Annotated in this window: 49 protein-coding genes, 1 pseudogene and 1 riboswitch (1 of these 51 running past the window's edge); of the genes and pseudogenes, 32 read left to right on the top strand and 18 right to left on the bottom strand. The window is 71.3% G+C overall.

Features of this window, described 5'->3' with window-relative positions; translation table 11 throughout:
* The 3 genes from murC to ABD793_RS29525 form a co-directional block, all read left to right on the top strand.
* A protein-coding gene (gene murC / locus ABD793_RS29535; protein WP_344866172.1) for a UDP-N-acetylmuramate--L-alanine ligase crosses the window boundary here: on the top strand, positions 1–972 show its 3' portion. It extends 459 nt beyond the left edge of the window; only the last 972 of its 1,431 coding nucleotides appear in the window; its start codon lies beyond the left edge, outside the window; the stop codon is at positions 970–972.
* Positions 969–1,835 (top strand): cell division protein FtsQ/DivIB, encoded by an 867-nt coding sequence (locus ABD793_RS29530; protein ID WP_344865863.1) that lies wholly within the window; start codon positions 969–971, stop codon positions 1,833–1,835. Before murC ends, ABD793_RS29530 begins: the two co-directional genes overlap by 4 nt.
* Positions 1,836–1,928: 93 nt before the next feature.
* Entirely contained in the window at positions 1,929–2,762 is an 834-nt protein-coding gene (locus ABD793_RS29525; protein ID WP_344865861.1) for an NAD(P)H-binding protein, read from the top strand.
* 419 nt (positions 2,763–3,181) lie between these two features.
* Here ABD793_RS29525 and ABD793_RS29520 read toward each other — a convergent pair whose 3' ends face one another.
* The 3 genes from ABD793_RS29520 to ABD793_RS29510 form a co-directional block, all read right to left on the bottom strand.
* Positions 3,182–3,616: an OsmC family peroxiredoxin gene (locus tag ABD793_RS29520; protein WP_344865859.1), complete on the bottom strand. Its 435-nt coding sequence runs from the start codon at positions 3,614–3,616 to the stop codon at positions 3,182–3,184.
* A 104-nt stretch (positions 3,617–3,720) separates the two neighbouring features.
* Positions 3,721–4,506 carry a DUF1295 domain-containing protein gene (locus ABD793_RS29515; protein WP_344866170.1) on the bottom strand — a complete coding sequence of 262 codons (786 nt, stop codon included), beginning with the start codon at positions 4,504–4,506 and terminating at the stop codon, positions 3,721–3,723.
* Positions 4,506–5,771 (bottom strand): class I SAM-dependent methyltransferase, encoded by a 1,266-nt coding sequence (locus ABD793_RS29510; protein WP_344865857.1) that lies wholly within the window; start codon positions 5,769–5,771, stop codon positions 4,506–4,508. Before ABD793_RS29510 ends, ABD793_RS29515 begins: the two co-directional genes overlap by 1 nt.
* Positions 5,772–5,871: 100 nt before the next feature.
* Between ABD793_RS29510 and ABD793_RS29505 the strand changes: the two genes are divergently transcribed.
* The 11 genes from ABD793_RS29505 to ABD793_RS29455 all read left to right on the top strand — a co-directional run bounded on the left by ABD793_RS29505 (position 5,872) and on the right by ABD793_RS29455 (position 15,088).
* A complete protein-coding gene (locus tag ABD793_RS29505; protein ID WP_344865855.1) occupies positions 5,872–7,137 on the top strand; it encodes an NAD(P)/FAD-dependent oxidoreductase in 1,266 nt (421 codons plus the stop codon).
* Positions 7,131–7,865: a DUF1365 domain-containing protein gene (locus tag ABD793_RS29500; RefSeq protein ID WP_344866168.1), complete on the top strand. Its 735-nt coding sequence runs from the start codon at positions 7,131–7,133 to the stop codon at positions 7,863–7,865. The genes ABD793_RS29505 and ABD793_RS29500 overlap by 7 nt, the downstream gene beginning before the upstream one ends.
* Positions 7,858–8,463: an ECF RNA polymerase sigma factor SigK gene (gene sigK, locus ABD793_RS29495; RefSeq protein ID WP_344865853.1), complete on the top strand. Its 606-nt coding sequence runs from the start codon at positions 7,858–7,860 to the stop codon at positions 8,461–8,463. The genes ABD793_RS29500 and sigK overlap by 8 nt, the downstream gene beginning before the upstream one ends.
* Positions 8,460–9,224: an anti-sigma factor gene (locus ABD793_RS29490; RefSeq protein ID WP_344865851.1), complete on the top strand. Its 765-nt coding sequence runs from the start codon at positions 8,460–8,462 to the stop codon at positions 9,222–9,224. The genes sigK and ABD793_RS29490 overlap by 4 nt, the downstream gene beginning before the upstream one ends.
* Before the next feature lie 240 nt (positions 9,225–9,464).
* Entirely contained in the window at positions 9,465–10,781 is a 1,317-nt protein-coding gene (ftsZ, locus tag ABD793_RS29485; protein ID WP_344865849.1) for a cell division protein FtsZ, read from the top strand.
* 25 nt (positions 10,782–10,806) lie between these two features.
* Positions 10,807–11,517: a peptidoglycan editing factor PgeF gene (pgeF, locus tag ABD793_RS29480; RefSeq protein ID WP_344865847.1), complete on the top strand. Its 711-nt coding sequence runs from the start codon at positions 10,807–10,809 to the stop codon at positions 11,515–11,517.
* Between the two features lie 133 nt (positions 11,518–11,650).
* Positions 11,651–12,382, top strand: coding sequence for a YggS family pyridoxal phosphate-dependent enzyme (locus ABD793_RS29475; protein WP_344865845.1), 732 nt, complete (start codon positions 11,651–11,653; stop codon positions 12,380–12,382).
* A gap of 74 nt (positions 12,383–12,456) precedes the next feature.
* Entirely contained in the window at positions 12,457–13,041 is a 585-nt protein-coding gene (locus tag ABD793_RS29470) for a cell division protein SepF (RefSeq protein ID WP_344865844.1), read from the top strand.
* Between the two features lie 115 nt (positions 13,042–13,156).
* Positions 13,157–13,432, top strand: coding sequence for a YggT family protein (locus ABD793_RS29465; RefSeq protein ID WP_344866166.1), 276 nt, complete (start codon positions 13,157–13,159; stop codon positions 13,430–13,432).
* Positions 13,433–13,484: 52 nt separating this feature from the next.
* Entirely contained in the window at positions 13,485–14,336 is an 852-nt protein-coding gene (gene wag31 / locus ABD793_RS29460) for a DivIVA-like cell division protein Wag31 (protein WP_344865842.1), read from the top strand.
* A gap of 152 nt (positions 14,337–14,488) precedes the next feature.
* A complete protein-coding gene (locus ABD793_RS29455) occupies positions 14,489–15,088 on the top strand; it encodes a cytochrome c-type biogenesis protein (protein ID WP_344865840.1) in 600 nt (199 codons plus the stop codon).
* 51 nt (positions 15,089–15,139) lie between these two features.
* On the opposite strand, the gene ABD793_RS29450 is transcribed toward ABD793_RS29455, so the two are convergent.
* The gene (locus ABD793_RS29450; RefSeq protein ID WP_344866164.1) at positions 15,140–15,883 is read right to left on the bottom strand and encodes an ArsR/SmtB family transcription factor; all 744 of its coding nucleotides are present in this window, start codon (positions 15,881–15,883) and stop codon (positions 15,140–15,142) included.
* Between the two features lie 519 nt (positions 15,884–16,402).
* Between ABD793_RS29450 and ileS the strand changes: the two genes are divergently transcribed.
* From ileS to ABD793_RS29425, 5 genes are all read left to right on the top strand, one after another.
* Positions 16,403–19,573, top strand: a complete 3,171-nt coding sequence (gene ileS / locus ABD793_RS29445) for an isoleucine--tRNA ligase (RefSeq protein WP_344865838.1) — start codon at positions 16,403–16,405, stop codon at positions 19,571–19,573.
* A 274-nt stretch (positions 19,574–19,847) separates the two neighbouring features.
* Complete coding sequence (locus ABD793_RS29440; RefSeq protein WP_344865836.1) at positions 19,848–21,326, top strand: potassium/proton antiporter; 1,479 nt, start codon at positions 19,848–19,850, stop codon at positions 21,324–21,326.
* Between the two features lie 96 nt (positions 21,327–21,422).
* Positions 21,423–21,537, top strand: a riboswitch (SAM riboswitch).
* Between the two features lie 38 nt (positions 21,538–21,575).
* A complete protein-coding gene (locus ABD793_RS29435) occupies positions 21,576–22,907 on the top strand; it encodes an aminotransferase class V-fold PLP-dependent enzyme (protein ID WP_344865834.1) in 1,332 nt (443 codons plus the stop codon).
* Between the two features lie 367 nt (positions 22,908–23,274).
* Positions 23,275–23,793, top strand: a complete 519-nt coding sequence (gene lspA, locus ABD793_RS29430; RefSeq protein WP_344866162.1) for a signal peptidase II — start codon at positions 23,275–23,277, stop codon at positions 23,791–23,793.
* A complete protein-coding gene (locus tag ABD793_RS29425) occupies positions 23,790–24,719 on the top strand; it encodes an RluA family pseudouridine synthase (RefSeq protein ID WP_344865832.1) in 930 nt (309 codons plus the stop codon). The genes lspA and ABD793_RS29425 overlap by 4 nt, the downstream gene beginning before the upstream one ends.
* Here the strand turns inward: ABD793_RS29425 and ABD793_RS29420 are convergent.
* Positions 24,716–25,492: pseudogene (locus tag ABD793_RS29420) on the bottom strand (AsnC family protein); the annotation flags it as partial. The gene ABD793_RS29425 and the pseudogene ABD793_RS29420 overlap by 4 nt on opposite strands.
* 761 nt (positions 25,493–26,253) lie before the next feature.
* Here ABD793_RS29420 and ABD793_RS29415 point away from each other — a divergent pair.
* The 4 genes from ABD793_RS29415 to ABD793_RS29400 all read left to right on the top strand — a co-directional run bounded on the left by ABD793_RS29415 (position 26,254) and on the right by ABD793_RS29400 (position 32,124).
* The gene (locus tag ABD793_RS29415; RefSeq protein ID WP_344865830.1) at positions 26,254–29,577 is read left to right on the top strand and encodes a DUF885 domain-containing protein; all 3,324 of its coding nucleotides are present in this window, start codon (positions 26,254–26,256) and stop codon (positions 29,575–29,577) included.
* Positions 29,578–29,732: 155 nt separating this feature from the next.
* Entirely contained in the window at positions 29,733–30,773 is a 1,041-nt protein-coding gene (locus tag ABD793_RS29410) for an LLM class F420-dependent oxidoreductase (RefSeq protein WP_344865828.1), read from the top strand.
* Positions 30,774–30,898: 125 nt separating this feature from the next.
* The gene (locus ABD793_RS29405) at positions 30,899–31,864 is read left to right on the top strand and encodes a Ppx/GppA phosphatase family protein (RefSeq protein WP_344865826.1); all 966 of its coding nucleotides are present in this window, start codon (positions 30,899–30,901) and stop codon (positions 31,862–31,864) included.
* 41 nt (positions 31,865–31,905) lie between these two features.
* Complete coding sequence (locus ABD793_RS29400; RefSeq protein ID WP_344865824.1) at positions 31,906–32,124, top strand: hypothetical protein; 219 nt, start codon at positions 31,906–31,908, stop codon at positions 32,122–32,124.
* 744 nt (positions 32,125–32,868) lie between these two features.
* On the opposite strand, the gene ABD793_RS29395 is transcribed toward ABD793_RS29400, so the two are convergent.
* The 6 genes from ABD793_RS29395 to ABD793_RS29370 all read right to left on the bottom strand — a co-directional run bounded on the left by ABD793_RS29395 (position 32,869) and on the right by ABD793_RS29370 (position 39,761).
* Positions 32,869–35,247, bottom strand: a complete 2,379-nt coding sequence (locus ABD793_RS29395) for a glycoside hydrolase family 65 protein (protein ID WP_344865822.1) — start codon at positions 35,245–35,247, stop codon at positions 32,869–32,871.
* A complete protein-coding gene (locus ABD793_RS29390; RefSeq protein WP_344865820.1) occupies positions 35,244–35,978 on the bottom strand; it encodes an HAD family hydrolase in 735 nt (244 codons plus the stop codon). Before ABD793_RS29390 ends, ABD793_RS29395 begins: the two co-directional genes overlap by 4 nt.
* Positions 35,979–35,987: 9 nt before the next feature.
* Positions 35,988–36,356: an ArsR/SmtB family transcription factor gene (locus tag ABD793_RS29385; RefSeq protein ID WP_344866159.1), complete on the bottom strand. Its 369-nt coding sequence runs from the start codon at positions 36,354–36,356 to the stop codon at positions 35,988–35,990.
* A gap of 174 nt (positions 36,357–36,530) precedes the next feature.
* A complete protein-coding gene (locus ABD793_RS29380) occupies positions 36,531–37,688 on the bottom strand; it encodes an ROK family transcriptional regulator (protein ID WP_344866157.1) in 1,158 nt (385 codons plus the stop codon).
* 201 nt (positions 37,689–37,889) lie between these two features.
* The gene (locus tag ABD793_RS29375; RefSeq protein ID WP_344865818.1) at positions 37,890–39,197 is read right to left on the bottom strand and encodes a carotenoid oxygenase family protein; all 1,308 of its coding nucleotides are present in this window, start codon (positions 39,195–39,197) and stop codon (positions 37,890–37,892) included.
* Between the two features lie 3 nt (positions 39,198–39,200).
* Entirely contained in the window at positions 39,201–39,761 is a 561-nt protein-coding gene (locus tag ABD793_RS29370; RefSeq protein ID WP_344865817.1) for a hypothetical protein, read from the bottom strand.
* An 88-nt stretch (positions 39,762–39,849) separates the two neighbouring features.
* Between ABD793_RS29370 and ABD793_RS29365 the strand changes: the two genes are divergently transcribed.
* The gene (locus ABD793_RS29365; RefSeq protein WP_344865815.1) at positions 39,850–40,374 is read left to right on the top strand and encodes a PadR family transcriptional regulator; all 525 of its coding nucleotides are present in this window, start codon (positions 39,850–39,852) and stop codon (positions 40,372–40,374) included.
* Positions 40,375–40,713: 339 nt separating this feature from the next.
* Here ABD793_RS29365 and mgrA read toward each other — a convergent pair whose 3' ends face one another.
* On the bottom strand, positions 40,714–41,742 hold the full coding sequence (gene mgrA, locus ABD793_RS29360) for an L-glyceraldehyde 3-phosphate reductase (protein WP_344865813.1): 1,029 nt from the start codon (positions 41,740–41,742) through the stop codon (positions 40,714–40,716).
* A gap of 69 nt (positions 41,743–41,811) precedes the next feature.
* Here mgrA and ABD793_RS29355 point away from each other — a divergent pair, with 69 nt between their 5' ends.
* Both ABD793_RS29355 and ABD793_RS29350 read left to right on the top strand, forming a co-directional pair.
* The gene (locus ABD793_RS29355) at positions 41,812–42,693 is read left to right on the top strand and encodes an AAA family ATPase (RefSeq protein WP_344865811.1); all 882 of its coding nucleotides are present in this window, start codon (positions 41,812–41,814) and stop codon (positions 42,691–42,693) included.
* Positions 42,690–44,054, top strand: coding sequence for a vWA domain-containing protein (locus ABD793_RS29350; protein WP_344865809.1), 1,365 nt, complete (start codon positions 42,690–42,692; stop codon positions 44,052–44,054). The genes ABD793_RS29355 and ABD793_RS29350 overlap by 4 nt, the downstream gene beginning before the upstream one ends.
* Here ABD793_RS29350 and add read toward each other — a convergent pair.
* On the bottom strand, positions 44,032–45,015 hold the full coding sequence (gene add, locus ABD793_RS29345) for an adenosine deaminase (RefSeq protein ID WP_344865807.1): 984 nt from the start codon (positions 45,013–45,015) through the stop codon (positions 44,032–44,034). The two genes, ABD793_RS29350 and add, sit on opposite strands and share 23 nt — an antisense overlap.
* A gap of 131 nt (positions 45,016–45,146) precedes the next feature.
* Between add and ABD793_RS29340 the strand changes: the two genes are divergently transcribed.
* Positions 45,147–45,353 (top strand): antitoxin, encoded by a 207-nt coding sequence (locus tag ABD793_RS29340; RefSeq protein ID WP_344865806.1) that lies wholly within the window; start codon positions 45,147–45,149, stop codon positions 45,351–45,353.
* A 152-nt stretch (positions 45,354–45,505) separates the two neighbouring features.
* Here the strand turns inward: ABD793_RS29340 and ABD793_RS29335 are convergent, their stop codons facing one another.
* The gene (locus ABD793_RS29335) at positions 45,506–46,189 is read right to left on the bottom strand and encodes a TetR/AcrR family transcriptional regulator (protein WP_344865803.1); all 684 of its coding nucleotides are present in this window, start codon (positions 46,187–46,189) and stop codon (positions 45,506–45,508) included.
* A gap of 148 nt (positions 46,190–46,337) precedes the next feature.
* Between ABD793_RS29335 and ABD793_RS29330 the strand changes: the two genes are divergently transcribed.
* The 5 genes from ABD793_RS29330 (at position 46,338) to ABD793_RS29310 (ending at position 50,336) form a co-directional block, all read left to right on the top strand.
* Positions 46,338–47,579, top strand: coding sequence for a cytochrome P450 (locus ABD793_RS29330; RefSeq protein ID WP_344865801.1), 1,242 nt, complete (start codon positions 46,338–46,340; stop codon positions 47,577–47,579).
* Positions 47,576–47,797: a ferredoxin gene (locus ABD793_RS29325; RefSeq protein WP_344865799.1), complete on the top strand. Its 222-nt coding sequence runs from the start codon at positions 47,576–47,578 to the stop codon at positions 47,795–47,797. The genes ABD793_RS29330 and ABD793_RS29325 overlap by 4 nt, the downstream gene beginning before the upstream one ends.
* 65 nt (positions 47,798–47,862) lie before the next feature.
* Complete coding sequence (locus ABD793_RS29320; RefSeq protein ID WP_344865797.1) at positions 47,863–49,368, top strand: FAD-dependent monooxygenase; 1,506 nt, start codon at positions 47,863–47,865, stop codon at positions 49,366–49,368.
* A complete protein-coding gene (locus ABD793_RS29315) occupies positions 49,365–49,871 on the top strand; it encodes a MarR family winged helix-turn-helix transcriptional regulator (protein ID WP_344865795.1) in 507 nt (168 codons plus the stop codon). Before ABD793_RS29320 ends, ABD793_RS29315 begins: the two co-directional genes overlap by 4 nt.
* Positions 49,872–49,988: 117 nt before the next feature.
* Positions 49,989–50,336, top strand: a complete 348-nt coding sequence (locus ABD793_RS29310) for a TraR/DksA family transcriptional regulator (protein ID WP_344865794.1) — start codon at positions 49,989–49,991, stop codon at positions 50,334–50,336.
* Positions 50,337–50,348: 12 nt separating this feature from the next.
* Here the strand turns inward: ABD793_RS29310 and ABD793_RS29305 are convergent, their stop codons facing one another.
* From ABD793_RS29305 to recQ, 4 genes are all read right to left on the bottom strand, one after another.
* Entirely contained in the window at positions 50,349–52,034 is a 1,686-nt protein-coding gene (locus ABD793_RS29305; protein WP_344865792.1) for a DUF885 domain-containing protein, read from the bottom strand.
* Positions 52,031–54,259, bottom strand: a complete 2,229-nt coding sequence (locus ABD793_RS29300; protein ID WP_344865790.1) for a S9 family peptidase — start codon at positions 54,257–54,259, stop codon at positions 52,031–52,033. Before ABD793_RS29300 ends, ABD793_RS29305 begins: the two co-directional genes overlap by 4 nt.
* Positions 54,260–54,433: 174 nt before the next feature.
* Positions 54,434–54,856, bottom strand: a complete 423-nt coding sequence (locus ABD793_RS29295) for a hypothetical protein (RefSeq protein ID WP_344865788.1) — start codon at positions 54,854–54,856, stop codon at positions 54,434–54,436.
* Positions 54,857–54,986: 130 nt separating this feature from the next.
* On the bottom strand, positions 54,987–56,828 hold the full coding sequence (recQ, locus tag ABD793_RS29290) for a DNA helicase RecQ (RefSeq protein WP_344865786.1): 1,842 nt from the start codon (positions 56,826–56,828) through the stop codon (positions 54,987–54,989).
* Between the last annotated feature and the right edge of the window lie 843 nt (positions 56,829–57,671).

Genomic DNA, 57,671 nt, shown 5'->3' with positions numbered 1-57,671 from the left:
TCCGGCGCCAACGCGCACCACGGCGGGGGCGGGATCTTCGTGGCGGAGGCCGACGAGAGCGACGGTTCGTTCCTCAGCTACACACCGTCGGTGGCCGTGGTGACCAATGTGGAGCCCGATCACCTCGACCACCACGGCACGGCCGAGGCGTATGTGAAGGTGTTCAGCGATTTCGCCGGCAGGCTCGAACCGGGCGGGCTGCTGATCGTCTGCGCGGACGACCCCGGCGCGAACCTGCTCGGCGACGAGGCCGCCGCCGCGGGCGTGCGGGTGCGCCGCTACGGCAGGCAGGCCACCGGTGAAGGCGACGTCCGGGTGCTGGGGTACACGCCCTCGCCGGACGGCGGCGTGGTGCGGATTGCGCTGGACAGCACGGAATCGGCGAGCACGGAACACGACGTGCGGGTTGCGGTGCCGGGGGAGCACATGGCGCTCAACGCGATCGCCGCGCTGCTCGCCGGGGTCGAACTGGGTGCGCCGGCGGACCGGCTGGCCGAGGGGCTGGCCGCGTTCGGCGGGGTGCGCCGCCGGTTCGAGTTCAAGGGCCGGGCGGGCGACGTGCGGGTCTACGACGACTACGCCCACCACCCGACCGAGGTGGCCGCGCAGCTGCGTGCCGTGCGCACCGCGGCCGGCACCGGACGGGTCCTCGTGGTGTTCCAGCCGCACCTGTACTCGCGCACGAAGACCTTCGCGGCCGAGTTCGCCGAGGCGCTGTCACTGGCCGACGAGGTTGTGGTGCTCGACGTCTTCGGTGCGCGCGAGGAGCCGGTGCCCGGGGTCACCGGTGCGCTGATCGCCGACCGCGTGCCGGTGCCGGTGCACTACCAGCCGGCTTTCGATCTGGCCACCGGGCTGGTCGCGGACCTGGTGCGGCCGGGTGATCTGGTGGTGACCATGGGCGCGGGCGACGTGACGCAGCTGGGCCCGGAGATCCTGGCCGAACTGGACCGGCGGACCGTGGGCGCATGACCGGAACCAGGCAGCGCCGTCGCCCCTCCTCGTCCGAACGGGACGAGGAGGAACGCGCTGCTCTGGTGCGGGAACGGCGGGGCCGGCGTTCCGAGGAGGACCGCCGCCGGACCCGGGCCCGCTCGCCGCGGCAAGGGCGGTCCGCCGCGAAGCGGTCCGGCTCCGCCCGGACCCGGCCCACTCGCGGCAAGGAGATCCGCCGCCGCTGGGTGGCGCTGCTGATCGTGGTGACCGTGCTGGCACTGGCGTACCTGCTGTTCTTCAGTTCGGTGCTCGCGGTGAAGACGGTGACCGTGCAGGGTGCGAAGGCGGTGCCGGCGGAGCAGATCCGGGTGGCCGCCGGGGTTCCCACCGGGGAGCCGATGCTGCGGGTGGACGCGGACGCGATCCGTGACCGGGTGGCGGAGATGTCCGGGATCGCCACGGTCGAGGTGTCCCGGTCGTGGCCGACCACGCTGGAGATCGCGGTGACCGAACGGGCCGCGATCGCGTTTTTCGACAGCGGCCCGGGTGGCGACGGGGTGCACCTCGTCGACGGCGGGGGCGTGGTGTTCAAGACGGTGAAGTCCCGTCCGGCGGGCCTGCCGGAGCTGAAGCTGCCGAAGGTGTCCGCCGACGATCCGGTGACCCGCGCGGTCACCGCGGTGCTCCGGGTACTGCCGGAGGCGATGCTCAAACAGGTCGCCACGGCGACCGCGAAGACACCCGCGAGCGTCGAGTTCACGCTGTCCACCGGCAAGACCGTGCGCTGGGGCAACGCGGAGAACACCGACCGCAAGGCGAAGGTGCTCGCTGCGCTGCTCACCCAGCCGGGCAAGGTCTACGACGTCTCCGCGCCCGAACTGCCCACCATCACCTCCTGACCCATCACCTCCTGACCCGGTTGGTCCGGTGGCGATCCGTCTCCGGCTGCCGTACGCTCAATTTATCCGTACGGCATACGAGAAGGTGGGGGTATGGCGGTTCTGGTGACCGGGGCGACCGGCAATGTGGGGCGGCTCGTCGTGGACGAGCTGGTGGCGCGGGGTGTGCCGGTGCGCGCACTGACGGTGGATCCGGAGCGGGCGGCGTTGCCGTCCGGGGTGGAAGTGGTGGTCGGCTCGATCGCCCGGCCTTCGACGGTGCCGGCTGCGCTCGACGGCGTCGAGTCGGTGTATCTCGCGCCGTACGCACGGACTGCGTCGCGGTTCTGTGAGCTCGCGCGCGAAGCGGGGGTACAGCGCGTCGTCGCGTTGTCCGGCAGCAGTGTCGGAGAGGAACATCCGGGCTCGAGCGGGCACGACTTCGCTGCCGTCGAGCGTGCGGTGGACGCAGCCGGATTGGCCCGTACCTTCTTGCGTCCCGGTGCGTTCATGATCAACTCGCTCGGCTGGGCGGGATCGGTGCGGGAGCACGGTGCGGTGCATTCGGCGTACGGCGAAGCGGCGCAGACCCCGATCGACCTTGGCGACATCGCGGCGGTCGCGGCGCACGTGTTGACCACCGAGGGGCATCAGGGCCGCACGTATGTCCTCAGTGGACCGGAGGCGATCTCGATGCGGCAGATGGCCGCGGCGATCGGTGCCGCACTGGGCAAGGACCTGCCGTTCGTGGAACTGACGCCGGAGCAGCAGCAGGCGGAGTGGGTGGCGCAGGGCATGCCGGAGCAGGTCGCCGGCTGGCTGGTCGAGACCTATGCACAGGCCGTGCCCCGCCCGCAGGTGCCGACCGGAGTGGTCGAGGACCTGCTGGGCCGTCCGGGGACCAGCTACCGCGAATGGGCGAAGACACACGCCGCGGCGTTCCGCTGAGCGGCCCCGCAACCCGGCAGGGCGAGCCGAACGGCCGCGGGATCCCTTGCCGGGACTGGCGGGCGGCATGGGTCGAATGGCCGCGGGTGCGCGGGTTGCTTGCCGGGGCCGGCGGCTCGGGTTGAACGGCCCGGAGTGCGGGGCCACTTCCGCGCTCTGCAGAGCGAGCCGAATGGCGGCCGGGTCCGGCAGCAGGACTTGAACGGTCCCGAGCGCGCGGGCCGCCTTCCGGGTCTGGCGGCATGGGTCGAATGGTCCCGAGTGCGCGGTTGTTTTCCGGGTCTGGCGGCTCGGGTTTGAACGGTCCCGAGTGCGCGGTTGTTTTCCGGGTCTGGCGGCCGGATCCGGACCGCGTCGAGGTGCTGGGGTCGCCCGGCGACCGCGGAGGGCTCGGTGCGGAGTCCTCCGCGGTGGCGGGGTCAGGCGAGTGCGGCGTCGAGGGTGATCGTGGTGCCGGACAGGGCCTTGGACACCGGGCAGGTCTTCTCGGCGGTTTCGGCGAGTTCGGCGAACTGCTCGGCGCTCACGCCGTCGAGCTTGGCGCGCAGGGTGATCGCGATGCCGCTGATCTGGAAACCGCCGCCGTCGGCCGGGCCGAGGGTGACCTCGGCGGACACGTCGATGTACTCCGCCTCGAGCTGCTGTGCCTCCAGTGTTCCGGACAGGTTCATCGCGAGGCACGACGAATGTGCGGCGGCGATCAGCTCCTCCGGGCTGGTCTGCCCGTCCGGGGCACCGGCCCGGGTCGGGAACGAGACCTCAAACGTGCCGGAGTTCGACGAGTCGAGCGTGACCGCGCCCTTGCCCTTCTGCAGTCCGCCGGTCCAGTGGGTGGTCGCGTCGCGGCTCGGCATGGCATGCCTCCTGTGCTCGGGTGTTGGTGTACTAAACATAGCGCACAATTACATTGTGCACAAGTTACCTGTCGCAACGGTGGCACGCCGCGGTGGCGGGCGGTTTACCGGGCAGCGGTCCGCTTCGGCGGCAGTGGTACGAAACCGCTGGTACGAGCCACGTAGTCGGCGTAGCGGGGCCGGGAGCGGCGGAGGCTCGCCTCCATCATCGGCTTGCCGGTGCCGCGCACGAGCAGGAACGTCATCGCGAGCGGGGACAGCACGGTTGCCGCACCCGGCCACCAGGCACAGGCCAGCAGGAACAGCCCCCACCAGACGCAGGCGTCGCCGAAGTAGTTCGGATGCCGGGTGTAGCGCCACAGCCCGGTGTCCAGCAGCCCGCCCCGGTTGGCCGGATCGGCGCGGAACCGGCGGAGCTGCTCGTCACCCACCGTCTCGAAGACGAACCCGATCAGCCAGAGCGCGATGCCGAGCCACGCGGTGACGCCGAAACCGTTGCCGTACATGGCGAACTGCACCGGCAGCGAAACGAACCACAGGATCACCGCCTGCACGAGGTACACCCGCACGAACAGCCGGGCTGCCGGACGCGGGCCCGCCCGTTCGACCATCTTCCGGTACCGCGGGTCCTCGGGTTTGCCGTGGTTGCGCAGGTGCAAGTGGACACTCAGCCGGACACCCCAGAGCACGGTGAGCACGGCGACGACCAGCCGCATCGGCACCGGTGCGGTGCCGAACGGCAATGCCACCACGGCGATCAGGGCGAAACCGAGACCCCAGAACGAATCGATGGTGTCGTAACGCCCGCGCAGGCGGGCGATGCCGAACGTCGCGACGACCGCGGCCAGCGTCACCCCGGCGGTCAGCCCGGTCAGCGGGCCGAGCCCGATCACATCCACTCCCTGGTCGCCGGCATGCCGCTGCCGCCGTCCACGGAGGGACGCACGGCGAGGATCTGGTCCACGCCCATCCGGTTCTCCTCGAACGCCAGCGCGCCACCCACCAGGTACAGCCGCCACACCCGTGCGCCGGTCTCGCCGATCAGTGCCACCGCTTCGTCCCAGTGCCGCTCCAGTGTGTCCGCCCATGCCCGCACGGTGGGCACGTAGTGCTCGCGCAGCGCGTGCACGTCACGAATCTCGAAACCGGCTGTTTCCACATGTGCCAGGGTGCGGCTCAGCGGGCGCATCGTCATGTCGGGGGCGATGTAGCGCTCGATGAACGCACCACCGCCCGGCGCGACCGCGCCGCGGGACATCTGCTGCAGCAGCAGCCGTCCGGTCGGCTTGAGCATGCCGAACAGGGTGCCCGCGTAGGTCGGGTAGTTCTCCTCGCCGACGTGCTCACCCATCTCGATCGAGGCGACCGCGTCGAACCGTTCGCCCGTCAGCTCCCGGTAGTCCTGCCTGCGCACTGTCACGCGGTCGCCCAGGTCGTGCTGCGCCAGCCGGGTCCTGATGTGCTGGACCTGTTCGGCGGAGATGGTCACGCCGACCGCCTGCACGCCGTGGTGCTTGGCCGCGTGCACCAGCAGCGAGCCCCAGCCACAGCCGACATCGAGCAGCCGCATCCCCGGCCGCAGGCCGAGCTTGGTGCAGATCATCTCCAGCTTGTCGTGCTGGGCCTGGGGGAGTCCGGCGGAATCCGCGGTCCAGTAGCCCGACGAGTACGCCATCGTTTCGTCCAGCAGCAGCTGGTAGAAGGAATTCGACAGGTCGTAGTGGTGCGAGATGGCCGACTTGTCCCGGCGCAGGCTGTGCAGGGCACCGCCCAGCCGGGCTTCCTCGACCGGCGGTTTCGGCGGCGGCCCGAGCACGCCCATCCGGACCGCGAGGCCGGCCGCCTCGGCCCGGTCGCGCGCGGACAGCCGGACGCCGCGCAGTTCGCCGGAGCGGGTCAGCGCCCAGATCCGCCGGAATCCTTCGGTCAGATCGCCTTCCACGTCGAGGTCTCCGGACACGTACGCGCGGGCCAGTCCGAGCTCGCCGGGCGAGTAGAGCAGCCACCGCAGCGCGCGGCGGTTCTTCAGGACCACCGCGGGCCCGGCGGGACCGGCCCGGTCGCCGTCCCAGGTGCGGACGGCGACCGGGAGCGGGGTGCCGAGCAGGCGTTCGACGAAGGCAGCGAGGCGGGTGGCGGTGGTGGTGTTCGGCATACCCGGTGATTCGGCGTGCACCGGCCCGCGGATGGGTATCCGGGCCCGATTGACTTCATCCGGGACCAATCCACCCCGGCCGAGGCGCCGAATCCCTGTCGTGCACCACACCACGGGACTACGTATCGCTGTCATCGGCAGCGGGGTCGCCGGCCTCACTGCCGCGTACCTGCTGCAGCGCCGCCACGAGGTACTGCTGTTCGAGGCCGACGACCGGCTCGGCGGGCACGCCCACACGCACGACGTGCCGAGTGCGCACGGCGGGACGGTCGGGGTCGACTCCGGCTTCATCGTCCACAACGAACGCACTTACCCCACGTTGACCCGCCTGTTCGGTGAACTCGGCGTACAGACCCGCGACACCGAGATGTCGATGAGCATCCGCTGTGACGGCTGCGGTCTGCAGTACGCCGGGGCGCGAGGCCTGCGTGGCCTGTTCGCGCAACCGCGAAACGTCACCTCACCGCGCTACCTGCGCATGCTGGCCGAGGTCAAGCGTTTCCACCGGCATGCGGCGCGGTTGCTGGCACACCCCGAAGCCGGCGACGTCCCACTCGGCGCCTTCCTCGCCATCGGCGGCTTCTCGCGCTACTTCACCGACCACTTCGTACTGCCGCTGGTGTCCACAGTGTGGTCTGCCGACCGCACTGACACGATGAAATACCCCGCGCGGTACCTCTTCGAGTTCCTGCACAACCACGGCATGCTGAGTGTCACGGGTTCGCCGACGTGGCGCACCGTGGCAGGCGGCTCGCGCGAATACGTGGAGCGGGCGGCGAAGCAGCTCACCGCGGTGCATCTGTCCACTCCGGTCCGCTCGGTACTGCGGACTGCGCGTGGCGTCGAAGTGCGGGACGACGCGGACACCCCGCACCGCGTCGACGGTGTCGTGGTCGCGACGCATGCCGATCAGGCACTGCGCCTGCTGGCCGAACCGACTCGCGCGGAACAGGACCTTCTCGGCGCCTTCCGTTACTCCCGCAACGAAGCCTTGCTGCACACCGACGCCACCGTGCTGCCAACGGTGCCTGCTGCCCGGTCCGGCTGGAACTACCGGACCGCCACCTGCGGCGCGGACGCCGGCGCCGTGCAGGTGAGCTACGACCTGAACCACTTGATGAGCCTCGACGAAGCCACCCGCTACGTCGTCACGCTCAACCCGCGTTCCGCGCCGACCGAGGTGCTCGCGCGGATGTCTTACGAGCATCCGATCTACACCCCGGAATCCGTTGCGGCACAACGCCGTCTCCCGGACCTCAACGATGGCGTCGTCGCGTACGCCGGTGCGTACCAAGGATGGGGATTTCACGAGGACGGCTGCACCTCCGGGGTACGTGCGGCGGCCGGTTTCGGGGTGGACTGGTGACCGCAGTGCTCTACGACGCCACCGTGGCGCACGTGCGCCGGGTCGATCCGCCGTACTCGTTCGCGCATCGGATGTACGTGTGGCTGACCGATCTGGACGACCCGCCGCGGCTGCCGTGGTGGGTCCGGCCGTTCGCAGGCTTCGACGGACGGGACCACTTCGCACCCGACGAGCTGGGGGACATCCGCAGCAAACTGGACCGCTGGCTGGCCGCCCGCGGGGTGAACCTGCACGGCGGACGGGTCGTCATGCTCGCGTCCGCGCGCTCACTCGGGTATGTCTTCAACCCGATCACCGTCTACTGGTGCCACACCCCGGACGGCGCGCTCGCCTGCGTCGTCGTCGAGGTGCACAACACCTACCGTGGCAGGCACGCCTACCTCGTGCGGCCGGACGGGCAGGCCCAAGCCCGGGTGGACAAGGAGTTCTACGTGTCGCCGTTCCAGGACATGGCAGGTCAGTACCGGATGTACCTGCCGCGCCCGGATTCGCTGCTGGCGCTCACCGTCGAGCTCCACCGCGACGAGGACACGCCGCTGGTGGCTACGCTGCGGGGGATCCGCCGACCGGCCAGGCCCCGCGTGCTCGCGCGGTACCTGCTCGGCAGTCCGCTGCAGCCGCAGCGGGTGGCCGCGCTGATCCGCCGCCACGGGATCGCACTGTGGCGGCGCAAGGCCCCGATCGCCGCCCGGACCGCGCACGCAACGGCAGGAGCCCTTCATGGATGAGAGCGCCCGGCCCCGCCCGATGGCAGCGGTGCCGTCCGGCGAACAGTCCCCGCCCACCGCCGAGGAGCTGATGGCACTCGTCGTGAAGGGCGACGAACGTGCTTTCGAGCAGCTGTACGACCGGCTCGCCGGCCCGGTGTACGGGCTGGTCCGCCGGATCGTGCGGGACACCGCGCAGTCCGAAGAGGTCACCCAGGAGGTGCTCGTGGAGCTGTGGAAGACGGCCCCTCGCTACTCCGCGGCCAAGGGCAGCGCGCTGAACTGGGCGATGACACTGGCGCACCGGCGTGCGGTCGACCGCGTCCGTTCCGCACGGGCGAGCACCGAACGGGAGCACAAGGCGACCTTCGAAGCCGCTCGCGGGCGGCCGTTCGACGAGGTGGCGGAGTCCGTCGCGACCCGGCTGGAACGCTCGCAGGTGCGGCGCTGCCTGCGCGCGCTCACCGAACTGCAACGGGAGTCGGTTCTGCTGGCCTACTACCAGGGCTACACGTATCGACAGGTGGCCGACGTGCTGTCGACACCGCAGGGGACCATCAAGACGAGGTTGCGCGACGGGCTCATCCGGCTGCGTGACTGCCTGGGGGTGATCGGGTGAGCACGCCGGACATGCACACGTTGACCGGTGCGTACGCACTCGACGCACTGTCCGACGTCGAGCGCGCCCAGTTCCGCCGGCACCTGGACCAGTGCGAGGCCTGCGCGCTGGAGGTGCGGGAGCTGCGCGAGACCGCGGTCCGGCTCGGTGCCGCGATGGACGAGGAACCGCCTGCCGAGCTGAAACAGCGGGTGCTCGCCGAGATGCGCACCACCCGTCAGCTGCCGCCGCGGACCCGGCCCGAGCCGGGGGAGCGGGTGCGCGGCCCGCGCCGCCGTCCGATACTCGCCGCGGCCGCGGCGGCCGTGGTGGGTCTCGCCGGCGCCGGGGTGTTCGGCGGGATCGCGCTGCACACCCAGAACCGGCTGGACACCGCGCAATCGCAGCTGGACCAGGCTCGTGACCGCTACCGTCCGGTGTCGGAGCTGCTGGCCGCACCGGATGTGCGGACCGAGCACGTGACCTCGCCCGGCGGGGGCGGCGGCACGGTGCTCGCGTCGCGGCTGCTCGACCGGATGATGTTCCAGGAGGCGGAGCTGCCCGCCGCGCCGTCCGGCCGGGTCTACCAGGCCTGGCTGATGGGCCCGCACCTCGAGCCGCGTCCGGCCGGCCTGCTGCCCGGCGGCCCGTCCGGGAACCTCGTGGTGGCCGACGGGCTCTCCGGTGCCGAGCAGTTCGCGATCAGCGTCGAACCGACGGGCGGATCGCCCACCGGCGCACCGACCGGAAACGTCGTGCTGGCAACAAATCTGCCCGCGTGATCGGCCCCGGCACCCCGCAGCCGGCAGGGGGCGCCGGGACCGCGCCGTCTTGCGCCGGGGTTCGCGTTGTGGCAAAACACCTTTGCCGCGCACGGCGTGCCTACTGGATTAGCGCTTGCCCGGTGCCTACCGTCCTGCCTTGACGCCGGTGGTTGACATAACTCTCACTCTCGAGTCGAGGGTGAGGGTTTCGGCCCCGGTGGGCGGCACGTGCACATCACGATCAGGAAGGCGGACCCGATGACGCCCCCGCACAACTACCTTGCGGTGATCAAGGTCGTCGGCATCGGCGGCGGCGGCGTGAACGCCGTGAACCGGATGATCGAGGTCGGCCTCAAGGGTGTCGAGTTCATCGCGGTGAACACCGATGCCCAGGCACTGCTCATGTCCGATGCCGACGTCAAGCTCGACATCGGCCGGGAACTGACCCGCGGCCTCGGTGCCGGCGCCGCCCCCGAAGTGGGGCAGCGCGCCGCCGAGGACCACCGCGAAGAGATCGAAGAGGTCATCAAGGGCGCCGACATGGTGTTCGTGACCGCGGGCGAGGGCGGTGGCACCGGCACCGGTGGCGCGCCCGTGGTCGCGCAGATCGCCCGCAAACTGGGCGCGCTGACCATCGGCGTGGTGACCCGCCCGTTCACCTTCGAGGGCAAGCGCCGCGGCAAGCAGGCCGAGGACGGCATCCAGCAGCTGCGCAACGAATGCGACACGCTGATCGTGATCCCGAACGACCGGCTGCTGCAGCTCGGCGACATCGGCGTGTCCCTGATGGACGCGTTCCGCTCGGCCGACGAGGTGTTGCTCTCCGGTGTGCAGGGCATCACCGATCTGATCACCACGCCCGGTCTGATCAACCTCGACTTCGCCGACGTGAAGAGCGTGATGTCCGGTGCAGGCTCGGCACTGATGGGCATCGGTTCCGCCCGCGGTGAGGGCAGGGCGATCCAGGCCGCGGAGAAGGCGATCAACTCGCCGCTGCTGGAGGCGTCGATGGACGGGGCGCACGGCGCGCTGCTGTCCATCGCGGGCGGTTCCGATCTCGGGCTGTTCGAGATCAACGAGGCCGCGTCGCTGGTGCAGGAGTCCGCGCACCCGGAGGCGAACATCATCTTCGGCACGATCATCGACGATTCGCTCGGCGACGAGGTCCGGGTCACCGTGATCGCGGCCGGGTTCGACTCCGGCGCACCCACGCACAAGAAGCTCGACCCGCCGGCGTTCGGCTCACGGCAGAACGGCGGCGGCACCGCCTCGGCCGCGGCAGGCCAGGTCGGCAACGGTCCGGCACCGGCCCAGCCCGCCGCCCCGCCCGCCGGGGCCACACCGGTGCCGCCCTCGGGTGGTTCCGGCTATCCGGTGCCGCCGCGGCCGCCGTTGCCGCAGCCGGGTGCGGGCAACACCCCGCCCGGCGGTCTGCCGCAGCCCGGTGGCGGTTCGCGCGGCTACTCGCCGCTCGGCTCCGGTCCGTCCTCCGGCGGGCTGCCCAGCCGTCCGGCGACCGTGCACGACGACCCGAACGACGACGAGGTCGACGTTCCGCCGTTCATGCGCCGCTGATTCCCGCCACTGGCAGGATGGCGGAGTGCGAGTACGACGAGTCGTCACGACCAGGGCGGGCGGGGCTTCCCGGCCGCCGTACGACACCTTCAACCTCGGCGACCACGTCGGCGACGACGCGGGGAACGTGTACGCCAACCGCAAGCGGCTCGCCGCGGAACTCGGGCTGACCGAGGACCGGCTGGCCTGGATGGAACAGGTGCACGGCCGGACCGCGACGGTCGTGGACGGGACCGAGCCGGCTGCCGCCGAGGCGACCGACGCGCTCGTCACCGACCGGCCGGGCCTCGCACTCGTGGTGCTGGTCGCGGACTGCGTGCCGGTGCTGCTGGCCGATCCGGAGGCAGGCGTCGCGGCCGCGGTGCACGCCGGCCGGGTGGGCGCACGGGTCGGCGTGGTCCCCGCCGCGCTCACCGCGATGCGCGACCTGGGTGCCGAACCGGCCAGGGTCGAGGCTCTGCTCGGCCCGGCCATCTGCGGCGAATGCTACGAGGTGCCCGAGGCGATGGCCGCCGACGTCGAACGGCATCTGCCCGGCAGCGCCGCGCGCACCCGCACCGGCACGACCGGTCTCGACCTGCGGGCCGGGCTGTGGCGGCAGCTCGCGGACCTCGGGGTCGGCCGCATCGGCGCGGATCCCCGCTGCACGGCCGAGGACAAGACCCTGTTCAGCTACCGCCGCGACGGCACCACCGGCCGGATCGCCGGGATCACCTGGCTCGAGGAGACGGCGTGAGCGCGCCGCCCCGGCAGCCCGGCCACGACCGGGCGTCCCGCGCGAGGCACGGCGGCGGGTACGCACTGCCGGCACGGGTGCGGATTTCCCGTTCGCCGCGGGCCTGCGGGCGCCGCGTGTGCGGGGGTGCCCGGTGAACGACGTCCGCCGGGCGGAGCTGGCCGCGTCGCTGGCCGCTGTGCGGGACCGGATCGACGCGGCCTGCGCGGCGGCGGGACGGGCCCGTGCCGAGGTGCGGCTGATCGGCGTGACCAAGACGTTCCCCGCCGCCGATGCGGCGCTGCTCACCGACCTCGGGCTGCTCGATCTCGCCGAGAACCGCGACCAGGAGGCGGGCCCGAAGTCCGCCGAGGTGGCCGCGCTGCGGCCGGTGGCCGCACCGCGCTGGCACATGGTCGGCCGGTTGCAGCGCAACAAGGCGCGTTCGGTGCTCCGCTGGGCCACCGAGGTGCAGTCGGTCGATTCGCCGCGGCTGGCCGACGCGCTCGCCCGCGCGGTCAGCGCCGCCAGGGACGAGGGGGAACGCACCGGACCGCTCGACGTGCTGATCCAGGTGAGCCTCGACGACGATCCGGCCCGCGGCGGCACGCCGATCGCCGAGGTCCCCGCACTGGGCGCGCACATCACCCACACGGGGGAGCTGCGACTCCGGGGCGTGATGGCCGTCGCGCCGCTGGGCGAGGAGCCCGCCCGCGCCTTCGAGCGGCTGGCCCGAGCTGCGGAGAGGGTCCGCGCGGACCATCCGGACGCAGTGGAAGTCTCCGCGGGCATGAGCCATGATCTGGAACCGGCGATCACCTACGGCTCCACCTGTGTGCGTGTCGGAACCGCGTTGCTCGGCGGGCGCGGTTTAGCCTCGCCGTAAGGGAGTCCGCCAGCTGGTCACGGAACGCGACCGGCCGGGTTTGGTGCGGGAGCGGCGAGGGCAAAGGGAGAGGCATGAGCGCGCTGCAGAAGCTGAAGGCCTACTTCGGGATGGTGCCCGCGGACGAGGACGACTACGACCTCGAAGAAGACGAGTACCGCCGCGACTACGCCGAGGACTACGACGACTACGAAGAGCCACCGGCGCGCGCCAGGGGACGATACCGCGACGCAGGCGACACGTATGACGAGCCGGCTCCCCGGCTTCGGTCACGGTCGGTGACCGCAGCGGAGCCGTCGACGCACGGCGCGCTCGCCGTGGACCGCCAGCCCGATCCGGTGGCCCGGCTGCGGCCGGTCGCCGAGCCCGTGCGCGATCCGCTCAGCCGGATCACCACGCTGCACCCGACGAGCTACGTCGAGGCGCGGGCGATCGGCGAGCACTACCGCGAGGGCATCCCGGTGATCATCAACCTCACCGAGATGGAGAACTCGGACGCCAAGCGGCTCGTCGACTTCTCCGCCGGGCTCGCGTTCGCACTGCGCGGGTCGATGGACAAGGTCACCAACAAGGTGTTCCTTCTCTCACCGCCGGACGTGGACGTGACCGCGGAGGACCGCCGGCGGATCGCCGAGGGCGGATTGTTTTTGCGCGGGTGAAGCACACCGGACCGCTGGGCGCAGCCAGACGTGATTTTGTCGACTCATCGCCGCGCCACGGTGCTGGTTGCGCACTTCGCCGCCGTCCCCCGCTAGAGTGGGCGCCGTGAATGCTGTGTGGCTGGTGGTCTGGTACGTGCTGTTTGCGTTCTGGCTGTTGCTGACCGCGCGTATCGTGATCGAACTCGTGCGCACCTTCGCGCGGGAGTGGCATCCCGCCGGAGGGGTTGCGGTCACGCTCGAGACCATCTACACAGTGACCGATCCGCCGGTGCGCTTGTTCCGGCGGATCATTCCCGTCGTCCGCATTGGCGGGATGGGACTGGACTTGTCGATTATGGTGCTGCTGTTGGTTGTGTTCTTCGGGATGCAACTGGCGACACCCAGGTGAACGGGGACACCAGGGTGGATCCTGCAGGCCATGGAGTGCGTGAGGTGATCTGATGTCGTTGACCCCCGCTGACGTGCATAACGTCGCGTTCAGCAAGCCGCCCATCGGCAAGAGGGGCTACAACGAGGACGAGGTGGACGCGTTCCTCGACCTGGTGGAGACCGAGCTTGCCCGGTTGATCGAGGACAACAACGAGCTGCGCCAGCAGATGGAGCAGCTCGACACGGAACTCGAATCGACCCGATCCGAGCTGGAGAGCGCCAAGGTGGCCGGCCCGCCCCCGGTGCGCGAGGAGCCCTCGCGCCGGCTGGCCCCGGTTCCGCCGCCTGTTTCGGCGGTGGAGCAGACCCAGGCGCACGCCGCGGCAGGTGCGGACAGCAGCGAGCCGAACGTCCAGGCCGCGAAGGTCCTCGGACTGGCGCAGGAGATGGCCGACCGGCTCACCGCCGAGGCCAAGACCGAGTCCGACGGCATGCTGGCGGAGGCCCGGACCAAGTCCGAGCAGCTGCTCTCCGACGCACGGGCGAAGTCCGACTCGATGGTCAACGAGGCCCGTACACGTGCCGAGACCATGCTGAACGACGCGCGCACCCGTGCGGAGACGCTGGAGCGCCAGGCGCGCGACAAGGCGACCACTGTGGAACGCGAGTCGCAGCGCAAGTACACCGAGACGATGAACAGCCTGAACGCCGAGAAGGGCGCTCTGGGCAAGAAGATCGAAGAGCTGCGCACGATCGAGCGCGAGTACCGCACCCGGCTGCGCGGGTTCCTGGAATCGCAGCTGCGGGAGCTCGACGACCGCGGCTCCGCGGCACCGGCCACGGCGTCGTCCGGCTCGAACCAGTCCTCGTCCACGAACAGTGGCCAGGGCTACTCGTTCGGCCCGCGGGCCGAAGCCGGCTGAGTCACCTGTGTCGGTCCGCCCCGCCGGGTCCTTCGTGGACCGGCGGGGCTCCGGCATGCGCGGGGCCGTCTCGGCCACGCTCGGGAGCCATTGCGGTACCGCGCGTGGGCGGGTCGTGCACCGGAACCGGGGCCGTCGTGCTGTAATTCAGCGTGCTCTACATCGTCCTCGTTCTGGTGGTGGCGGCGCTCGCGCTGCTCGTCACGGCCCTCATCACGGCTCACTCGCTGTGGGCCTGGATCTCGATCGGCCTGTCCGTGCTCGCCGGCGTGCTGCTCCTCGTCGACTGGCTGCGGCGCCGCAAGCGCCGGGCTTCCCCCGCGGAGGAAGCGGACCCGGAAGACGACGAGAAACCGGACGGCACCGACCACGGTGAGTCCGCCGATGCCGCCCACGACGAATCCGCCGGGCAGACCGAACTGCTGCCCGCCACCGGTGAGCTGGGCACCGTGGACGATCCGGCCGCGCAGCCGGAACCCGCGCCGGCCGAGGGCGCGGAGGCCGACGCGAAAGCCGTCCGCGACACGCCTCCCGGCGTGGAGGAGACGAGCGAGGAAGACCTCGAAGTGGTCAAGGGACTCGACGACGAGGTCGTGGTCGTCGACGAATATCCGCGTTACCACCTCGTCGACTGCGGCTGGCTCTCCGGCCGCGACACCATCACGATCGCCGTGGGCGAGGCCCGCCAGCTCGGCTTCAGCCCGTGTGCCCGCTGTGGCCCGGACGCGGTACTGGCCGCGGCCCACCACTGACCCCTGCTGCCGCCGCGCCCGCCGGGCACCAGCGCCGGTCCGGAACTGCGGTCAGCCGCCGATGCCGAGGACGCTCTGCAGTCCCGAACGGCCTTCGTCGGTCAGGTGGACCGCCCGGTGTCCCGTGGTGCGGCGGCGGAGCCAGCCTGCGCTCAGGAAGCGGTCGGTGAGGGCTGCCCCGAGAGCACCGGCCAGGTGGTGCCGCTGTTCACTCCAGTCGAGGCAGAAGCGCAGCAGCGGGCGGCGGCTCGCCCTCGCCGCGGCCAGATCCACGCCCAGCGCGGTGAACACCTCGGGCGCGCGTGGTCCCAGGTCGTAGGGATGGTCTTTCAACGGCGCGGAAATCCGGTCCCCAGCACGACGCCGGGTGGTCGGCTCGCCATCCACGGTGACCAACGCGCGATGCTCCAGCAGCGCCGCGGTGACCGCCACTCCCAGCCGTCCGGCCAGGTGGTCGTAACAGGTGCGGGCACTGCGCAACGCCTCCGCGCGGGTGCCTTCCTTCAACGAACTCACCGGCCGGGCCGGTGCGTGCCGCGCGAGGGTTTCCAGCAGTTCCGGCGCCCCGCCCGCCAGCCGGTAGAAGCGGTGCCGCCCGGACTTCTCGGCGGTCACCAGTCCGGCGTCGCGCAGCTTCGCCAGATGTGCACTCACCCCCTGCGCGGACAGCCCGGCCTCCCCGGCGAGCACCGAAGCGGCGAGCGACCGGCCGTCGTCCAGCGCGAGCAGCACCCGCACCCGCGCCGGGTCGGCGAACAGCGCCGCGATCCGCGCGATGTCGGCGTCTCCTTCCAGCACACCCCCAGCATGCCCGGTGGACACTTCCACCGCGACGGAAATGTCCACCGGGCCGGTCCGATGCTGCCGCTCGGCTTGCTGCGTTCGCCTCGGACGGCCATCGCGAACGGGGTGTCCGCGGCGACGGACTTCGTCGGCCTCGGCTCGGTCCTGGTGCTGATGCCGTACCTGCAAGGCGTTCCCGGTGCGACACCGATCGCCGCTCGGCATCCTCCCGCTGGCCTTGCTCGGCGCGACGCCGGGGCTAGCGCACACCCGTTCCGGGCGGCGGGCTAACCTGATGGCAGCACGGCGTCGATCCGGCCATCACCGGGGAGCCTCCGGAAGAACAGGGCGAGCTGCCCCCAGTAGACCCGGACGGGTGCGGCCCGTCATCGCCGCCGAACGAGAGGCCCTGGCGTTCCGCCGGGGCAAGCGGGGTGGTACCGCGTGACGTGCGAGCGTCTCGTCCCCGTGGGGGTGACCGGCGCAGCGCCGGTCGCCCGTACGCGAGCGACGAACGCAAGGAGCACCCGGATGTACCCCCAGGTTTCGTGGGACGGGCAGACTTCGGTCCCGGCCCAGCCGTCGTTTCCCGCGCTGGAGAGCCGCGTCCTCGAGTACTGGGAGACCGACCGGACGTTCCAGGCCTCGATCGACGCGCGTCCCGCGGGCGAGCACGGCGACAACGAGTACGTCTTCTACGACGGCCCGCCGTTCGCCAACGGCCTGCCGCACTACGGGCACCTGCTCACCGGCTACGTCAAGGACGTCGTCCCGCGTTACCAGACGATGCGCGGCCGCCGCGTCGAACGCCGGTTCGGCTGGGACACCCACGGCCTTCCCGCCGAACTGGAGGCGATGCGCCAGCTCGGCATCACGGAGAAGGCCGAGATCGAGGCGATGGGCGTCGCCAGGTTCAACGAGGCGTCCCGGGAATCGGTGCTGCGCTACACCGACGAATGGCAGGACTACGTCACCCGCCAGGCGCGCTGGGTGGACTTCGAAAACGACTACAAGACGCTCGACGTGTCCTATATGGAATCGGTCATCTGGGCGTTCAAACAGTTGTGGGACAAGGGCCTGGTCTACGAGGGCTACCGCGTGCTGCCCTACTGCTGGCGGGACGAGACCCCGCTGTCCAACCACGAGCTGCGGATGGACGACGACGTCTACCGCACCCGCCAGGACCCGGCCGTGACGGTCGGATACCGCCTGGCGGGCAACGGGAACGACCTCGACGGCACGTATCTGCTGATCTGGACCACCACGCCGTGGACGCTCCCGTCGAACCTCGCCACCGCGGTGCACCCCGAGGTGCGCTACGTCGTGGTGGAGAGCGAGAACTTCCCCGGCAAGCGGTTCCTGCTCGCCGAGGCCCGGGTGGCCGCGTACGCACGCGAGCTGGGGGAGGAGCCTGCCGTCGTAGCCCGCTACCTCGGCGAGGAGCTGCTCGGAAACCGTTACGCCCCACCGTTTCCGTATTTCGTCGGCACGGAGAACGCGCACCGGATCCTGTCCGCGGACTACGTCACCACCGAGGACGGCACCGGCGTGGTGCACATCGCGCCTGCCTACGGTGAAGAGGACAAGGTGGTCACCGACGCGGCCGGCATCACCGCCGTCACCCCGGTGAACGCGCAGGGCCGGTTCGACGGGACCGTACCGGACTACGAGGGCCAGCTGGTCTTCGACGCGAATCCGAACATCATCCGCGACCTCAAGAACGGCACCGGATCCGCGGCCGGACAGGGCGCGCTGCTGCTGCGGCACGAGACCTACGAACACCCGTACCCGCACTGCTGGCGCTGCCGCAATCCGCTGATCTACCGCGCGGTGTCGTCGTGGTTCGTCGCGGTCACCCAGTTCAAGGACCGGATGGTCGAGCTGAACCAGCAGATCACCTGGTACCCGGAGAACGTCAAGGACGGTCAGTTCGGCAGGTGGCTGGAGAACGCGCGGGACTGGTCGATCTCCCGCAACCGGTACTGGGGCTCGCCGATCCCGGTCTGGCGCTCCGACGATCCGGCCTACCCGCGGATCGACGTGTACGGCTCGCTCGACGAGCTGGAGCGGGACTTCGGCGTCCGGCTGGACAACCTGCACCGGCCCTACATCGACGAGCTGACCCGGCCGAACCCGGACGACCCGACCGGCCGCTCGGTGATGCGCCGTGTCGAGGACGTGCTCGACGTGTGGTTCGACTCCGGCTCGATGCCGTATGCCCAGGTGCACTACCCGTTCGAGAACGCCGAGTGGTTCGAGCACCACTACCCGAGCGATTTCATCGTCGAGTACATCGGCCAGACCCGCGGCTGGTTCTACCTGCTGCACGTGCTGGCCACCGCGCTGTTCGACCGGCCGGCGTTCCGGACCTGCATCTCACACGGCATCGTGCTCGGCTCGGACGGGCAGAAGATGTCGAAGTCGCTGCGGAACTACCCGGACGTCAACGAGGTCTTCGAACGCGACGGTTCGGACGCCATGCGCTGGTACCTGATGGCGAGCCCGATCCTGCGCGGCGGCAACCTCGTGGTGACCGACCGGGGGATCCGGGATGCGGTGCGCCAGGCCGTGCTGCCGCTGTGGAACTCGTACTACTTCCTGGCTCTGTACGCGAACGCCGAAGGCAAGCAGGGCACCTGGCGCACGGATTCGCAGCACCTGCTGGACCGCTACGTGCTGGCGAAGACCCACGAGCTGGTCACCGACATCGAGTCCGCGCTGGACCATTACGACATCGCCGGCGCGTGCCAGACCGTGCGGGACTTCCTCGAGGTGCTCACGAACTGGTACGTGCGCCGCTCCCGCGACCGGTTCTGGGCGGGCGAGCAGGACGCCATCGACACCCTGCACACCGTGCTCGAGGTGACCTGCCGGGTCGTCGCCCCGCTGCTGCCGCTGACCACCGAGACGGTGTGGCGCGGGCTGACCGGCGAGCGCTCGGTGCACCTGACCGACTGGCCGAACACGCTCGACCTGCCCGCGGACGCGGCGCTGGTCACCGCGATGGACCGGGTGCGCCAGGTGGCGTCGTCGGCGCTGGCGCTGCGCAAGGCGAACAAGCTGCGGGTCCGGCTGCCGCTGGCGAAGCTGCTGGTGGCGGCAGAGGACGTGGCGGCGCTGGGCGAATTCACCGACATCCTGCGGGACGAGGTGAACGTGAAGGCCGTGGAGCTGACCACCGAGGTCGCCGCGCACGGCAGGTTCGAGGTCGCGGTCAACGCGCGCGCCGCCGGTCCCCGGCTGGGCAAGGTCGTCCAGCAGGTGATCAAGGCGGTCAAGGCAGGTGAGTGGACCACGAATGCCGCGGGCGCTGTCGTCGCCGCGGGCGTCGAACTGCAGGACGGCGAGTACGAACGGCGGCTGGTCGCTTCGGGCGGCGGTGCCGCGGCCGAACTGCCCGGCAGCAGTGGTCTGGTGCTGCTCGACACCGAGGTCACCGCAGACCTCGCCGACGAAGGCGTGGCCCGTGATCTGGTCCGCGTGGTGCAGCAGGCCCGCCGGGACGCCGCTCTCGACGTGGCGGACCGGATCGCGCTCGTACTCGACGCCCCGGAGGACACCGTCGTCGCGGCGCGCAAGCACGAGCAGTTCGTCGCCGCCGAGACGCTGGCCACCGCGGTGTCCTACGGCGAGGTGCCCGAGGGCTTCGAGGGCACCGTCGGCGAGGGCGTGAAGGTCCGCGTGGCGGTCGCGAAGGCCTGACCCGGTGCCGTCGACGCCCGGCCGGGCGTGGGCCGGCCGGGCGTGGGCCGGACGCGCCGGGTCCGGGCGCCGCGGCGAGCGCGCCGGGACGCCGTCCGGGCGCTCGGGCCCCGCGCCGTCCGCAGGCCACCCCGGTCGCGGAGTTCCCCGCGGGAACGCCCTGGCCGCGGACTGTCCGGATAGGACGGAGCGGGCCGGGGAGGGTGCACCTGCTCGGGCGCGGTGACCACCTCACTATCCTGAGTGCTGCGGATCGCGGGAGGGGGAGGCGGACATGGACCAACTTCCCGTGCTCCTCGGCATCGGCGGGGTGGTGCTGCTCTCGTCCGTGCTCGCAGTCCGGGTGTCCATGCGGCTCGGGTTCCCGTCCCTGCTGCTGTACCTCGGGATCGGCGTACTGCTCGGCGAAGCCGGCTTCGGCATCCACTTCGACAACCCCGCGCTCACCCAGTCGCTCGGTCTCGCCGCACTGGTGCTGATCCTCACCGAGGGCGGGCTCACCACCCGCTGGCAGTCGGTGAAAGCCTCGATGGGCCCCGGAATCCTGCTGTCCACTGTGGCGGTGGTGGTCAGCATCGCGGTGACCGGTGCGGCCCTGCACTGGCTGCTGGGCCTCGACTGGCGGCTCGCGCTGTTGTGGGGCGCGGTACTCGCCTCCACCGACGCCGCGGCGGTGTTTTCCGTGCTGCGTGCGGCAGGTGTCGGCCGCCGGCTGAGCGGCACGCTCGAACTGGAATCCGGGATCAACGACGCGCCCGCCTACATCGCGGTGGTGGTACTCGCGTCCGGGGAAGCCATCGACTGGTCGCTGCCGCTGGTGGTGATTTACGAACTGGCAGCCGGATTGGTCCTCGGTCTGGCCTTCGGCTGGCTGGGCACGCAGGCACTGCGGCGGGCCGCGCTGCCCGCCACCGGTCTGTACCCGCTCGCCACGGTGGCGGTCTGCGTGCTCGCCTATTCCTCGGGCCAGCTCGCGCACGCCTCCGGGCTGCTGGCCACTTACGTCGCCGGGCTGGTGCTCGGCAACTCGAAGCTGCCGCACCGCGCGGACACGCGATCGTTCGCCGAAGGGCTGGGCTGGCTCGCCCAGATCGGCCTGTTCGTGCTGCTCGGGCTGTTCGCGTCGCCGTACCGGCTGCTCGAGGCGCTGGTGCCGGGCCTGGTCGCGGCCGCGGTGGTGCTGCTGCTCGCCCGGCCGCTGTCGGTGCTGCTGTCCCTGCTGCCGTTCCGGATCCGCTGGCGGGACCAGGTTTTCCTGTCCTGGGCCGGACTGCGTGGTGCGGTGCCGATCGTGCTCGCGATGATCCCGCTGTCGGAGGGGGTGCCGGGCGCGCAGCGGCTGGTGGACGCGGTGTTCGTGCTCGTCATCGTGCTCACCCTGCTGCAGGGCTCGACGTTGGGCCGGCTCGCGCGGCTGCTGCGGCTGGACGGGTCGACCGAGGCGCAGGAGATCGAGGTCGACGCGGCGCCGCTGGACGAGCTCGGCGCCGAGCTGCTGCAGGTGCGGATCCAGAAGGGCTCGAAGCTGCACGGCGTGTACCTTTCCGAGCTGCGGCTGCCCCCGGGAGCGGCGGTGAGCCTGGTGGTCCGGGACGGATCCGGGTTCACGCCGCAGAAGACGAGCAGGCTGCAGGAAAACGATCACCTGCTCGTGGTCACCACGCAGCTCGTGCGCGAAGCCGTGGAGCAGCGCATCCGGGCCGTGGACCGGGCCGGGCGGCTTGCTCGCTGGCGCGGGGAATCCGGCCGCTGACCAAGGTGTCCACTATGGACACACGGGGTGACGGCCGTCTCAGATCACGGGACGGGACTGGTCTCGTGCGGCGGTGGTCGGTTATGGTCTTGCTCAGGTCATGAGTGCCAGCGCGAAGCCCCGGCTTGCTGGCCGGCAACCCTCCTACCGCGGTGGGGTGCCCCGGGTGAGGACCAGGCCGGTCGCGCAGTGCGGCGGGCAAGCGCGGGCCCCTCGCCGGGGACCCCCGGATGCCGAGGAGGCAGCGTCATGACTCTCGCACTCGACCGGTCCACGGAAACCCCCGTCACCGCCGTGCCCACCGTGGCCGGCGCCGCACTGCGGGTGCCGCTGGTCACCGGCGGCGACATCGGGTACGCCAACCTCGACCACGCGGCCAGCGCGCCGTGTCTGGACGCGGTCCGCTCCGCGGTCGACGAATTCCTGCCCTGGTACGCCAGCGTGCACCGGGGTGCGGGTTTCGCTTCGCAGGTTTCCACCAAGCTCTACGAGCGCACCCGTGCGGTGCTGCGCCGCTTCGTGGACGCCCGCAGCACCGACACCGTGCTGTTCACCCGCAACACCACCGACTCGTTCAACCTGCTGGCAAAAGCGCTGCCACGCAAGACTTCCGTGCTCGTCTTCGACACCGAGCACCACGCCGCGCTGTTGCCCTGGCGGGGCCCGAACGTGCGCCGGCTGCAGTTGCCGCGCACCCGGCTGGCCGCGGTGTCCGTTGTGGACGAAGCACTCGCGGCGTGCCCGCAGGGACCGCGGCTGGTGGTGGTCACCGGAGCGTCCAATGTGACCGGTGAGCTGCTCCCGGTCGCCGAAATCGCCGCGGTGGCCCGGAAACACGGCGCCAGGGTGGCGCTGGACGGCGCACAACTCGCCCCGCACCGGCGGATCTCGCTGCGCGAACTCGACGTGGACTACGTGGCGCTGTCCGGACACAAGCTCTACGCGCCGTTCGGTGCGGGTGCGCTGATCGGCCGCGGTGACTGGCTGCGCGCCGCGGAGCCCTACCTCGCCGGCGGCGGCGCGACGAAGCTGGTCACCGAGGAGGCCGTGGTCTGGAACTCCGGACCGGAGCGGCACGAAGCCGGCTCGCCGAACACCGTCGGCGTCTACGCACTGGGCGTGGCCTGCGAACAGCTGGCCGCGAACTGGGATGCGGTCGGCGAGCACGAGACCGAGCTGCTCGACCGGCTTCGCAAGGGGCTGGCCGGTCTGCCCGGCTGTGCGGAACTGCGGCTGTTCGACGCCCCGGTCGACCGCGTCGGCACGGTCAGCTTCGTCGTCGACGGCTTCGACCCGGGTTGGCTCGCTGCGGTGCTGTCGGCCGAGTACGGCATCGGTGTGCGCGACGGCGCCTTCTGCGCGCACGTTGCCACGCGGCGGCTCATCCGGGAGACCGGCGGTGAGGGGCAGCAGGCGGTGCGCGTGAGCCTCGGACTGGGCAGCACCGCCGAGCACGTGGACCGCCTCGTGCTCGCGCTGCGGCAGATCATCGCCCGCGGCGCCCGCTGGGAGTACACGAAGACCGACGGCCGCTGGACGCCGGTCGGCGACCCGCGCGAGCTGCCGCCGTTCTGCGCCTGACGGCAGTGCCGGGACCGGCCCGAACGCGGACGTGGACAATGGGGGCGTGAGCACCGAGCCCTCGTCCGAATCCGACGTCTCCGAGCCGGCCGTGTCCGACCGCGCCGTGCCCGACTCCGCTGTGTCCGATCGCGCGGTGCCCGACTCCGCTGTGTCCGATCGCGCGGTGCCCGACTCCGCGGAAGCCGGTCTCGCCGGGGCCGATCGTGCGGAGTCCGGCGCTGCGGGGACCGGCCGCTCAATGCCTGATCCCGCAGTGTCCGGTGCCGTGGCGCCCGGCCGCGCGGCGGCCGGGTCCGGCCACGGCAGGCAGCCCGCGGACCCGGCCGGGCAGGCGGGCGCCGAGCCCGGGGAGCCCGCGCCGAAGCTGCCCAAGCGCCGGGTGGGCCTGGTGTTCGCGGTCGCGGTGGTGCTGTGGGTGATCGACCTGGTGTCGAAGAACCTCGTGGCGGCCAACCTTGAGGGCAAGGAGCCGCTGCGTGTCCTCGGCGGCCTGATCTACCTGCAGGTGATCCGCAACCCCGGCGCCGCGTTCTCCATGGCCACCGGCATGACCTGGGTGCTCGCGCTGGTCGCGGCGGCCGTGGTGGTGGCGATCGTATGGCTGTCGCGGCGGCTGCGCTCGGTCGGCTGGGCGATCGGGCTCGGCCTGGTGCTCGCGGGCGCGCTCGGCAACCTGACCGACCGCATCTTCCGTGCGCCGGGCCCGCTGCGCGGCCACGTCATCGACTTCATCTCCGCCTTCGCGCCCAACGGCGAGGGCTTCGCGATCTTCAACATCGCCGACTCCTCGATCTGTGTCGGCGGTGCGCTGATCGTGCTGCTGTCCCTGCTCGGCAAGGACTACGACGGCACTTCCACCCGCACCAAAAAGGAGAGTGCGTGAACGCGCGCATGCTGCCCGTTCCGGACGGGCTCGACGGGATGCGCGTGGACGCCGGGCTGGCCAAGCTGCTCGGCCTGTCGCGCACCGTGGTGGCGGATCTGGCCGCGGCAGGCGAGGTGCTGCTCGACGGCCATCCCGCCGGGAAGTCCGACCGGCTGTCCGCGGGCGGCCTGCTCGAGGTGACGCTGCCGGAACCGGAGCGGCCGGTGGAGGTCGTCGCCGAGCCGGTCGAGGGCATGCGGATCGTGCACGAGGACGACGACCTCGTCGTGGTGTCCAAGCCGATCGGGGTCGCGGTGCACCCGAGCCCCGGCTGGACCGGGCCGACCGTCGTCGGCGGGCTCGCCGCGGCCGGGCTGCGGATCTCCACCTCCGGCGCGGCCGAACGCCAAGGCGTGGTGCACCGGCTCGACGCGGGCACCACGGGCGTGATGGTGGTGGCCAAGAGCGAGCGCGCGTACACCGTGCTCAAGCGGGCGTTCAAGGAACGCACCGTGGACAAGGGCTACCACGCCGTGGTGCAGGGACATCCGGATCCGACACGCGGCACCATCGACGCACCGATCGACCGGCATCCGCGGCACGACTACAAGTTCGCCGTTGTCGCGGGCGGACGGCCGAGCGTCACGCACTACGAGGTCGTCGAGGCGTTCCGTGCGGCGTCGCTGGCGCACGTGAAGCTGGAAACCGGGCGTACCCACCAGATCCGGGTGCACTTCTCCGCACTGCGCCACCCGTGCGTCGGCGATCTGACCTACGGCGCGGATCCGGTGCTGGCCCGCAAGCTGGGACTCTCCCGGCAATGGCTGCACGCGCGGACCCTCGCCTTCGCCCACCCCGCCGACGGCAGGCGGGTCGAGTTCGAGGCCGAGTACCCGGACGATCTGGCGAATGCACTGCACATCCTGCGGGACGAGAACGCCTAGCCGGTCACCGTCCAGGTGAGGGTGCGGTCGTCGGGTTCCGGCCGGGGGCTCCAGCGCACCGCGACCACCTGGGTGGCTTCCGGCAGTACGTACACGGTGTGCCCGCCCAGCGTTTCGCCGGGCCGCACGCCGATCTTGTGCGGCGGACGGGAAGTCAGCGAGACCGGTGCCTTGGCCACCGCGGCACCGTCGTCGGTGATCAGCTCGAGGTAGTTGTCCGGCAGCGATGCGAACGGGATCGCGCCGCGGTTGGTGATCTCGGTGTGCACGACCACCGCCCGTTCACCGTCCTCCAGCCGGTAGCCCGCGGCGCCGAACAGGAAGTCGGCCGGATCCTGCACTTCCAGCAGCTGCAGGGTGAGCTGCTCGCCTTCCAGGCCCTGCGCGGCCAGCGTCTCGCCGATCCGCCCGCGCTGCCCTCCGGCAGGCGCCTGCGGGCGCGGCTCGTCACCACGCGCCCAGGACGCGGTCTGCGGCAACCCCCAGGTGCTCGCCACCGGATCGGACGCCACCGCGTACGGCCCGGAAGCGGCGCCGTACGGCCCCGATGGCGCGCCGTACGGGCCGGACGGTGCTCCGTGCGGTCCCGATGGCGTTCCGTACGACCCGGATGCGCTGCCCTGAACCCCGTACTGCCCGGACGGTGCGCCGTACGGTCCTGACGGCACGCCTTGCACCGGCCCGGACGGTCCGCCGTGGACCGGGCTCCCGGCGGGCGGAGGCGGGGGGACCATCGCACCGGGCGGCGCACTCCGGGCAGCCGGCGCGAACCCCTGCCCCGGCACGGGCTGCGGTCCCGGCCTCGACCCGGGCTGGGGCATCTGCCCGGGTTGTGGTGCCGCGCCCGGCATCTGCCCGGACTGCGGTCCCGGCGTCGCCCCGGCCGAGTACGCCGCCCCTGGCTGCGGTGCCGGACCCGGCAGCTGTCCGGATTGCTGTGCCGTGCCGGGGGCCGGTCCGTGCGGGGGTGCCGATCGCGGCAGCTGCCCGGACTGGAGCCCCGGCGTCGCTCCGGCCGGATACGCGGCTCCCGGCATCGGCCCGGCCGGCGGTCCCGACCCGGGCCCCGGCGCCGCTGCGGAGGCGGGCTGCTGCCAGGTCCCCGCTGCCCCCGCGATGGCCGCGCGCAGGCCGTTCGGATCGCTCTCCACCCCGACGAGCAGGGGCAGTCCGCTGCCGGACAGCGCGACCAGCCGGTAGGCCACCTCCCGGGGGTCCATCCCGACTTTCGCGGCGAGCTCGTGCACGGCCGTCTTGCCCAGCTCGGCCAAGGCGGCGAGCAGGCGGACATCGGCGGGATCGGACACGGCCACTCCGGCAACGCTACCGGCTCGCGGCTCGCCGGACGTGTTCCGCCCGCCCGGCGAGCCGGACTGCTGTTCGCCGCACGTGAACGGGACTCTCGTACCGGATCCGGGCGGGCCGCGCCGGGGCTGCATTAGGGTCGGCAGGGCACCGCCGCCCGCCGGACGCGGTGCCGATCGGGCCGCCGCTCCGGTCGCGCCACCGGAACCACCCCAGGAGCCCGCAGCCCATGACCGACGTCTCCGCCCTCGCCGACGAGTTCGTCGGCGAGCTGTTCGACTTCGAGCCCCTCTCCGCCGCGGTCACCGGTGTGCGGCCGGATGCGCCGGGGCTCGGTGATCCGGGCGCAGCTGCCGAGGCCGCGCACCGCGAGCGGCTCGTCGCGGTGCGGGAGCGGGCGGACGCGGCAGGCCCGGAGGGGCTCGGCGCGGCCGACCGGGTCACCCGAGAGGTGCTGATCAGTTCGATCGAAGGACGGCTGGACCAGCTCGACAGCCGATTCGCCGAGTTCACCGTGAGCGATTTCTTCGTCGCCCCGGCCGCGAGCCTGCTCACCGTGCTGCCGATGATCGCGGTCTCCCCGGGTGCGTCCGCGGAGGCGCACCTGGGCAGGCTCGCCGCGATCCCGGAGTACCTGCGGGCGTTCGCCCAGCGGCACCGCGACGGCATCGCGGCCGGTCGGCTGCCGATCGAGCGGCTGGTGCGGGGCGCGATCGCGCACCTGGACCGTTACCTGGCGGAGCCGGCGAGTGATCCGCTGCTGCGTCAGCCGCCGCCGGACGAGGAGTTCGCCGCGCGCCGTGCGCAGCTGCTGCGCGAGGTGGTGCACCCGGGGTTCCGCGAGTACCGCGATGTCCTCGAGGCCGAGGTACTGCCGCACGGGCGGCCGGACGACCGCGCGGGGGTGTCCTGGCTGCCCGGTGGTGACGAGATCTATGCCCGGTTGGTGCGCATGCACACCACCAGCGCACGCACTCCGCAAGAGCTGCACGAGACCGGGCTTGCGGTGATCGAGGGCCAGCTCGGGCAGTACCGGGAGCTCGGCGAGCGGGTGTTCGGCACCCGGGAGCTTCCGGAGATCTTCGACCGGCTGCGCACCGATCCGAAGCTGCGCTGGACGAGTGCCGAGGAGCTGCTGGACACCGCGCGTGCCGCCATCACGCGTGCCGCGGAGGAGGCGCCGAAGTGGTTCGGGCACATCCCGCAGCATCCGTGGACCGTCGAGGCGGTCCCGGAGGACGCTGCTCCCGGTGCGCCCCCGGCGTACTACCTGCGGCCCGCCGCGGACGGGTCCCGGCCGGGCACCTACTTCGCGAACACCCACCAGGCCACCGAGCGGTTCCGGCACACCGCGGAGGCCACCGCGTTCCACGAGGCGATTCCCGGGCACCACTTCCAGTTGAGCGCCGCACTGGACCTGACGGATCTGCCGCTGCTGCGCCGCGTCAACGATTTCACCGCGTATGCCGAGGGCTGGGGTCTGTACGCCGAGCGGCTGGCCGAGGAGATGGGCCTGTACTCCGGCGATGTCGCGCGGCTGGGCATGCTCACGTTGGAGTCGATGCGGGCGGGCCGTCTGGTGGTGGACACCGGTCTGCACGCGCTGGGCTGGAGCCGGCAGCAGGCGGTGGAGTACCTGGTCGAGCACACGCCGATGGCGCTCGTGGAGATCGAGGCCGAGGTCGACCGTTACCTCGGGTATCCGGGGCAGGCACTGGCCTACCTGGTGGGGCGGCTGGAGATCCAGCGCATCCGGACGGCCGCGCAGGCCCGGCTCGGCAGCCGGTTCGACATCCGGGGCTTCCACGACGCTGTGCTCTCCGGTGGGTCGCTGCCGCTGTCGGTGCTGGACACGGTCGTCGCGGAGTGGGTGGCCGGGCACGGCGACACCGTCAACGGGCTGGCCGACGAGCTGGTGGAACTCGATTTCGAGCGGAATCCGCTGGAACGCACGATCTACGGGGTGCCCGGCGACCACAGCAAGCTGCCGGATCCGAGCCTCGCCGCGGCACAGCGCCACCGCGGCGCCTACGACGCGCTAGCGCGGCGTGCCGAGGCGATCGATCCCGCCGGGCTGGACCGTTCGGAGGTCGTCACCCGGGAGGTGATCCTCGCGCATACCCGCGGGGTGATCGAGAGGATCGACTCGCGGCTGGCCGGGTTCGCGGTGAGCGACGGGTTCAGTTCGCCCGCGCTGAACCTGCTCATGGACCTGCCTCCGCTGGTGCCCGACGACGAGGACAAAGCCCGCGGCTACCTGAGCAGGCTGGCCGCGATCGGCGGCTACCTCGACGCCGTGATCGAGGCACAGCGGGCCGCCGCGGCCGAGGGCCTCGTACCGCCGGATTTCCTGGTGCGCATCGGGATCGGGTACGTGGAGCGGTACCTCGCCGCGGCCTCCGGTGATCCGTTCCTGGTCACCCCGAAGGTCGAGGTGGCAGGCTTCGCCGGGGAACGCGACCGGCTGCTGGCCGAGGTCGTCCGACCGGCCTACCGGCGCTACCGGGACTTCCTCGCCGAGGAGCTGCTGCCGGTCGCGAAACCCGGCACCGAGCCCGGGATCGGGCACCTGCCCGGCGGTGCGGAGCGGTACCAGGGCCTGATCCGCGCCGAGACGACCACCGAGCGCACCGCCGAGGAACTGCACGAAACCGGGCTCGCGGTGATCGAAGGCCAGCTCGGGGAATACCGGGAGCTCGGTGAGCGGGTGTTCGGCACGCGTGAGCTGCCGGAGATCTTCGAGCACCTGCGCAGCGACCCGGCACTGCGCTGGCGCGACGGCGAGGAGCTGCTCGACGCCGCCCGTGCTGCTGTCGAGCGGGCGGAATCCGTTGCTCCGCAATGGTTTTCGCGGACCCCGGCAGCTCGGTGCGTGGTGGCGCCGGTGCCCGAGGCGGACGCCGCGAGCGGTACCATCGCCTACTACCTGCCTGCCACGCTCGACGGTTCGCGCCCTGGCACGTACTACGCCAACACCCACGAGGCGAGTTCACGCCCGCGGTACACGAGTGAGGCGATCGCGTTCCACGAAGCCGTGCCGGGCCACCACTTCCAGCTGTCGTTCGCACAAGAACTGACCGATTTGCCGTTGCTGCGCCGAGTGGTGATGTTCACCGCGTATGCCGAGGGCTGGGGTCTGTACACCGAGCGGCTGGCCGACGAAATGGGGCTGTACTCCGGCGATGTCGCGCGGCTGGGCATGCTCACCATGGAGTCGATGCGGGCGGGCCGCCTGGTGGTGGACACCGGTCTGCACGCGCTGGGCTGGAGCCGGCAGCAGGCGGTGGAGTACCTGGTGGCGCACACGCCGATGGCGAGGCTGGAGATCGAGGCGGAGATCGACCGCTACGTGGCCAATCCGGGGCAGGCGCTCGGTTACCTGGTCGGGCGGCTGGAGATCCAGCGGGTACGGGCCGAGGCGGAGCGCGCGCTCGGCGATCGGTTCGATCTGCGTGGATTCCACGACGTGGTGCTCAGTCACGGCGGTCTGCCGTTGTCTGCTTTGGACACACTGGTCGGCGAGTGGATTGCCACGCGTGGCACGGGAACCTGATCCGGTGTGCGGCCTCGGGCCGGTGCTCCGGTACGCGCAGCGGGCCGGCGATCAGCGGTACCCGGGGTGTGACCTGCATCGCAGCATGTCGGCGACGGGCAGGCCATAATAAGCGTGCGCTCAGTCAGAGCGGACCGGTACGGAATGAGGGATCGATGAGGATCGGGACGGGCATCAGCTACTCGGGCGGGTTCGCCGAGAGCGTCGCGGACGTCGTCGAGCTGGAAAAGGCCGGGCTCGACATCGCGTTCGTGCCGGAGGCCTACAGCTTCGACGCGGTGAGCCAGCTCGGCTATCTGGCGGCGAAGACCGAACGGGTCCAGCTCGCCTCGGGCATCTTCCAGATCTACACCCGTACGCCGAGCCTCACCGCGATGACCGCGGCCGGACTGGACTTCGTGTCGAACGGGCGGTTCACGCTCGGCCTCGGTGCGTCCGGCCCGCAGGTGATCGAGGGATTCCACGGCGTGAAGTACGACGCGCCGCTGGCCCGCACCCGCGAGATCATCGAGATCTGCCGCCAGGTGTGGCGCCGGGAACGCGTCGTGCACGAGGGCAGGCACTACACCATCCCGCTGCCCGCCGACCAGGGCACCGGACTGGGCAAACCACTCAAGCTGATCAACCATCCGGTGCGCGAGCGGATCCCGGTCCTGCTGGCCGCGCTCGGCCCGAAGAACGTTGCGCTCACCGCGGAGCTGGCCGAGGGCTGGGAGCCGATCTTCTTCCACCCGGAACGGGCCGCCGACGTCTGGGGCGACGCGCTCGCCGAGGGCAGGGCCAAACGCGACCCGGCGCTGGGCGAACTGGACGTCTTCGCCGGTCCGGCGCTGGCCATCGGCGAGGACGTGGACCATCTGCTGGACCAGATGCGCCCGATGCTCGCGCTGTACATCGGCGGGATGGGCGCACGGGGCAAGAACTTCTACAACACCCTCGCGGTCCGCTACGGCTATGAAGCCGAGGCGAAGCAGATCCAGGACCTCTACCTCGACGGCAAGAAGGACGAGGCCGCCGCGGCCGTGCCGGAGGAGTTGCTGCGGGCGATTTCACTGGTCGGCCCTGCGAGCTTCGTGAAGGAGCGGGTGGCCGCGTTCGCCGAGGCCGGGGTGACCACCCTGGTGGTGAACCCGCTGCTGCCAGGGCGTGCGGACCGCGTCGCGGCCGTCTCGAAGCTGCGGGAGATCATCGGGTAGCCGGGTCCCGGGGAACGCCGCCACCGTCGAATAGCCGTAAATCCGCCGCGCGCGGGGTGCCGGTGGGTGTAGGAACGGTGGTCCGGGGAACCCGGGATGGTGGCGGAAGTGAGGTAGGCCGGACTGTGCGCAGGATCGCGGGGCCCGCGGTGGGAGTGCTGGACGTCGGTTCGTTCAGCGCGCGGCTTGTCGTGCTCGAACCCGGTGGGTCGCCGCTGGCACCCGCGCTGACCCACCAGACGCGGTTGCGCCTCGACCGTTCGCTCGACGAGGAGTGCCGGTTGTCCCCGGACGGGATTTCGGCGATTTCCGCGGCGGTTGCCGCCGGGCTGGAGGTGGCGCGTGCGCACGGTGTCACCGAGGTGTTCCCGCTGGCCACGTCGTCGGTCCGGGACGCGGCGAACGCGCGCGAGGTGGTCCGCCGGGTTGCCCGCGACACCGGCGTGAAGCTGCGGTTCCTGTCCGGACGGCGCGAGGCGGAGCTGACCTACGTGGCCGCGCGCCGGTGGTTCGGTGCCTCCGCCGGCCCGCTGCTGGCGCTGGACATCGGCGGTGGCACGGTCGAGCTGTCCGCGGGCGCGGGTGAGTGCGCGACATTCGCCCGTTCGCTGCCGCTCGGTGCACGCTCGGTGACGCGCGATTGGCTGCCCGCCGAGCCGCCGGTGCGCGACAAGCAGGTCCGCGCGTTGCGGAAACACGTGCTGGAGCAGGTGAGCGACGCGCTGGGCGACGTCACCGCCGAACTGACTCAGCATCGGGTGGTCGGCTGCTCGAAGGTGCTGCGGCAGCTGGCCCGCCTCGCCGGCGATCGCCCCGGCAAGACCCGTGAGCTGTACCCGGACGACCTGCGCGCGTGGATCCCGCGGCTGACCGCGATGCCCGCGTCCCGCCGGGCGAAACTGCCCGGCATCTCCCGGCGGCGAGCCCAGCAGGCCCTGGGCGGCGCCGTGGTCGCCGAGGCGCTGCTGACCGTCTCGGGCGGCCCGATGGCCATCTGCCCGTGGTCGACCAGGGACGGCCTGCTGCTCACCCTGCTCGACCGCCGCACGGACGGTGCGGCAGAAAAGCAGGGTTCCCGTCCGGCCGCGTGAACCCGCTGGTGCGGCCACGGAAAACGAGGTATGCCGGAACCATGACTGCGCGCAGTGACCTGTTCCCCCGAGACCACGACGACGAGGACGACGACGCCCCGCCGCCGCGCCACCGCACCAGAGTCCCAGGCGAGCCCCCGGCGCTCCCGACCCCGGACGACCTCCCGGGCGAAGTGGCGACCGCCCCCGGCCCGGACCTCACCCCGGCCCGCACCGAAGAGGTCGAGCCACCCCCCGGAGCCACCGACACACACCCGTAACCCAGCACCGAACAACACCAGCCGCGGCATCCCACCGCCCCCGCCGCACCTGCCCGCACGACCTGACCGCCACGGCCGCGCGACCCGGCTACCGCGACCGCGCGCCCTGACCCCCACGGCCGCGCGACCCGGCTACCGCGGCCGCACGACGCGACCCCCACGACCCGGCTATCCACCCGTCCCTTTCGCGACCCGGCAGCCGCTCCGGCCCCCCGGTTACTCACCCGACCGTCCGCGACCCGATTACCCACCAGGCGCCCTTTCGCGACCCGGCTGCCCGCTCGGCCCTCGCGAACGAGCCGCGACGTCCGGCCCGCAGCGACCGGCCCGCTACACCCGCGGCCGTGCTGCCACTACGCCACGCAGATCCGCTGCGCCGAAGCCGGGCACAGCGCCCACCGTCACGACACGAGGCAGCGGCGGATCCGGCAGCGCTGCCCGGCAACCGATCTCGGGCAGCGAACCGTGGCGATGATCCGGCAAAGACCTTCCGGGCCGGGCAGGGAACTGTAGCCGTGCGATCTGGGTGCGGGGCTAGGCCATGGCCCCAGGTCATGACTCCGGCCCTGGCCCCCTGCCCCTTGACCCCGGCCGCAACCCCCGGCCCTGGTCGTGAACCCGGGCCCAGTCTCGGCGCCCGGTGCTGGATCCCCGGCCCGGGAAGTCAAACCGGCCCGGGGCAGCACTACTCCCTGACGACCGTGCCCTGGGGCGGTCCCAGGTGGGGAGGACCCGAAGGCACGGTCAGGCATCCGCGATGAACTGTCGTACCTTCGACGCGTCTCGGCGGGCGGGGGCGCGGCCGGGGGGTTGGGTGGGGGCCGGGCCTGCGTCGGGTGGCGGGATCGGCAGGTGCCGGGGTTGGGCGGTCACCGTGAAGCGTTCGCCGTGGTGGATCAGGGGGAGGTCGGGGCCGTCGAGGACCTGGTAGGTCGCCGTGGTGTGGGCGATCGAGACCTGGAAACGGGTGCCGCGGAAGGTGAGCCGGAAGGTCAGCCTGCCCAGTTCCTCGGGCAGGCGCGGGGCGAACGCCAGCTCGCCGCCGTGGTCGCGCAGGCCGCCGAACCCGGCCACCGCGCCCTGCCAGGCACCTGCCAGCGACGCCATGTGCAGGCCGTTGCGCACGTTGTTGTGCACGTCGTGCAGGTCGGTCAGCGCCGCCTCGGCGAGGTAGTCGTACGCCAGCTGCAGGTGCCCGACCTCGGCCGCCATCACCGCCTGCGTACCGGCCGACAACGACGAATCCCGCACCGTCCGCGCTTCGTAGTAGGCGAAATCGCGGGCCTTCTCCTCCGGGCTGAACGAATCCCCGCACAGATGCAGTGCCAGCACCAGATCCGCCTGCTTGACCACCTGCTTGCGGTACAGGTCGAAGTACGGGTAGTTCAGCAGCAGCGGGTAGAACTCCTCGGCGGTGCCCGCGAAATCCCACTCGTCGTGCTGCAGGAATCCCTCCGACTGCGGATGCACACCGAGTTCCTGGTCGTACGGCAGCGCCATCGCGTCCGCCGCGGCGCGCCACGAGTCCAGTTCCGCGGTGTCCACGCCGAACTGTGCGGCGACGTCCGGATGCCGTTCGCAGGTTTCGGCCGCGGTGACCAGGTTCCGCCGGGCCATCAGATTGGTGTAGACGTTGTTGTCGGCCACCGCGGAGTACTCGTCCGGCCCGGTCACACCGTCGATGCGGAAGTGCCCGTGGTGGTCGAAGTGCCCGAGCGAGGCCCACAGCCGGGCCGTCTCCAGCAGCAGTTCGGTACCGCAGTCGCGTTCGAATGCGGTGTCCCCACTGGCGTTCACGTACCGGCGCACCGCATCCGCGATGTCCGCGCTCACATGGAACGCCGCGGTGCCCGCCGGCCAGTACGCCGAACATTCCGCGCCGTTGATGGAACGCCACGGGAACGCCGCGCCGCGCAACCCGAGCTGCTCCGCGCGTGCCTTCGCCTTGTCCATTGTGGAGTGCCGCCAGCGGAGCGCGTCACGGGCCGCGTCCGGCATGGTGTAGGTCAGCACCGGCAGCACGAACGTCTCGGTGTCCCAGAACGCGTGCCCGTCGTAGCCCGGCCCGGTGAGTCCCTTGCCCGCGACCGCGCGGGTCTCACCGCGGGCACCCGCCTGCAGCAAGTGGAACAGCGCGAACCGCACGGCCTGCTGCAGCTCCGGGTCCCCGTCGATCTCGATGTCCGAGGTGGCCCAGAAATCGTCCAGGAACTGTCGTTGCTCGGCGACGAGGCCGTCCCATCCGGTCTGCCGCCCGCCCGCCAGCGCGGCATCCACCTGCGCGCGCAGCGCGGGCACGGACCGCTGCGCGGACCAGCCGTAGGCCAGGAACTTGGTGATCCGCAGCCGCCCGCCCCTGCGCACGTCGACCGCGGCGGTGAGCCGGGCGAGGTCGCCTTCGGCCTGCACGTCGGTGCGCAGCCCGTTGTCCACCTCGATCTTGTGGTCCATCGCCGCGGCGACCCGCAGTCCGGACGTGCGGGTCTGGTGCACCAGCACGGCCCGGTGGTCCGCGGCGTGGCAGAACTCGCTCACCAGCGGGGCATCGAGTGCGGCGGCGACCCGGGGGTCACGGGTGTCGGACTCGATCGGTTCGTTGGCCAGCAGGTCGGACTGCACCACGAGCTGCAGGTCCTCGTCGAGCGGCTCCACGTCGTAGCGGATCGCGGCGACCGCGCGCTGGGTGAACGACACCAGCCGCTCGGTGCTCACCCGTACCCGCCGTCCGGTGGGGGAGGACCATTCGGTGACCCGCCGCAGGGTGCCGCTGCGGAAGTCGAGCACCCGGTCGTGCGCGGTCGCCGTGCCGTAACGCATGTCCAGCGGCTCGTCCTCGACGAGCAGCCGGATGATCTTGCCGTCGGTCACGTTGACGACCGTCTGGCCTTCTTCCGGATACCCGTAGCCGCCTTCGGCGTAGGGCAGTTCGTGCTGCTCGTAGAACCCGTTGAGGTAGGTGCCGGGCAGCCCGCGCGGCTCGCCCTCCTCGAGCGTACCGCGCAGTCCGATGTGGCCGTTGGACACCGCGAACGCCGATTCGGTGCGCTGCAACGCATCCACGTCGAGGCCGCGCCACCGCAGCTCCCACGGCGAGCACTCGTAGCCGAATTCCGTCTCGGTCACTGCTTTCCCCCCAGCAGGTCGGCGAGGTCGTCGACGACCACGTCGGCGCCGTGTGCCCGCAGTTCCTCGGCCTGATCCGCGCGGTTGACCCCCACGACATAGCCGAATCCGCCGGCTTTGCCTGCTTGCACACCGGATTGCGCGTCCTCGAACACCGCCGCCTGCTCCGGCGGCACGCCCAGTGCCTTCGCACCGGCGAGGAACGAATCCGGGGCCGGTTTGCCGCGCAGGCCGTCCCGGCGGATCACCAGACCGTCGACGCGCGCCTGTACGAACCGCGTCAGATCCGCGGCGTCGAGCACCTTCGCGCCGTTGGCCGACGAGGTGACCACTGCGATCTTCAGCCCGGCCCGCTCCGCTTCCTCCAGGTAACGGATCGAGCCGGCGTACGGGCGCACGCCGCGTTCGTCGATGATCTTCAGCACCAGTTCGTTCTTGCGGTTGCCGACGCCGTTGACGGTCGTCGCGTCCACGGCGTCGTCCGGGGTCCCCTCGGGCAGTTCGATGTTGCGCGAACGCAGGAACTCGCGCACACCGTCCGCGCGCGGGCGGCCGTCCACATAGGCCGCGTAGTCGTGGTCGGTGAACTCCTGGAAATCCTCGCCGTCCCGGTTGCGCAGGAACTCGTCGAACGTCCGTTTCCACGCCTCGCGGTGGAGCACGGCCGTCCCGGTCAGCACACCGTCCAGGTCGAACAGACAGGCGGTGATGGTCTCGGGCAGTCCGATCATGCCTGCAACCTACCGGTCCACCGGCTCCGGCGGCGGGTCCGACGCGTGCGGGCGCACTCGATGGATGAGCTCGTGCACCGTCTCGTCGGCCAGCCGGTAGCGCACGATCCGGCCGTCGCGCTGTGCGGTGACCAGGCCGTGTGCACGCAGCAGCCGCAGTGCCTGCGACACTGCGGTGTCCGTCATCCCGGTGACGGCCGCGAGGTCGGTGACGCTGATGCCCGGCGCGTAGTGGATCGACACGAGCAGCGCGAGCCGGGACGGGTCGGCCACCACGGCGAACCGCTCGGCCCATTCGTCGATCACCGCGCGGTCGCCGAGACCGGTGGCCGCGGCGGCCACCCGGTCGGGGTCGATCGGCCGGCGGCCGGGCTCGATGTGCACAGTCGCGATGATGACACCCCCGCCGCGGCGCGACCACCGCGGCGCGCAGGAACCGGGTGCCGCTCGCCGGAACCGGGCGCGCTGCTCACCCGGAACCAGGAGACCCGCTCGCCGGAAGCACGAGGCCTGCCCCGGAAGCACGAGGGCCGCTCGGGGAACCGGCGGCCCTCAGGCGGCGCCGACCCGCCGTTCGAACACCAGCCGTTCCGCCGCGCGCAGGCCGACGCTGATCGCGCCGGTCAGCACTCCGTCGTCGCCGAGTTCCCCCTGCACCACGGACGCCGCGAGCGGGGTGAACGAGTGCAGTGCCCGTTCGATCGGCTCCAGCAGCAGGTCGGCCGCGGTGCCGACACCGCCGCCGAGCACGATCAGTTCGGGGTCGAGCACGGCCGCGACCGAGGCGACCGTGTAGGCGAGCCGGTCGGCCTCCGCGGCCACCACGCGCCGGGCCAGCTCGTCCCCCTCGCGGGCGAGCCGGAACACCTCGCGGGCCGATTTCGCCGTGCCGAGGCCCAGTTCCCTGGCACCGCGGACCACCGACTGGGCCGCGGTGGCCTCCTCGAGGTGACCGCGGGCGGGTGGTTCGACGGGTTCGTCGGCGGCCCGGGTACGGCCGTAGGGCAGGTAGCCGATCTCGCCGGCCGCGCCGGTCGCACCGCGGAACACCCGGCCCTCGACCATCAGGCCCATGCCGACCCCGGTGCCGATGATGATGCAGCCGGCCACGGACGCCCCGCGCGCCGCGCCGCTTTCCCATTCGCCGACCGCGGTGAGGTTCGCGTCGTTCTCCACCACCAGATCCGGTCCGAGCACCTGCTCCAGGTCGTCGAGCAGACCGGCACGTCCCCAGCCGGGCAGGTTCGGTGCGTGCCGGAAGCAGCGTTTCTCCGGATCGGCCACGCCGGGGGAGCCGAGCACGCGCACCACGACGTCCTCTGCGGTGAGTCCCGCCTCGGCCACCAGTTCGGTGGCCAGCCTGCCGACCGAGGAGACCAGCGCGCTGCCCGAACGGGCGGTGTTGCGCACGTCGCGGCGGGCCACCGTGGTGCCGCCGAGATCCGCGACCGCGACCCGCAGGTGTTCCCGGCCGATGTCGATACCGAGCACGTGGCCCGCGGTCGGGTCCGCCTCGTAGAGCACCGCGGAACGGCCGGTGCCGGTCGAGGTGTGCCCGGTCGCCCGCGCGAGCCCGGCCGCCTCCAGCGCCAGCAGCGCCTGGCTGACCGTCGGCTTCGACAATCCGGTGTCCTTGGCCACCTGGGGCCGGGTCGCCGGCCCGCCGCGGCGCAGCAGGTCGAGCACCGCCCGCTGGTTGATCCTGCGCATCCCGGCCGGCGTGCCGACCGGCGGAGTCCCCGCCACCTGCTGCGCTTCCTTTCCCCGCCGAAATCCGTCCGGCCACGGTATCCGGCTTCACCGCCGCTTCGGCAGGAAACCTTCCTTTCACCGCTCAGGTGGTGGCCACGACGGTGTTTCCCCGACGATACGGACTCCCGCGCACGATCGGCAGGCGCCGCGCGGGAGTGCTCAGCCCTCGGGGAGCCAGTTCCCGTGGAACCCGGCGGGCACCCTGGCGGGCAGGTGCACGGTGGCGACCGGTGCCGCGGCCACGTCCTGTGCGTCGAGCACCACCAGGTCGCTGCGGTCCTCGGCGGCGTCGTAGACGTAGCTGAGCAGCCAGCCCGCGCCACCGGGGGTGCCGTCGGCAGGCACGAACGCCGCCTCTCCCGGCACCTGGCCGCGGGCGAACCGGTGCTCGGTGGTAGCGCCGGTGTGCAGGTCGTGCCTGCGCAGGGCGATTCGCCCGGCCGCATCGGCGGATCCGGTGAGGTGCCCGAAACGGGCGTCGAGCCCGGCCAGCCGGTCGTCGATCCGCGGGAACTCGCCGGAGCGCTCGTCCAGCCGGTCCTCGGTCACGGTGCCCGCGGCCGGATCGATCGTCCAGCGCCAGAGCTGTCCGTCCGGGGTCGGCCGGCCGGGGCGGAACATGTGGTCGTAGCGCACCACGTGCAGCACGATCCGGCCGTCCGGGGTGTCGTGCGCGTTGAGCGTGTGGAAGACGTAGCACGGGTCCACGCTCAGCCAGCGCACCCCGGCCGCCGGGTCGTCGCGGCGCAGCAGGCCGAGCCGGGCGCCGTAGCTGTCGCTCCAGCGGTAGGGCATGCCCTCGTCGGCCATCGTGCGGTCGAACACCACGGGCAGGTCGAAGAACACCACGTTCGCCCGGGTGAGCGCGAAATCGTGCATCATGGTCAGCCCGGGTACGTCGATCGGTTGCCGTACTACGAGTTTCCCGCTCGCGTCTGCGCGGTAGTAGCTCACGTGCGGCGCGGTGATGCTGCCGTAGCCGAAGAAGTGCAGTTCGCCGGTCTCCGGGCAGATCTTCGGGTGCGCGGTCATCGAATCGGCGAGTGCGCCGTCGAAGTCGTAGACGCCCACGGTGTCCAGTTCGCGGCTGATCTCGTACGGCAGTGACGATTCCACCAGCGCGAGCGTGCGCCCGGCGTGGTTGACGACGTGGGTGTTGGCGACGCTGGCCCGCAGGTTCCGCGAGCCGTCCTCGTGATACAGCAGGCGGTCCGGCCGGTCGAAGCTTTCCGTGCGCACCCAGCGGTTGCGGTACCAGGCGGCGCGGCCGTGTTCGAGCCGGACGCCGTGCACCATGCCGTCGCCGGTGAACCAGTGGCTGTTGTCCTGGCGGGGGTTCGGGCCGTTGCGCAGGTACCAGCCGGTCAGTTCCGGCGGCAGCGTGCCGGTGACCGGCAGGTCGTAGGCGGTCAGTTCGTCGTGCACCGGGGCGTAGTGGCCGGTGAGGTGGAAGTCGGTGGTGGTCACGGTTCACGCTGCTTTCTGGGCGCGGGCCCGGACGAGGGTGACGTAGCGGATGGTGAAGGCGACGGGGACGGCGAAGCCGAGGACCTTCAGCACGATCAGCGCGACGGTGGCGTGCGGGGCGTAACCGAGCAGGAACGAACCCGCCACGCCCGCCACGGTGAAGCTCGCCGCCCAGACCGTGGTGATGACGAGGTTGACCCGCCGGAACGCCGGGGTCTGCCAGAGCTCCCGCGGCGTGGTGGTTTTCGCGATCCCGAGGGTGAACGGACGGCGCAGCCCGATCGAACCCCACGCGGTCACCGCGAGCCACAGGTCGGAAAGCGCGCCCACGTAGTCCCGCAGCGGCGAATCCGGGACGCTGAACGAGAAGACGGTGAGTACCGCGAAGAAGATCAGCGCGGACAGCTCGATGACCAGGGAGTCCCAGCCCCGGCCCTGCCGCCGCGACGTCGCCAGCAGGCCGCCGGCGAGTACCAGCCCGACGAGTCCCGACCAGCGCCAGTCCGCCTGCGTGGACACGATCGCGAAGCCGATCCACGGAAGAAAGCTCTTGAGGTAGTTCATCGCCGGTTCCTTTGACGTTCCTATGTTGACATGTCGAAGCTAGAGGGTTCGTGTTGGACATGTCAATAGTGGAAGGTAAGATGAGGGCATGAGTTTGCGACACGCGGTGCTCGGGATGCTGGCAGACGCCCCTGGTAGCGGTTACGACCTGCTGAAACGCTTCGAGACGGCGATGGCGAACGTGTGGTCGGCCACGCAGAGCCAGCTCTACGGTGAACTCGGGAAGCTGGAAAAGGCCGGGATGATCAAGGTCGCCGAGGAAGGCCCGCGGGGTCGCAAGGAGTACGCGATCACCGACGAGGGCCGGGCGGAACTGCGCGCGTGGCTGCTCGACCCCGCTCCGCGGCCGGTCCGGCGCAGCGAGACGCTGCTGCGGGTGTACTTCCTGGGAGAGGTCAGCCCGGTGCAGGCGCGGGAGTACGTGCGCCGGCAGGGCGAGAGCGCCGAAGAGCTGAACCGGCACCTCGCCTCGATCGACGAGGAGGTCGACTGGGACGACAGCGACGCGGCACTGTTCGGCCGGCTCGTACTGGAGTGGGGCAAGCGCTACGCGGCCATGGAACAGGATTGGGCGGACTGGGCGGTCGGCGAAATCCGCGCCGCCCGCGGCTGAATCGGGCGGCTCAGCCGGTTGACCCGAGCGGCTGTGCCCGGCTGCGGTTGAGTCGAGCGGCTGGGCCCGGCAGTGGTTGAGTCGAGCGGCTGAGCCCGGCTGCGGTTGAGTCCGGCGGCTGTGCCCGGCAGTGGTTGAGTCGAGCGGCTGAGCCCGGCTGCGGTTGAGTCCGGCGGCTGTGCCCAGCAGTGGTTGAGCCGGGCGGCGATGGTTGAACCGAGCGGTTGCGGCGGCTGACTGAGTGATTGCGGTGGCCGAGCCGAGTGGCCCGGCCGCGCTCAACGGCCCCGCCGGGTCCAGCCGTCCCTGGGATCCCAGCAACCCGGTGGGCCGGGTGGTTCAGGCGTCCGTGGAGCGTTTCCAGATGTTGATGCCGGATTCCGTGGCGTGCCGGTCGATGTCGGTCAGTTCGTCGGCGGTGAAGGCCAGGTTGTCCAGTGCGGCCACGTTGTCCTCCAGTTGCCCGACGCTGCTGGCGCCGATCACCAGCGACGTCATCCGCGGGTCCCGCAGGGCCCAGGCGAGCGCGAGCTGGGCCAGGGTCTGGCCCCGGCCGCGGGCGATCTCGTGCAGTGCCCGGATCTTCGCCAGCCGGTCCTCGGTGAGCGAGTCCGGATCGAGTGATTTTCCTTGTGCGGCACGGGAATCCGCGGGTACACCGGTCAGGTACCGGTCGGTCAGCAGGCCTTGGGCGAGCGGGGAGAAGGCAATGCAGCCGGCACCCGCGTCGGCCAGCGTGTCGAGCAGCCCGTCGGATTCGGTCCAGCGGTTGAACATCGAGTACGACGGCTGGTGGATCAGCAGCGGCGTGCCGAGTTCGCGCAGCAGCCGCGCGGCTTGCGTGGTCCGTTCCGAGTTGTAGGACGAAATGCCGACGTAGAGCGCCTTGCCCGAGCGGACCGCGCGGTCCAGCGCGCCGACGGTCTCCTCCAGCGGCGTCTCCGGGTCGAACCGGTGTGAGTAGAAGATGTCGACGTAGTCCAGGCCCATCCGGCCCAGCGACTGGTCGAGGCTGGCCAGCAGGTACTTCCGCGAACCCCATTCGCCGTACGGACCGGGCCACATGTCGTAGCCGGCCTTGGTGGAGATCACCAGCTCGTCGCGGTATGCCCGGAAGTCGGTGGCGAGCAGCCTGCCGAAGTTCTCCTCGGCGGAGCCGTAGGGCGGGCCGTAGTTGTTCGCCAGGTCGAAGTGCGTGATGCCGAGGTCGAATGCCCGCCGGGTGATCTCGCGCTGGACCGTCAGCGGGCGGTCGTGCCCGAAGTTGTGCCAGAGGCCGAGCGAGAGCGCGGGCAGTTTCAGCCCGCTGCGCCCGCACCGGCGGTAGGTCATGGAGTCGTACCGGGTGTCCGCCGCAACGTAGGTCACCCGGCGATCCTATCCACCGTCCCGGCCGGACCAGTACAGTGCGGGTAAGCGTTTGCTTAGGGAGGTCGGATGGGCACCGGGTTCTTCTCGTCGGTCGAGGATGTGTCGGCGAAGCTGGCCGAGGCCGGCTACCTCGCGTCGACGGCGGTGGCGACCACCGTGTTCCTCGCCGACCGGCTGGGCAAGCCGCTGCTGGTCGAGGGGCCGGCCGGGGTCGGCAAGACCGAGCTGGCCAAGGCCGTCGCCCAGGTCAGCGGCTCGCGGCTGGTGCGGCTGCAGTGCTACGAGGGCATCGACGAGGCCCGCGCGCTTTACGAGTGGAACCACGCGAAGCAGCTGCTGCGGATCACCGCGGGCCGGGAAGAGACGTGGGAGGAGGCGCGCACCGACATCTTCGGCGAGGAGTTCCTGCTGCGCCGCCCGTTGCTGACCGCGATCTCCGGCACCGAGCCGACCGTGCTGCTGGTCGACGAGACCGACAAGGCCGACGTGGAGGTCGAGGGCCTGCTGCTGGAGGTGCTCGGCGACTTCCAGGTCACGGTGCCCGAGCTGGGCACCATCACCGCCACCCGCGAACCGTTCGTGGTGCTCACCTCCAACGCCACCCGCGAGCTGTCCGAGGCGCTGCGGCGGCGGTGCCTGTTCCTGCACATCGGGTTCCCCGACGAGGAGCTGGAACGAGCCATCGTGCGGCTGAAGGTGCCCGGTATCGAGGCGGGGCTGGCCGATTCCGTGGTCCGGGTCGTGGCCGCGCTGCGGGCGATGGACCTGCGGAAGCTGCCGTCCGTCGCGGAAACCGTCGACTGGGCGCGCACGCTGCTCGAACTGGGTGCCGGCGAGCTCGGCGAGCACGTGCTGCGGGAGAGTCTCGGCGTGCTGCTCAAGCACCAGGACGACATCGTGAAGGCCGGTGCCGGCCTGGATCTCGACCGGGTGCTGGACGCGTCGTGACCTTCACCGGGCGGCTCACGGAATTCGTGCGCGCGCTGCGGGCACAGGGCATCCCGGCGGGGCCGAGCGAGACAGTGGACGCCGCGGCCGCGCTGGAGGTGCTGGGTTTCGACGACCGCGAGCTGGTGCGGGAAGGTCTCGCCGCGGCGCTCGTGCGCCGGGGCGGGCAGCGCGCGGTGTTCGACGAGGTGTTCGACGTCTACTTCCCGGCAGGCGTCGGCGTGCCCGAGCTGGCCCGTGGCGATCCGCCGCGGGACCGGGACCAGCTGCGGGACGCGCTGGCCACCGCGTTGGCCGAGGGCGACGACCGGGCGCTCGCACAGCTGGCCGGGCTCGCCGTGGAGCTGCTCGGCCAGTACGGATCGCCGAACGGTGCCGGTGGCGGCTTCTCCGCGCACCAGACGCTGGACCGGGTGCAGCCGCAGACCTTGATCGTGCGCGTGCTCGAAGCGATGCGCGCGGGTGGTTTCGGCGACGGAGAATTCACCGACCGGCTGGCCCGCGACGAGGTACGCCGCCGGGTCGAGGACTTCCGGGGGCAGGTGCGGACCGAGGCCCGCCGCCGGGCCGCCGAGGTGCGGGGCAGGGAACGGATCGCGCGGCACGCCATCGCGCCCGCCGCCGACCGGGTGGACTTCCTGGTGGCCAGCCGGGCCCAGCTCGCCGAGCTGCGCCGCACGATCCAGCCGTTGTCCCGCAAGCTCGCCACCCGGCTGGCGGCCCGCCGCAAGCGCACCACGCGCGGGCAGGTCGACCTGCGGCGCACGCTGCGCCGTTCGCTGTCCACCGGCGGGGTCCCGCTGCGCCCGGCCTACCGGCACCGGCGGCCCGGACGGCCGGAAATCGTGCTGCTGTGCGATCTTTCCGGTTCGGTGGCGGGGTTCGCGAACTTCACCATGCTGCTCGTGCAGGCACTGCGGGACCAGTTCGGCAAGGTCCGGGTGTTCGCCTTCGTGGACAGCACGGATGAGGTCACCCACCTCATCGACACCGGTGCCGCCGACCCGGAACAGCTCGGCGCGCGGATGCTGAGCGAGGCGGCGGTGATCCGCTGGGACGGTCACAGCGACTACGGCGGTGCGCTGCGCCAGTTCACCGAAGGCTGGCTCGACGCCGTCGGACCGCGGACGTCGGTACTCATCCTCGGCGACGCGCGGACCAACGGGGGAGACCCCAACCTCGACGCGATCCGCGCGATCCGCGATCGCGCGCGGCACGTCCACTGGCTCAACCCGGAGCAGAAATCGTTGTGGGCCACCGGTGATTCCGCGGCGACGGCCTACGCCGAACTCGTGCCGATGCACGAATGCCGTACCGCGCACCAGCTCGGCGCGCTCGTCACCCGCCTGCTTCCGGTCTGAGCCATTCGCGGATTTCCCCGTGCAGCGCGGTTTTCACCGCCTCGGGGGCGAACGAGGCGGTGACCGCGTCGGCGGCCATCCGGGCCAGCGCGGTGTCGTCGAACCCGAAGACCTCCCTGGCGCGGCGGAATTCGCCGGTGAGGGTGCTGCCGGTGACGTCGGGGACGTCGGTGTTGAGCGTGACGGTCAGCCCGGCCTCGACGAGCCGGGGGAGCGGGTGCTCCGGCAGCGTGGGCACGAGCCCGAGCGTGACGTTCGACGACGGGCACACCTCCAGTGCGACACCCCGCTCGGCGACCTCGGCGGTCAGCTCCGGATCGTCGAGGATGCGGATCCCGTGGCCCAGCCGCTCCGCGTGGCCGATGCCGAGCGCCTCGCGGATGCTGTCCGGTCCGGCTTCCTCGCCTGCGTGGTGGACCAGGTGCAGACCGAGTTCTCGGGCGTGGGCAAGGACCTCGGCGAACGGGCTGAGCGGATGCCGTTCCTCGCCGGCCAGCCCGATCCCGGCGACCTCCGGATGCGCGGCGGCGAGTTCGAGCGTCCGCCTGGCCCGCGCCACCGGCCGGCGCCGGGAGTGATCGAGCAGCAGCCGCCACACCAGCCCGTGTTCGGCCCCGCCCTCGGCCAGTCCTTTGCAGACAGCTGCGAGCGGCATGTCCGGTTCGCCCAGCCGTTCCCCGTGCGACGCGGCGGTGAAGGTGACCTCCGCGTAGCGGGTTCCCTGCGCCGCTTCGTCGGCACAGAATTCCCGCGCGATCCTCGTGAAGTCCTCGGGCCGGCGAAGGCACGCGCGGGTGCGGCTGTTGTGGTCGGCGAACGAGCGGAACCCGTCGAACTCCGGCTGGGTGGCCGGCAGCGGTACCCCGTTGGCTTCGGCGAGCTCTCGCCGGGTGCCGGGCCGGATCGTGCTTTCGAGGTGGACGTGCAGATGGGCCTTGGGCAGGGCGGTCAGGTCGCGCACGGCCTCGATCATGCCGCCGCGCGACGGCCTTGTCGCATGAATTCCGGCTGTCCGGTATATCGGGTTTCCGGGAACTCTGCGCCGGTCACCCGCGTTGCAGGAGGGGAAGCCGCGATTGCAGGAGGACCGCCATGGCGATGATGAAGCGACTGACCGTGCTGGCCAGCGCCGCGAGCGCGGTCGGCTCGTATGTGCGCCGCAACCCCGAGAAGGTCAACCAGGCGGTGGGCAAGGCCGCCCGCTTCGCCGACGAGAAGACGAAGGGCCGTTACCACAGCCAGATCGACGGTGCGGTCCGCAAGGTCTCGGACGCGACCCACCGCCGCCCGGGGCACTGACCCGGGTCGTCTCGTGACGCGGACGACCCGCCGGTGCACTGCGGACCGGCGGCGGCCGGTCCGGTGCCCGGCACCGTTCGGAGAGGTTTGTCGACCGCGAAAGGCAGTTCGCCGCGGCGCCGCTGTTTCGCGGGCGCTGCGGCGAAACCACGTCAGGCCCGGTCTGCGACGCCGATGATGCGGAGCGCGGCGACCGCCAGTGCGCCGACCAGCTGATCCGTCTCCGCCCGCCGGTGCGGGCGGGAGAAATGCATGAACAGGTTGCGCTCGACCATCCAGCACACGATCTCGGCCGCCGCCCGCGAACCGCCGAGCGCGGCCACCGCCGCGGCGTGGTCCGGCTCCGCGTCGATGCGCCGGGCGATGGCGTCGGCGAACCGGCCCATGGTGGACCGCCAGCGGTCGGTGGTTTCGTCGGCATGGGCCGAGCGCTCCGTCGCCGCCAGGAAGACCACGCGGTGCTGCCGCCAGCCCTCCGCCGCGGCGGTGACGATCGCGCGCAGATACGACGGGAGGTCGGACGTCGCCTCCAGGGTGCGGTCGCGCTCGAACATCTGCTGCGAGGCGCGTTCGATCAGCTGGTCGACGATCTCCCACTTGCCCTGGAAGTAGAAGTACAGGCTGGACCGGGACACGCCCGCGGCCTCCGCGACGCGCTCGATGGTCAGCTCACCCGGCGCGTGTGTCTCGAGCAGCCGCTCGGCCGTTTCGAGGAGCTGCTCGCGGCGTCGATCGCCTTTGCGGGCCGAATCGTCGAACCGGCGCGTCCGTCCGGTGCGGGAACCGGTTCCGTCGCCACTGCCGCCGGCCTCCGGGGTGCGGGCTCGCGAGGTCATGGTTCGACGCTACCCGTGCCGTCCGGCGGCCGGCCCCGGACACACTCGACGAACCCTCGACAATTGTCGACGGTGTGTTGACTTTGCCTGATCGCCTGGTCAGACTGCTCGTTACGCACGTCACAGTCGACGGGATCCGGGAGGCGCCATGGCGACCAGCGGCACGCGAACCACGGAAGAGGTCTTCGCGGACCTGTTCGGCGGCGTGGTCCAGGATCCGTTCCCGCTCTACGACGAGCTGCGCGAGACCGGCGACGGCGTGCACTACTCGTCGCTGCTGCAAAGCCACTTCGTGACCCGGTACGCGGACGTGCGGCGGATCGCCACCGACTTCCGCACCTTCTCCAGTGACCTGTTCGACGTCACTCCCGCGGGCATGCACGACGCCGGTGACGCCGAGCACCGGCGGTTCGCGGAGATCGCGGGCAGGCTGTTCATGTTCGCGGATCCGCCGGTGCACACGCGGATCCGCTCGACGTTCCGTGCGGCGTTCACCCCCGAGGCGGTCGAACGCTGGCGCCCTGCCGTGCTGGACGCGACCACCGCGCTGCTCGACGAGTTCGAGCCGGGCACCGAAGTGGACCTGATGCCACGGCTGGCCGCCGACGTGCCGGTGGCCGTGATCGCCTCGATCCTCGGCGTCCCGCGCGAGGCCTGGGGCCACTTCCGCACCTGGTCCTTCGCCTACGCCTCGACCTTCGACCCGATGGTGCAGGGTGCGCGGCGCGACGAGGCGATCCGCACCAGCCTGGCGCTCTTCGACTTCCTCGCCGACCTGGCCGCGCAGCGCCGGGCGCGGCCTGCCGGCGACCTGATCTCCACCATCGTGCACACCAGGACCGACGACGGCGACGTGCTCGGCGAGGTGGAGCTGATCGCGCAGCTCGCGCTGCTGCTGGTGGCAGGCAACGAGACCACCACCAATCTGATCGGCAACGGCAGCACTCTGCTGCTGGACAATCCGGGCGCACGCGCCGAGATCACCGCCGACCCGGCACTGCTGCCGGACGCCATCGAAGAGATGCTGCGGATCGACCCGCCATTGCATCTGACCATCCGGCTGCTGACGAAGGACGCCACGGTCGGCGGGCAGCGCCTGCCGGCCGGATCGCTGGTCTCGCCGTGCATCGCGGCCGCCAATCGTGATCCGCGCGTGTTCCCCGACGCCGGGCGGTTCGACCTGCACCGCGGCGAAAACGGCAAGCATCTGGCTTTCCTGCACGGCATCCACTTCTGCGTCGGCGCGGCGCTGGCACGGCTGGAGGGGCAGGTGGTGTTCGAGGAAATGCTGCGGCGCCACCCCGGATTCCACGCGGGCACCGAACCCGCCGTGCGCCGCACGCTCAATTCCGTCTCCCGGGGGTGGGAGAAGCGGCCGGTGGTGCTGTGAGCGACGTGCGGATCACCGTGCATCCGCAGTGGTGCATGGCAAACGGCGCGTGCCGAGCCGCGGCACCCGACGTCTTCGGCACCGACGAGGCCGGCTGGGTGCGGCTGGTGGAACCCCGGCCGCCGGCCGGTCGGCTGGACGCGGTCCGGGCGGCCGCCGACTCCTGTCCGGTCGCGGCGATCGAGGTCGACGACCTGGCCAGTGATCTGGCCGAGTGATGCTGCCGCGGTGGCACCCGGGCGGCCCCTTGCCCTGATCGTCAACGTTCGTTATCTTCACGTTAATGGATGTCATTGTTGCCGGCGGCGGACCGGTCGGGCTGACCGCTGCTGCCTTGCTGGACGCGGCAGGCGTCCGCGTCGAGGTGCACGAGCGCCGGGGCGGGCCCGGTCGCGAAACGCGAGGCACCACTGTCCATCCGCGGACCCTTGAAGTGCTCACGATGCTCGGCAGCGGTGACGGCCGGCGGGTCGCCGACGTCCTGCTCGCCCGGGGGAGCCAGGTTCCCGACACGCATTTCGCGACGCTGCCGGACCATCTCGACTACCGGGACCTCGACACGCCGTTCCCGTTCGTGCTGCGGATCCCGCAGTGGCAGACCGAACTCGTGCTCACCGAAGCGCTGCGTGCCCGCGGGGTGCCGGTGCACTACGACAGTGCGGTCACCGGGCTCGAGCAGACCGGTGATGCAGTGCGGGTCCGGGCCGGCGGGGTCTGGCGTTCCGCCGGGTACCTGATCGGCGCGGACGGGGCACACAGTGCGGTGCGGCGGGCGGCGGGCATCGATTTCCCCGGTACCGCACCGGATCACCTCGGGTTCGTGGCCGACGTACAGCTCGCCGAACCGATCGAGGACTACTCCCACCACTGGAACCAGGACGCCGGGCACGCCAGTTTCCTGGTGCTGCCGGGCGACACGATCCGCGTCTTCGGGGTCCGGGCCGCCGACGTCGGGCTCCCGGCCGAGGAGGTGCGCCGCCGGCAGGCCGAGCCGTTCACCTTCGCGGAGCTGACCGAATCGCTGGTCGCCATCTGCGGCACGGACTTCGGCGTGCACAGCCCGGCCTGGCTTGCCCGTACCAGCAACTCCGGCCGCCGGGCCGCGGCCTACCGGACCGGCCGCGTCCTGCTCGCCGGCGACGCCGCGCACGTCCACCTGCCGGCCGGTGGCCAGGGGCTCAACGTGGGCGTCCAGGACGCGGTCAACCTCGCCTGGAAGCTGGCCGCCGAGGTGCACGGCCGGGCGCCGGAACGGCTGATCACCGGCGACGCCGGTTACCAGGCGGAACGACGTCCGGTCGCCGACCAGCTGGTCGCCAGCACCCGGGCGCAGGACGCGCTGATGCACACCTTCAACCCGGGTGGCGCCGCACTGCGCGACCTGTTCAGCGGTTTCATCGCCGAGGGCGGCGAGTTCGCCAGGGAGATGGCGCTCCGGCTGTCCGGGCTGGCGGTGGCCTATCCGGGCCCGGACGGTGCCCATCCGCTCACCGGCACCCGGGTCCCGGACCTGTCCCTGACCCGGCGCACCGTGCACCGCGAGCTGCGCCCGGACCGGTTCCTGCTGCTCGATTTCACCGCAGAGGGATCCTTGTCGGGACTCGGCTCCGAGTACGTCGACGTGCGCACCGCAGCGGTTCCGCGGCGCGAAGCGTGGCGCGACGTGCGAGCCGTGCTCGTCCGGCCGGATGGTTACGTCGCGCACGCCGCGCCGTCCGCCGCCGGGCTCGCCGAGGCGATCGCCGCGTGGACCGAACCGGACCACCGCGCCGTACCCTCCGGGGGATGACGATGGCGCAGCGCGATTACGTGGACCGGATGCTCGAGGTCATCGCCGACCGGGACGAACCGGAGGTCCGGGTGGCCAAGGCGCTGGCCTACCGGGTGCGCAGGCTGGCCCACCGGCTGGAGACCGAGATCAGGCGCGAGCTCGCCCCGCACGGGATCGAGCTGTGGGAACTGGAACTGCTGGCCTGCCTGGTCCGCGCGGAGCCGCAGCACCGGCTCAGCGCGGGCGCGCTGATGGCCCAGCTGCAGCTCACCTCGGGCGCGGTGACCAACCGGGTGCGCAGGCTCGAAGGCAACGGCTGGGTGACCCGGGACTTCGACCCGGACGACCGCCGCTCGGTACTGGTCGCCCTGACCCCGGCGGGCAGACAGCGCGCGATGGAGGTGTTCGGCGTGAAGAGCCGCGCGGAACATGCGCTGCTGTCGTCGCTCGGCCCGTCCGCGCAGCACCGGCTCAACGACGACCTGCGCACCGTGCTGGTCTCACTCGAAGGCCCGGCCTGACCGGCCCGCGCCACCATCCCGGACCCGGCGGTAGGGTCGCGGGGGTACCTGCCCGTCTCAACGGTTCGCCGGTGTCCGGTGTCGATGTCGAGGCGGCGGTCCGGGAGAGGCGACGGCATGGATGAGCACGCCGCGATGGAGCTGGTCGAGAGGGCACGGTCGGAGACCGCGCACCTGGCCGCGGCGCTGGCACGGCAGCGGGACGAGATCGTGGCGTCGTCGGAGTTCACCAGCGGCGACGACGAACACGATCCGGAAGGTGCCACCATCGCCTTCGAACGGGAGCAGGTCCAGGCATTGCTGAGGCAAGCCCAGGACGACCTCGCTGCGCTCGGACAAGCGGCCGAGCGGGTCCGCGCCGGCGTCTACGAGATCTGCGAACGCTGCGGCGGCCCGATCGCCGAGGGCAGGCTCACGGCCCTGCCGGCAACGCGGACCTGCATCGCCTGCGCGAACCGAAGGTGACCCGGTGCGCTGCTACCTGCCGGTGATCCATCGGTCCACGTTGTCTTCCACCGCGGTGAACGGGAGCGCGCCGGCACCGAGGATCTGTTCGTGGAAGTCGCGTACGTCGAAGGCGGCGCCAAAGGCGGTTTCCGCTCGCCGGCGCAGCTGCCACAGCTTGCGCCAGCCGAGCCGGTAACCGAGCGCCTGTCCCGGCAGGTCGGTCGCGTAGCGCAGGGTTTCGGTGCCGATCTGCTGCGGGGATTCCATCGTCTTGACCGCCAGGTATTCCGCGGCCTTGTCCAGTGACCAGCCGTACAGGTTGAGACCGGTGTCGACGACCAGCCGCTGCGCGACGAAGCGCTGATGCAGATACGCGCCGTAGCGATCCCACGGATCGGTGTACACGCCCATTTCGAAACCGAGCGACGCCGCGTATTCGCCCCAGCCTTCGGTGTAGGCACCGAGGGCCAGCGGCGCCAGTTGCCCGCGGATCGGGTGCAGGCCGGTGTCTTCGGCCTGCCTGGCGAGGTGGAAATGGTGTCCTGGAACGAGTTCGTGCAGGATCAGTGCTGCGGCACTGATCTGTGAACGGGTGTCCAGACCGGATCCGTTGTACCGGTAGCGGCCGATCGGGCGCTGTGGGGTGGGTGGTTCGTAGTATCCGAAGGACATGCCCGCTTGAAGCGCCGGATCGAGCTGTTCGACGCCGTACCGCGCTTGGGGCAGCACGCGGAACAACCGGCCGACGACCGGCGCCACCGCGCTCAGATGCCTGCGGTAGGTGTCTTCGACCACCTCCGGTGCCGGTGCGTGGAAGCGCTTGTCCGCTTCGAGTACGTGCTGGTATTCGCGCTCGCCGCCGTCGAATCCCACCTCCGCGCGCACCTCGGCCAGTTGCTCGTCCAGGAGTGCCACCTGTTCGAGCCCGAGTTCGTGCACTTCCTCGGGCGTGATGGCGAAGGTCGCATACCGTTCGACCAGCTTCCGGTACGCCTGCTCCCCGCCGGGGTACTGCGACAGGCCGACCCCGTCCACGGCGGTGTTCTTCGCCGGCCCGGTCAAGTACTCCAGCAGTGCGTCGAAAGCGGGAACGACCTCGCCGGTGAAGATTTTCTCGACGCCGTCGGTCAACCGGCCGCTGTCGGCCGGGCCGAGCTGCCGGGTATCGCCCGGCCGGAGCCACTCCCCGGCACCGGCGCAATGCCCGCGCACTGTGGCGACGAAACCGTCGAGGGCGGCCTTCGGCACACCCCAGCCCCGCTCAGCCTGGCCGGCCAGCCTTTCCCGTGCGCACCGCGCCCACGCGGCGATATCGGCCGCCAGCGAAAGGCAGCGGTCGACATCGGAGGGCTCGGTCAGCGAAACGGATCGAAGTACTTGGCTGCCGTACAGCGCGAGCTCGTGGGATTGGTAGGGCGCGACCGGGAAATGCCACCACCAGCTGTCCTCGGCTTCGCTCCATTCGGTACCGAGATGGTTCAGCAGGGCCAAGGTGTTCCGGTCGTCCGCGGACAAACCGGCCGGGTCGACCTCGCGCAACCGCGTCCGGATGGAGCGGCCCACCGTTGCTTCGCGCCGCGCCTGCTCGAGCGATCCGTGCGGCAGCTGTTCGACCCGATGGTCCCCGCGCAGCGCGAAGAACGGCTGCGTCGCCAGCACGTGGGCCCATGCGTCGTCCGCGATCTGCGTGAGTGCGGACGTGGCCGGGCCGGTCATCGGTTCCCCTCCTGCAGGTGCGCGCGGAAGAAGGCGGCGACCTTGCGCCAGAAGTAGCTGTCGTGCACCGCGTCGTAGCCGTGCGGCTGTTCGGGCAGGAGAACGAACTCGTGGTCCTTCCCCGCCCGGATCAGCGTTTCGGACATCTTGATGCTGTCGGTCCAGGTGGCGTGGTCGATCGTTCCGCAGGCGAGCAGGAATTCCGCCGACAGCTGCGCCGCGAGCGGATAGGGCGTGGCGTTGCGGTACGCATCGTGATCGGTCTGCGGAAAGCCGAGATAGCATTCGTAGAGCACCGACGAATAGGGGTCGAATCCCGGCGCGGACGACACCGCCGCGGCGTAGACGTCCGGGCGTTCGGCGGCCAGGCGGAATGCGGAGTACCCGCCCCAGCTGTGCCCGACGACGCCGACTTTCGCTTCCGAGAGATAGCCGTGCCGCTGCTTCAGCTGCTCGACGACCGCGGCGTGATCCGGCACCAGGCCGGCAGCCCAGTCCTGGGTCACCACGTCGTGGAATGCCTTCGAGCGTTCCGGTGTGCCCCGCCCGTCGACGACGAAGGTGACGTAACCGAGCTGCGCCAGTGCGTGGACGGCTTTGGCGAAGTGGCTGTTGAACGCGTGCGGTGCCACCGCGATCTGCGGACCGCCGTATACGTATTCGATGAGCGGGTATTGCTTTGTCGGGTCGAAATCCGCCGGGAAGAACTGCACGCCCCACAGCTCGGTTTCCCCGTCGGCGGCGGTGGCCGTGAACTGCTGTGGTGGCGTCCATTCCAGGTTCGAGGTATCGGCGGTGGACAGTTCGCAGATCAGGGCACCGTCCGCTCGCCGCAACACGCTGCGCGGCGCCTCGGCGGGCGTGGAGAAGGTGTCGATGAATGTTTCGCCGTTCGGCGAGAATATCGCTGCGTGCACACCCGGCTGCTCCGAGAGCCGCTCGACCGAGCCGCCTGCGAGCGGTGCTCGTGCCAGATGCACGTCGTAGGGCCGGGTCTGGTCCTGATGCGCGGTGAAGTAGACGTACTCGTCGTCGACGCGGTGCACGTAGTCGACCGGCCATTCCCCGTCGGTCAGCCAGCGGATCAGGGTGCCTTCGAGGTCGTAGAGGTACAGGTGTTTCCAGCCGGAGCGCTCGGACAGCCACAGCAGCCGGGTTCCGTCCGGGGTGCGGAAAAGGCCGATCTTCTTGCCGTAGTAGACGTCGTGGTGGATCCGCAGGAAGGTTTCGCCCTCCTCGCTGAACAGCGGCCGGGTCTGTCCGGTCCTCGCGTCGGCGAGCAGCACCTCGGCCCGGCGGCAGTCCCGGCGCAGCACGAAGACCACCAAGTGCGCGCCGTCGGGCAGCCAGGCCCCGTGCACCGGGTAGGTGTCGGTCGTGTCGCCGAGGTCGAGCTCCACCGGTGCCCCGCCGTAGACGTCGAGCACGTGCAGCGTGGTGCGTTCGAGTCGGCCGCCTGCCTGCGCGAAGTAGCGGTGGACCACCTCGTCCCCGCGTTTGAGGTGGTGGACCTGAGGAGCTTGGTACACGCCTTCGTTGTCGACGCGGTAGACGGCGATCCGCGAGCCGTCCGGCGACCAGTTGCACACCGGGAACGCCATGCCCAGCGCGGTCAGCTGCGGGTCCACCAGGTCGAAGCGGTACTCGTGTTCGGGCGTGCCGTCCGTGGTCAGCCGGGCCGTCCGGTTGTCGGCGACCGAGCGCAGCACGATGTTTCCGTCTACTGTGGACACGAACGCAGTACCTTGCGGGGAACCGAGTTCCCGCGCCTTGATCGGGTCGGTCAGCGGCGCGGTGCGCAGGAACTCCTTCGGTGTCCGGCGAACGCTGTCGGCGAGTTCCATGTGGAGGTCGATCGGCCGTTCCGTGGGCAGTTCGGCCACTTCGCCGCTGTCGAGATCGACCGTCACAGTGGCCGAGCCGACCATCGCGGACAGCTGCCGGGGACCGGCGAAGCCGATGTGCTCGAACGGCAGCCCCGTCCCGGCTGGGGTCTGCCCGGTCGCCGCACGGACCGCTTTCCGCAGCGCGGCCACATCGGCGACGAGCGGCTCGGTGCGCCCGGATTCCAGGTCGACCAGACGTCCGGTGCGCTCCTCGGCCGTGCCTTCCAGGAACGCCAGCCACTTGCCGTCCGGGGACCAGGCGGGCAGGATCGCGCCACCGGTGACGAAGGCGTCCAAACCCTCGATGAACCGATCGAACCCGGCGTGGCCAGTAGTCATCAGGCTGTTCTCCTCAGTAGCGGAAACGGGGCGAACCGGCCCGGCGGCGACGCGCTGCGAGGCGGCCGGCGTGCGTCCGATCGTGCACCACATTCCCGGCCGCCACCGCCGACAATTGTTGTCCCTTGCCCGCCACCTGCTCGACGATCGTCGCCAGTGCCTCGCCGGCGCCGGTCAGACCGGGAAAGTGGTTTCGAGCGTCGCCACCTTCCTGGCGACGGCGAACAGTTCGCCCACTGCCGCCATGAACGATTCGATGTCCCCGTCGGTGCGCAGCCCGTCCTCGACCGGCTCCTCGCCCCGCCGGCTGCGCGCCGCTGCGGTCACCACCTCGCGCCAATCACCGCGAAGCAGCACGTCCGCGTCCGGAGCGGGGGTGAGCGCGAAGGTCGGACCGTCGGTGGCAAACCGCAGCTGCCAGTGGACGGTCGCGCCGTCCGCCGGACCGTCGGTGAGCTCGTAGGCGAGCACGTACTCGCGCGGCAATTCCCTTGCCGCGGCCGACACTTCCGCGGAACCGGCCAGCAACCCGTTCATCGCGTCGATGTGCTCCTGCGACATGAACTCCACCGCAACCTCCGCGTTTCTCCGGGTCACCGGTGATTCTCACCGCCGCACCCGGCACCGCACATCCGACGATTGCCGACTCTCCGGGGACGAGGAAGCGACAACTGTCGTACTTGCGGTCGGAACGCACCACCGGTCACTCGGTCACTCGGCCGCTTGGTCACTCGGCTGCGAGGGTGGCGAGCACCCCCTCGCCGTACTTGGCCAGTTTGTTCTCGCCCACTCCGTTCACGGTGCCCAGCTCCGACAGCGAAGCCGGGCGCTGCGTGGCGATCTGGCGCAGGGTGGCGTCGTGGAAGATCACGTATGCGGGGACGCCCTGTTCCTTCGCCGTGGCCGCGCGCCAGGAACGCAGCCGTTCGAACACCGGGGCTGCCTCGGGTGCGAGTTCGGCGGCCGGCGCGCCCCGGCGGGACGCCTTGGCGGCGCGGGGCGCGCGTTCGGGTTCGCGGCGCAGCATCACCTGCTGGGAACCGTTCAGCACCCCGGTGGACCCTTCGGTCAGCACCAGCGAGCCGTAATCGCCTTCGACCGCCAGCAGGTTGCGCGCCAGCAGCTGGCGTACCACCGCCCGCCAGTCGGGTTCGCGCAGTTCGGTGCCGATGCCGAACACGGTGAGCGTGTCGTGCCGGAACTGGGTGACCTTGGGGGTGGTCTTGCCGAGCAGGATGTCGATGATCTGGCCCGCGCCGAACTGCTGCCGCCGCTCGTTGCGGAGACGGACCACAGTGGACAGCAGTTTCTGCGCGGGGACGGTGCCGTCCCAGCTTTCCGGCGGGGCGAGGCAGGTGTCGCAGTTGCCGCACGGTTCGCCGGACTGGCCGAAGTAGGCCAGGATCCGCACCCGCCGGCAGGTGACGGTCTCGCACAGCGCGAGCATCGCGTTGAGGTGCCCGGCCTGCTGGCGCCGGTGCGCCTCGTCGCCCTCGGAGTTGTCGATCATCTTGCGCTGCTGCACCACGTCCTGCAGCCCGTAGGCGAGCCAGGCGGTGGACGGCAGCCCGTCGCGGCCCGCGCGGCCGGTCTCCTGGTAGTAGCCCTCCACGGACTTGGGCAGGTCGAGGTGCGCCACAAACCGGACGTCCGGTTTGTCGATGCCCATGCCGAACGCGATGGTGGCCACCACCACGAGCCCGTCCTCGCGCAGGAACCGCGCCTGGTTCCGCGCGCGGGTCGCCTTGTCCAGCCCGGCGTGGTAGGGCAGTGCGGTGATTCCGTTCTGCACCAGGAATTCCGCGGTCTTCTCCACCGATGCGCGGGACAGGCAGTACACGATGCCCGCGTCCCCGTGGTGTTCGGTGCGCAGCAGTTCCAGCAGCTGCTTCTGCGGTGAGTTCTTCGGCACGATCCGGTACTGGATGTTCGGCCGGTCGAAGCTCGCGACGAAGTGCCGGGCGCCGTCGAGGCCGAGGCGGGCGGAGATCTCCCGGTGGGTGGCTTCGGTCGCGGTGGCGGTGAGCGCGATCCGCGGTACGTCGGGCCAGCGTTCGTGCAGTGCGGACAGCATCAGGTAATCGGGCCGGAAGTCGTGGCCCCATTGGGAAACGCAGTGCGCCTCGTCGATCGCGAACAGCGCCACCTCGCCCCGGTCGAGCAGCCGCACGGTGGACTCGACGGACAACCGCTCCGGTGCGAGGTAGAGCAGGTCCAGCTCACCCGCGACGAACGCCTCCTCCACCTCTTGGCGCTGCGCGAAATCCTGGGTGGAGTTGAGGAACCCGGCGCGCACGCCGAGGTTGCGCAGCGCGTCGACCTGGTCCTGCATCAGCGCGATGAGCGGGGAGATCACCACGCCGACCCCGGGCCGCACGAGCGCCGGAATCTGGTAGCACAACGATTTCCCGCCACCGGTCGGCATCAGCACGAGCGCGTCGCCGCCCGCCACCACGTGCTCGACGATCTCTTCCTGGTCGCCGCGGAATGCGTCGTACCCGAAGACACGGTGCAGCGTCTCGCGAGCGGGGGAACGGACGGCCTGCGCGGCCTGATCGGGGTGCGCCACCCGGCCGATTCTAGGCCGGGGGACCGACCGGACGGGCCCGCCCCACCGGATCCGGCGCGAGAGTCCCGGTCACTCCCGGACATCGCCGGCAACTCCGGCACCGGCCCACGGCAATGATCGCCGAGCGTGACCGCTCCGGCCTGCAACGCAGCGCCCGTCGCGCCCCCGGCCGGACCGAGCGGACCGTTCGCGCCCCGGGCCGGTTCCGGAGGTCGGAGACCCCGGACAGCGGTGGGACCTCGGGACGGGGTGGCCCTCTGGACGTCGGGGCGTCGGGGCGGCGGGGGCCCAGAACGACCGGACACCCGGGACGACTGGCGGCGAACGGCGAACACGGCGTCCGGGGCCGGCGGCCGAGTCGCCGGTGGACAGCGGTGGCAGGTTTGGGCTGGTGGTTGGTGGTGTACCGGCGGTCTGTGCCGGTGTGCCGGTGTGCCGGTGTGCCGGTGTGCCGGTGTGCCGGTGTGCCGGTGTGCCGGTGTGACTGGTGTGACTGGTGGCTGAGCTGCGCCCGGTGGCCGGGGTCGGCGCCGGGTGGTGTCGATGGTGGCTCGGCGCTGGGTCGTTCGTCAGCGGGTTTGCCGGTCGTATCGGGTCCGGGCTGGGAGCACTGGGAGCCAGGAGCGAGTACTACGAGATCTGCGACCCGCGCCCCACGCCACCGCCCACACGACCCGTGACCCGCGCCCGGTGACCCGCGACCGGCGACCGGCGACCCGCGCCACCGCCCACGCGCCCCGCGACCGGCGACCGGCGACCGGCGACCGGCGACCCGCGCCCCGCGCCACCGCCCACACGACCCGTGACCCGCGCCCGGTGACCCGCGACCGGCGACCGGCGACC

Source organism: Amycolatopsis ultiminotia (genome assembly GCF_039536925.1).
GTDB lineage: Bacteria > Actinomycetota > Actinomycetes > Mycobacteriales > Pseudonocardiaceae > Amycolatopsis > Amycolatopsis ultiminotia.
Note: the sequence above shows the minus strand (reverse complement) of the source record. Positions and strands in the feature narration are given on the sequence as shown.

What these genes read in the sequence shown, in the direction of transcription:
- ABD793_RS29530 (WP_344865863.1), top strand. Translation starts at nt 969, where the DNA reads ATGACCGGAACCAGGCAGCGCCGTCGCCCCTCCTCGTCCGAACGGGAC.
- ABD793_RS29525 (WP_344865861.1), top strand. Translation starts at nt 1,929, where the DNA reads ATGGCGGTTCTGGTGACCGGGGCGACCGGCAATGTGGGGCGGCTCGTC.
- ABD793_RS29520 (WP_344865859.1), bottom strand. Translation starts at nt 3,616, where the DNA reads ATGCCGAGCCGCGACGCGACCACCCACTGGACCGGCGGACTGCAGAAG.
- ABD793_RS29510 (WP_344865857.1), bottom strand. Translation starts at nt 5,771, where the DNA reads ATGCCGAACACCACCACCGCCACCCGCCTCGCTGCCTTCGTCGAACGC.
- sigK (WP_344865853.1), top strand. Translation starts at nt 7,858, where the DNA reads ATGGATGAGAGCGCCCGGCCCCGCCCGATGGCAGCGGTGCCGTCCGGC.
- ftsZ (WP_344865849.1), top strand. Translation starts at nt 9,465, where the DNA reads ATGACGCCCCCGCACAACTACCTTGCGGTGATCAAGGTCGTCGGCATC.
- ABD793_RS29470 (WP_344865844.1), top strand. Translation starts at nt 12,457, where the DNA reads ATGAGCGCGCTGCAGAAGCTGAAGGCCTACTTCGGGATGGTGCCCGCG.
- wag31 (WP_344865842.1), top strand. Translation starts at nt 13,485, where the DNA reads ATGTCGTTGACCCCCGCTGACGTGCATAACGTCGCGTTCAGCAAGCCG.
- ileS (WP_344865838.1), top strand. Translation starts at nt 16,403, where the DNA reads ATGTACCCCCAGGTTTCGTGGGACGGGCAGACTTCGGTCCCGGCCCAG.
- ABD793_RS29440 (WP_344865836.1), top strand. Translation starts at nt 19,848, where the DNA reads ATGGACCAACTTCCCGTGCTCCTCGGCATCGGCGGGGTGGTGCTGCTC.
- ABD793_RS29435 (WP_344865834.1), top strand. Translation starts at nt 21,576, where the DNA reads ATGACTCTCGCACTCGACCGGTCCACGGAAACCCCCGTCACCGCCGTG.
- ABD793_RS29415 (WP_344865830.1), top strand. Translation starts at nt 26,254, where the DNA reads ATGACCGACGTCTCCGCCCTCGCCGACGAGTTCGTCGGCGAGCTGTTC.
- ABD793_RS29410 (WP_344865828.1), top strand. Translation starts at nt 29,733, where the DNA reads ATGAGGATCGGGACGGGCATCAGCTACTCGGGCGGGTTCGCCGAGAGC.
- ABD793_RS29400 (WP_344865824.1), top strand. Translation starts at nt 31,906, where the DNA reads ATGACTGCGCGCAGTGACCTGTTCCCCCGAGACCACGACGACGAGGAC.
- ABD793_RS29390 (WP_344865820.1), bottom strand. Translation starts at nt 35,978, where the DNA reads ATGATCGGACTGCCCGAGACCATCACCGCCTGTCTGTTCGACCTGGAC.
- ABD793_RS29380 (WP_344866157.1), bottom strand. Translation starts at nt 37,688, where the DNA reads ATGCGCAGGATCAACCAGCGGGCGGTGCTCGACCTGCTGCGCCGCGGC.
- ABD793_RS29370 (WP_344865817.1), bottom strand. Translation starts at nt 39,761, where the DNA reads ATGAACTACCTCAAGAGCTTTCTTCCGTGGATCGGCTTCGCGATCGTG.
- ABD793_RS29365 (WP_344865815.1), top strand. Translation starts at nt 39,850, where the DNA reads ATGAGTTTGCGACACGCGGTGCTCGGGATGCTGGCAGACGCCCCTGGT.
- ABD793_RS29355 (WP_344865811.1), top strand. Translation starts at nt 41,812, where the DNA reads ATGGGCACCGGGTTCTTCTCGTCGGTCGAGGATGTGTCGGCGAAGCTG.
- ABD793_RS29340 (WP_344865806.1), top strand. Translation starts at nt 45,147, where the DNA reads ATGGCGATGATGAAGCGACTGACCGTGCTGGCCAGCGCCGCGAGCGCG.
- ABD793_RS29335 (WP_344865803.1), bottom strand. Translation starts at nt 46,189, where the DNA reads ATGACCTCGCGAGCCCGCACCCCGGAGGCCGGCGGCAGTGGCGACGGA.
- ABD793_RS29330 (WP_344865801.1), top strand. Translation starts at nt 46,338, where the DNA reads ATGGCGACCAGCGGCACGCGAACCACGGAAGAGGTCTTCGCGGACCTG.
- ABD793_RS29320 (WP_344865797.1), top strand. Translation starts at nt 47,863, where the DNA reads ATGGATGTCATTGTTGCCGGCGGCGGACCGGTCGGGCTGACCGCTGCT.
- ABD793_RS29315 (WP_344865795.1), top strand. Translation starts at nt 49,365, where the DNA reads ATGACGATGGCGCAGCGCGATTACGTGGACCGGATGCTCGAGGTCATC.
- ABD793_RS29310 (WP_344865794.1), top strand. Translation starts at nt 49,989, where the DNA reads ATGGATGAGCACGCCGCGATGGAGCTGGTCGAGAGGGCACGGTCGGAG.
- ABD793_RS29305 (WP_344865792.1), bottom strand. Translation starts at nt 52,034, where the DNA reads ATGACCGGCCCGGCCACGTCCGCACTCACGCAGATCGCGGACGACGCA.
- ABD793_RS29300 (WP_344865790.1), bottom strand. Translation starts at nt 54,259, where the DNA reads ATGACTACTGGCCACGCCGGGTTCGATCGGTTCATCGAGGGTTTGGAC.